The sequence below is a fragment of the Solirubrobacter phytolaccae genome, assembly GCF_027587195.1.
GTDB classification, from domain to species: Bacteria; Actinomycetota; Thermoleophilia; order Solirubrobacterales; family Solirubrobacteraceae; genus Solirubrobacter; species Solirubrobacter phytolaccae.
Window position 1 is genome coordinate 1 of sequence record NZ_JAPDDP010000024.1, and the last position, 57,671, is coordinate 57,671.

At 71.9% G+C, this 57,671-nt stretch carries 24 protein-coding genes (1 of these 24 running past the window's edge); 16 read left to right on the forward strand and 8 right to left on the reverse strand.

What is annotated here, in order from left to right; translation table 11 throughout:
• Positions 1-91: 91 nt before the first annotated feature.
• The 8 genes from OJ997_RS15010 (at position 92) to OJ997_RS15045 (ending at position 43,157) form a co-directional block, all read left to right on the forward strand.
• Complete coding sequence (locus OJ997_RS15010; protein ID WP_270025968.1) at positions 92-31,099, forward strand: FG-GAP-like repeat-containing protein; 31,008 nt, start codon at positions 92-94, stop codon at positions 31,097-31,099.
• Positions 31,096-32,457, forward strand: coding sequence for a hypothetical protein (locus OJ997_RS15015; protein ID WP_270025969.1), 1,362 nt, complete (start codon positions 31,096-31,098; stop codon positions 32,455-32,457). The genes OJ997_RS15010 and OJ997_RS15015 overlap by 4 nt, the downstream gene beginning before the upstream one ends.
• Positions 32,454-34,697, forward strand: coding sequence for an NHL repeat-containing protein (locus OJ997_RS15020; protein WP_270025970.1), 2,244 nt, complete (start codon positions 32,454-32,456; stop codon positions 34,695-34,697). Before OJ997_RS15015 ends, OJ997_RS15020 begins: the two co-directional genes overlap by 4 nt.
• Before the next feature lie 50 nt (positions 34,698-34,747).
• Positions 34,748-36,082: a hypothetical protein gene (locus OJ997_RS15025; RefSeq protein WP_270025971.1), complete on the forward strand. Its 1,335-nt coding sequence runs from the start codon at positions 34,748-34,750 to the stop codon at positions 36,080-36,082.
• Positions 36,083-36,115: 33 nt separating this feature from the next.
• The gene (locus OJ997_RS15030) at positions 36,116-36,943 is read left to right on the forward strand and encodes a hypothetical protein (protein WP_270025972.1); all 828 of its coding nucleotides are present in this window, start codon (positions 36,116-36,118) and stop codon (positions 36,941-36,943) included.
• Complete coding sequence (locus tag OJ997_RS15035) at positions 36,940-39,294, forward strand: hypothetical protein (RefSeq protein WP_270025973.1); 2,355 nt, start codon at positions 36,940-36,942, stop codon at positions 39,292-39,294. The genes OJ997_RS15030 and OJ997_RS15035 overlap by 4 nt, the downstream gene beginning before the upstream one ends.
• Positions 39,295-39,446: 152 nt before the next feature.
• Complete coding sequence (locus tag OJ997_RS15040) at positions 39,447-39,974, forward strand: hypothetical protein (RefSeq protein ID WP_270025974.1); 528 nt, start codon at positions 39,447-39,449, stop codon at positions 39,972-39,974.
• A 72-nt stretch (positions 39,975-40,046) separates the two neighbouring features.
• Complete coding sequence (locus tag OJ997_RS15045; RefSeq protein ID WP_270025975.1) at positions 40,047-43,157, forward strand: choice-of-anchor M domain-containing protein; 3,111 nt, start codon at positions 40,047-40,049, stop codon at positions 43,155-43,157.
• Between the two features lie 11 nt (positions 43,158-43,168).
• Here OJ997_RS15045 and OJ997_RS15050 read toward each other — a convergent pair whose 3' ends face one another.
• Positions 43,169-44,113 (reverse strand): hypothetical protein, encoded by a 945-nt coding sequence (locus tag OJ997_RS15050; RefSeq protein ID WP_270025976.1) that lies wholly within the window; start codon positions 44,111-44,113, stop codon positions 43,169-43,171.
• A gap of 46 nt (positions 44,114-44,159) precedes the next feature.
• Between OJ997_RS15050 and OJ997_RS15055 the strand changes: the two genes are divergently transcribed.
• A complete protein-coding gene (locus OJ997_RS15055) occupies positions 44,160-44,615 on the forward strand; it encodes a hypothetical protein (protein ID WP_270025977.1) in 456 nt (151 codons plus the stop codon).
• On the opposite strand, the gene OJ997_RS15060 is transcribed toward OJ997_RS15055, so the two are convergent.
• The 4 genes from OJ997_RS15060 to OJ997_RS15075 are packed head-to-tail and all read right to left on the reverse strand — an operon-like array spanning position 44,604 to position 46,890.
• Positions 44,604-45,227 (reverse strand): HAD family hydrolase, encoded by a 624-nt coding sequence (locus OJ997_RS15060; RefSeq protein WP_270025978.1) that lies wholly within the window; start codon positions 45,225-45,227, stop codon positions 44,604-44,606. The genes OJ997_RS15055 and OJ997_RS15060 overlap by 12 nt on opposite strands.
• Positions 45,224-46,063 carry a DUF7064 domain-containing protein gene (locus tag OJ997_RS15065; protein WP_270025979.1) on the reverse strand — a complete coding sequence of 280 codons (840 nt, stop codon included), beginning with the start codon at positions 46,061-46,063 and terminating at the stop codon, positions 45,224-45,226. The genes OJ997_RS15060 and OJ997_RS15065 overlap by 4 nt, the downstream gene beginning before the upstream one ends.
• On the reverse strand, positions 46,060-46,539 hold the full coding sequence (locus tag OJ997_RS15070; RefSeq protein ID WP_270025980.1) for an FxsA family protein: 480 nt from the start codon (positions 46,537-46,539) through the stop codon (positions 46,060-46,062). Before OJ997_RS15070 ends, OJ997_RS15065 begins: the two co-directional genes overlap by 4 nt.
• A gap of 27 nt (positions 46,540-46,566) precedes the next feature.
• Complete coding sequence (locus tag OJ997_RS15075; protein WP_270025981.1) at positions 46,567-46,890, reverse strand: STAS domain-containing protein; 324 nt, start codon at positions 46,888-46,890, stop codon at positions 46,567-46,569.
• A gap of 70 nt (positions 46,891-46,960) precedes the next feature.
• Between OJ997_RS15075 and OJ997_RS15080 the strand changes: the two genes are divergently transcribed.
• A complete protein-coding gene (locus tag OJ997_RS15080) occupies positions 46,961-47,257 on the forward strand; it encodes a metal-sulfur cluster assembly factor (protein ID WP_270025982.1) in 297 nt (98 codons plus the stop codon).
• A 3-nt stretch (positions 47,258-47,260) separates the two neighbouring features.
• On the opposite strand, the gene OJ997_RS15085 is transcribed toward OJ997_RS15080, so the two are convergent.
• Both OJ997_RS15085 and OJ997_RS15090 read right to left on the reverse strand, forming a co-directional pair.
• Complete coding sequence (locus OJ997_RS15085; RefSeq protein WP_270025983.1) at positions 47,261-47,920, reverse strand: response regulator; 660 nt, start codon at positions 47,918-47,920, stop codon at positions 47,261-47,263.
• Positions 47,917-48,978 (reverse strand): sensor histidine kinase, encoded by a 1,062-nt coding sequence (locus tag OJ997_RS15090; RefSeq protein WP_270025984.1) that lies wholly within the window; start codon positions 48,976-48,978, stop codon positions 47,917-47,919. Before OJ997_RS15090 ends, OJ997_RS15085 begins: the two co-directional genes overlap by 4 nt.
• A 151-nt stretch (positions 48,979-49,129) precedes the next feature.
• Between OJ997_RS15090 and OJ997_RS15095 the strand changes: the two genes are divergently transcribed.
• From OJ997_RS15095 to OJ997_RS15120, 6 genes are read left to right on the forward strand one after another with little or no spacing between them, the layout of a single operon-like run.
• Positions 49,130-51,265: an MMPL family transporter gene (locus tag OJ997_RS15095; protein ID WP_270025985.1), complete on the forward strand. Its 2,136-nt coding sequence runs from the start codon at positions 49,130-49,132 to the stop codon at positions 51,263-51,265.
• On the forward strand, positions 51,262-51,987 hold the full coding sequence (locus OJ997_RS15100) for an ABC transporter ATP-binding protein (protein ID WP_270025986.1): 726 nt from the start codon (positions 51,262-51,264) through the stop codon (positions 51,985-51,987). Before OJ997_RS15095 ends, OJ997_RS15100 begins: the two co-directional genes overlap by 4 nt.
• 3 nt (positions 51,988-51,990) lie before the next feature.
• Positions 51,991-54,402, forward strand: coding sequence for an ABC transporter permease (locus OJ997_RS15105; protein ID WP_270025987.1), 2,412 nt, complete (start codon positions 51,991-51,993; stop codon positions 54,400-54,402).
• A 37-nt stretch (positions 54,403-54,439) separates the two neighbouring features.
• Positions 54,440-54,955 carry an RNA polymerase sigma factor gene (locus tag OJ997_RS15110; RefSeq protein ID WP_270025988.1) on the forward strand — a complete coding sequence of 172 codons (516 nt, stop codon included), beginning with the start codon at positions 54,440-54,442 and terminating at the stop codon, positions 54,953-54,955.
• Positions 54,952-56,160: a hypothetical protein gene (locus tag OJ997_RS15115; RefSeq protein WP_270025989.1), complete on the forward strand. Its 1,209-nt coding sequence runs from the start codon at positions 54,952-54,954 to the stop codon at positions 56,158-56,160. The genes OJ997_RS15110 and OJ997_RS15115 overlap by 4 nt, the downstream gene beginning before the upstream one ends.
• Before the next feature lie 42 nt (positions 56,161-56,202).
• On the forward strand, positions 56,203-56,727 hold the full coding sequence (locus tag OJ997_RS15120) for a hypothetical protein (protein ID WP_270025990.1): 525 nt from the start codon (positions 56,203-56,205) through the stop codon (positions 56,725-56,727).
• Positions 56,728-56,779: 52 nt separating this feature from the next.
• On the opposite strand, the gene OJ997_RS15125 is transcribed toward OJ997_RS15120, so the two are convergent.
• Positions 56,780-57,671, reverse strand: the final stretch of a protein-coding gene (locus OJ997_RS15125) for a ThuA domain-containing protein (RefSeq protein ID WP_270025991.1). The gene runs 5,087 nt beyond the window's last position; 892 of the gene's 5,979 nt are visible here — the last part of the coding sequence; its start codon lies off the right edge, out of view; the stop codon is at positions 56,780-56,782.

Sequence of the window (57,671 nt, forward strand, 5' to 3'; positions counted from 1 at the left end):
CGCCGTGCCCGCTCCGGCTGAGGCCGCGCCGGCCCCCGCCGCGCCCGCCGCGTCTTCGCCCGCCCCCGCCGCGGGTGGCGTCGGCGAGGCCGTGTCGGCGACGAACGCGCCCGCGAAGACGATCTCCGCTCCCGCGCCCTCCGCGGTGATCTCGGCGCCGGCGCCCGCGCCGTACGTCGTCGCCGCGCCCGCACCGGCGCCGGCGGTCTACATCGCGCCGCCCGTCGTGGTCATCCCGCCGGTCGCGCCCGAGCTGCTCGCCGTCGGCGCGGACACGCTGTCCGGCGCCGCCGAGCTGCCCGTCACGGACTTCACGACCGACGAGGCGCCCGCGCCGGTCGCGCCGATCACGGTCGAAGGCCTCGAGGCGCCGACCGCGGTCAGCGCCGACCTCGTCGCGCCCGACCAGCCGGTCATCACGCCCGCGCCGCCGGCCGCTCCCGAGGCGTCCGCCGACCTGCCGCTGATCGCGCCCGCGGGCAGCCCGCAGATCGCGAGCAAGCTCACGTCGGCCACGGGCACGCCCGACCCGCCCGCGACGATCACGTCCGGCGAGGCGACCCCCTTCGACGCGCAGCTCGCGTCCAAGACGATCTCCGCGAACGCCGCGCGCGGGCCTCCGACGGCCGAAGACTTCAACCAGCTCCTCGCCGGCCTCGGCCAGGTCATCCAGACGCTGGGCGTGCTCAAGAACTACGCGTCCCTGGCGAATGACCTGCCGCTCATCGGCGAGAGCGTCGGCACGTTCACGAACTTCGTCGACGGCCTGCAGGCGACCTACGACCTGATCCAGCAGTACATCGCGACGCACCCCGCGCCGCGGCTGGACGAGATCGCGGCGCTGCTGCTCGGCCGGATCGACAACCCGGCGGTCACGCCCGTCACCGACCCCACGCAGATCGCGCTGCAGATCACGCACCGCGGCTCGCGCAGCTCCGAGCTGCCGCTGAGCCTCGGCACGGACGGCAGCACGCTCGGCCTGTCGCTGACCGGCAACGCCACGGTCACCGGCACGATCGCGCTCGACTACACGATCGGCATCCGCCTCGAGGACGGCATCCCCGCCGCGGATCGCTTCTTCCTGAAGATCACCAAGCTCGAGCTCGGCGGCACGGTCAGCCTGAGCAACCTCACCGCGACCGCGGCGCTCGGCCCGCTCGGCGCGACGATCGCCGGCGGCACCATCGCCCTGAGCGCGCTCGCGAAGCTCACGCTCACCGACGACTCGCTCACGCTCGCGGAGCTGCAGGCCGCGCTCACCAACCCGGCGAGCCTGTTCGGCACGCCGGTCCTCACGAGCAGCCTCACGTCCAAGCTGCCGCTCGACCTGGAGCTCAACGACGTCCACCTGCTGGGCGGCGCGCTCAAGCTCGACTCGGCCGACCTGTTCGGCGGCGACCTCGACATCAGCTTCGAGAACCTCGCGTACCTGCGCCAGGCGATCAACACGGACGTCGACGGCGACGGCACGGTCGAGCAGGGCACGGTCACCGCCTTCGCGCTGACGCTCCCGAACGACCTCATCGACGTCGGCGGGTTCAGCCTGCGCAGCGGCACCGCCCGCGTCGCGATGATCGAGGCCGGCACGCGCAAGTGGTACGCGGGCGAGCTCGAGAACCTGAGCGGCGGCCTGAGCTTCGGCACGCGCTTCACCGCGACCGTCTCCAACGTCGCGATCGGGATCAACACCGGCCCGACCGCCGCGAACTGGGCCGCGCTCAACATCCAGGTCGGCGGCCAGCTGGTCGACCCGGGCACGGGCGCGCTCAAGCTCAGCGGCACGCTCGACGAGCTCCAGCTCGCGAACCTCGTCAGCGGCAGCGCGACCTTCGCCGCCGCGATCGACGACACGCTCACGACTTTCACGCTCACGGCGACCAACCTGAGCATCGGCGGCGCGCTCACGCTGACGACCGGCACGATCGGCGTTGCCCACCGCAACGGCCAGATCGCCGCCGTCGCGAGCAGCCTCTCCGGCACGCTGACGCTGCCCGGCAACGTCACGGCCACGCTCGCCGCCGGCGCGGTCAAGCTCAACACCGGCGGCGACTGGACCGGCACCGGCGTCGACCCGGGCACCACCAGCCCGATCACCGAGGCGAGCGGCACGCTCACCGCCTTCAAGCTCGACACCTTCGCCGAGGCCGCCGGCTCGTTCACGCTCACCACCACGAGCGAAGAGACGAAGCTGACGCTGACGGTCACGCAGTTCCGAATCGGCGCGGTCGACGGTCCGCGCCTAACCGCCACCGGCACGTTCGAGCTCGTCAAGCGCGCCGCCGACCTCAAGGTCACCGGCACGCTCGTCGGCGCCGCGCTCGCGGGCGTCCAGAACTTCACGGTCACGCTGACCGACGCGAGCCTCGAGGTCGACACGGCCACGGGCCTGCGCCGCGCGAAGGGCACGATCAGCGCGACCCTCAGCCAGGGCACGCTCGAGGGCTCGTTCTTCTACGAGCGCCAGGGCACGCGCACCGTGCTCGCGTTCACGGGCGCGCGCGTGAAGGTCGGATCGACCGAGCAGCTCAAGGAAGGGGAGGGCGTCGTCGTCCTCTTCACGAACGGCATCGCCGGCTACCTCACGGGCAAGGCCTCGATCGCCATCCCGGGCGTCACGCTCGACGCCCGCGCGCTCTTCCGCGTGAACACGACCACCGGCGCGGTCGACGAGACCGTCGAGGTCGACGGCCGCACGCTCACCGTGTCCTTCGGCGCGGGCGAGGCGGGCACGTACTCGCTGTCGGTCTCCGAGCTCGAGCTCAACATCGCCGGCGTCGTGACCCTCAAGGGCGCGGGCACGTTCAAGACGACGACGCTCAAGGACGGCACCGCCGTCGAGACGTTCGCCGGCACCGGCCTCACGCTCTTCTTCGGCGAGGGGCCGCTCACGCTCGCCAACGGTGAGACGAACCCGCTCGCGCGCGGCCTGATCATCACCAACGCCACGGTCGGCCTGATCAAGGGCGCCAATGGCCAGTGGGCGCTCGACGCCAAGGGCCTCGTCGCCCTCACCGGCATCGGCGGCGCGCAGGGCCTCAGCGTCTCCGGTCAGATCCACGTGCGCGTGAACAGCTTCGACAAGGCGATCGACGAGGCGCTGCGGATCGAGGGCACGAGCAACGACGTGATCGTCAAGTTCTCCGCGACCGAGAAGCTCGACGGCACCACGCCGTTCGCGTCACTGACCGCGACCGGCATGCGCGTCGAGGTGCTCGGCGCCACGCTCACCGGCGACTTCACGTTCAAGAAGGACACCGCCGGTCTGCAGCTCTCCGCGAGCAACGTCGAGACGAGCTTCGGCGGCGCGGACAAGTCGACGAGCGCGCGCGGTCCCCCGTCGCCGATCAGCTTCAGCAACGGCACCGGTTCGATCGGGATCGGCGCCAACGGCCTCACCGCCGACCTTGGCGGCACCCTGACGCTCAGCGTCCCCGGCGTCTCCACGACCGCCACGTTCCGCCTCAAGGTCGACCCGACCTCCGTCGCCGTCTCCGCCACGGACGTCACGCTCGACATCCTCGGCAACACGCTCACCGGCGACTTCGCCTTCGAGCACTCCGCCGGCGTCACCCACCTCTCGATCGAGGACGCGACGCTCACCCTCGCGGGCGCCATCTCCCTGAAGGCGATCAACGGCGACCTGACGATCGACGCGTCCGGCGTCACCGGCCGCCTCGCCGCCACGGTCGACAGCCTCGCGATCGACGCGCTCACGCTCACGAGCGTCGAGCTGAACATCGCGCCGGGCTTCCTGAAGGTCGAGGCCAAGGGCGCGGGCTTCACCGTCGCCGGCCAGACGCTCACCGCCGACCTCGCGATCACCCGCACGCTCGACGAGGTCCAGATCGCGGCGACCAACGTCTCGCTGATCCTCGGCACCGTCGCGAGCCTCACCAACGGCGCGGGCAGCCTCACGGTCTCCGCCGGCAAGGTCGCCGGCTCGTTCAGCGGCACGTTCGCCCTCACGGTCCCGGGCGTCACGCTCGCCGGCGGCGTCCGCGCCGAGCTCGACACCGCGACTGGCTTCGTCCGCCTCGCCGTCACGGGCGGCACGCTCGACATCGCCGGCCAGAAGCTCAGCGGCGACATCACCTTCACGAAGGACGGCACCGACATCGAGCTGGACGTGACCAACGCGTCGCTCAGCCTCGGCGGCGGCCTGGTCACGATCACCAAGGGCGCGGCGAACCTGAAGATCGGCGCCGCGGTCACGGGCTCCTTCAGCGGCACGGTCACGACGACGCTCCCGGGTGTCGCGTTCGCCGGCGAGCTGACCGCCACCTTCGCGCCCGGCGCGGTCACGGTCGCCGGCACGAACACGAGCCTGACGATCGCCGGCACGACGCTCACCGCGAACTTCACGATCGAGTCGACGACCACGCAGGTCAAGGTCACGATCACCAACGACGCGACCATGCCGTCGCTGCTCACGCTCGGCTCGTTCGTCGACATCAAGGACGCGACCGGCCAGGTCGTGTTCACCAAGAGCGGCGTCGCCGGCCGGCTGACCGTCTCGGACTCGAGCATCACGCTCCCGGGCATCTCGCTCAGCGGCGGCACGATCTCGATCGCCGTCAACACGTCCACCGGCGCGCTGCTGGACCTCCCGGCCGGCCCGACGGTCACGGTCAAGCTGATCGGCGCCCAGCTCACGCTCGGCGCCAACACGCTGTCCGGCGACTTCCTGCTCGACCAGGGCAACGGCCAGACGCGGATCGCCGCGGCCAACGTCAACGCCACGGTCGCCGGGGTCACGCTGAGCGACGGCGAGGGCGCGTTCCTGGTCACCGAGGACGGCATCGCCGGCCAGGCGAGCGGCACGCTGAGCGCCTCGGTCGGCCCGGTGTCCGCCGGCGGCCGCGCGCTCCTGCGCGTGAACACCACGGGCAAGGTGCTCGACGAGAGCATCACGCTCGGCGGCCGCACGATCGCGATCAAGTTCGGCGAGGCGGAGAAGAACGCGTTCGCGATCTCCGTCTCCGGCCTGAGCCTGAACATCGGCAACTTCGTGACGATCGAGGGCGACGTCGCGATCAACAACGGCGTCTTCGCCGGCGACGGCCTGACGATCTTCCTCGGCCGCGGCCCGGCCAAGATGGAGAACGGCGAGACGAACCCGCTGGCCGTCGGCGCGATGATCACCGACGCACGCGTCGGCCTGATCAAGGTCGGCGACAAGTACGCGGTCTACGCGACGGGCACGATCACGCTCGTCGGCCTCAGCGGCGTGACGCTCACCGGCACGGTCACGCTGCTCTACAACGACACCGGCGCGGCCGTCGACCAGCTGATCGAGATCCCGGGCTCCACGCAGCCGGGCGTGCGCGTGAACGTCGCCGCCGGCGTGAAGTCCTTCACGGTCACGGGCGGCACGCTCGCGATCCTCGGCCAGTCGATCAGCGGCGACTTCGAGTTCGCGCCGCAGGCCAACGGCGACGTCACGCTCACGGCGAGCAACGTCACCGTGAGCGTCGGCCCGGTCAGCCTGACCGAGGCCGGCGGCACGCTGACCGCGGGCGCCGCCGGCGTCTCGGGACGCTTCACCGGCAAGCTCGCGTTCGGCGTCGGCGGGTTCGAGTTCGAGGCCGGCATCGGCCTCGCCGTCAACACCGCCACGAGCCCGCGCGGCGACCTGCCCGCCGGCCCGTACATCCGCTTCGACGGCACCGGCGTCAAGCTCAAGATCGGTGGCTCCGAGCTCACCGGCGACTTCTCCTTCGAGCGCGCGACGCTCGCCGACGGCACGGCCGTCACCGCGATCGCCGCGCGCAACGTCAGCTACTCGATCGGCACCGCCGGCGCCGGCGCCTCGCTCACCAACGGCGCGGGCGCGCTGCTGATCACGGCCGCCGGCCTGGCGGGCACGCTGCAGGGCACGGTCGGCCTCTCGCTCCCGGGCGACGCGGTCTTCACCGGCACGTTCGCGCTCGCGATCAACACGGGCCACGCGGCCGTCAACGAGACGCTCACGGTCGCGGGGGAGAGCGTCGCGCTCAACCTCGTCGGCGGCCCGTACGTGCGGATCGCCGGCAGCGGGATCAAGCTCGCGCTGCTCGGCCAGGAGCTCACGGGCGACTTCGCGTTCGAGTCGATCTCCACCTTCGGCGCCGACGGCGTCCCGGGCGGCACCGGCACCAACGCCGACGGCAAGGTCCTGCGCCTCGCGCTGGCCAACGTCAACCTGTCGCTCGGCGGCGGCGTGCTCACCGTCACGAACGCCTCCGGCACGCTGATCGTCAAGTCGACCGGGCTCGCCGGCGACTTCGGCGGCACGATCGCGCTCACCGTCCCGAACGTCGCGCTCAGCGGCACGCTGCGCGTCCAGGTCAACACGACCACGGCCGAGGTCGAGGAGACGATCGAGGTCGCGGGTGCGCCGGTCGCGCTCAAGCTGCCGACCGGGAAGTTCTTCCGGGTCGCCGGCACGAACCTCAAGCTCACGATCCTCGGCCAGGAGCTCGGCGGCGACTTCAGCGTCACGAGCGCCGGCGGTGTCACGACGATCACCGCGACGAACGTCGTCGCGCGCTTCGGCGGCTCGGTGCTGACGGTCACGCAGGTCGGAACGGCGACGTTCACGATCAGCGCCGCCGGCATCACGGGCTCGGTCGCCGCGACCCTCGCGCTCAACGTCCCGAACGTCAGCCTCACCGGCACCGTCGCGCTGACGATCGACCCCGCGTACCTGCGCGTCGAGGTCACGGGCGCGAAGCTCACCGTGGTCGGCCAGGAGCTGAGCGGCTCCGTCGTCATCGAGCGCTCCGGCACCGAGCTCAAGCTCACGGTCACCGACGGCGCGATCAACCTCGGTGGCGGCATCGTCGCGGTCACCGCGATCAACGGCAACCTGACGATCGCCCCGGCCCGCGTGTCCGGCACGCTGAGCGCGAGCCTCGCCGTCACCGCCGGCGACCTCCAGCTCGGCGGCAGCTTCTCCCTGAAGGTCGACACGGCCGCGCCGTACCTGAAGGTCGACGCGGTCGGCGTCACCGTCCGCGTCGCGGGCCAGCGCCTCAGCGCCGACGTCTCCGTCGAGCAGCTCACGACGGCCAAGGGCCCGGCGGTCAAACTCGCGCTCGCCAACGTCAGCCTCGCGCTCGGCGACGGCAAGCAGGACCTCGTGACGCTGACCAACGGCAGCGGCAACTGGCTCATCCTCTCCACGGGCGTCGCCGGCCGCGTCCAAGGCACGGTCGCGCTGCAGAACGTCCCGGGCGTGACGCTCCAGGGCACGCTCGGCCTCGAGGTCAACACGACCAACACCGACGTGGACGAGACGTTCACGCTCGGCGGCTTCGAGACGCGCCTGCAGATCGCCGCGACGCGCAAGTTCGCGGTCAGCGGCACGGGCGTGACGATCGCGCTCGCGGGCGTCTCGATCGTCGGCGACTTCGTCTTCACCAAGGACACCGACGCGACCAAGCTGACCATCAGCAACGCCGAGATCGCGCTGAGCGCGAACGGCACGCGGCTGCTGGCGGTCACGATCACCACCGGCGCGCTGACGATCAAGACCGCGGCCTCCGGCAGGGGCGGCGTGATCGGCTCCTTCGACGCCAAGCTCACGGTCGACATCCCGAACGTCGCCTTCACCGGCGACTTCAAGGTCGACTTCGACACCACGACGACGGTCCCGACGTTCAAGGTCGAGACCACCGGCGCGCAGCTGACGATCGCCGGCCAGACGCTCGGCGCGGCCAAGATCGTGATCGAGAAGAACGCCACGGGCGTGCTCGTCAGCGTCACCGACGCGACGCTGCAGCTCGGCACGTTCGTGAACATCACGGCCGCCAACCACCTGAGCGGCACGCTGCAGATCACGCCCGCCGGCGTCGCCGCCTCCCTGAAGCTCCAGAACATCGTGCCCGGCACGTTCGTGCTGCCCGCCGGCATCACGATCGCGGCGACCGAGATCTTCCTGCAGATCAACACCGCGCCGACGGCCAACGCGGCGACGGGCCTGCCGGCCGGCCCGTTCGTGCGCGTGAACGTCACGGACGCGGCGCTGACGATCGGCTCGTCGATCACGGTCTCCGGCAGCGTCCTGTTCGACCAGTCCTCGCGCAGCGGCTTCGGCACCGGCGTCTCGCTCGTCACCGCCTCCGCCGCGCCGATCCTGGCGAGCGGCGACGTGGACGGCGACGGCGACCTGGACCTCGTCAACGGCACGAGCGGCGTCGACCTGCTGTACCTGAACAACGGCACCGGCGGTTACACCGCGGCGGCCGCCGCGCGCATGCCCGCGTTCGCCGACGCCGCCCGCGCGATCGCGCTCGCCGACGTCAACAACGACAGCCGCCTGGACCTGATCGTCGTCAACGCCGGCACCTCGCGCGTGCACCTGAACCTCGGCGGCACCGGCGCGGCCTGGCTCGGCTTCGCGACCACCGCGAAGGCGACGTTCACGACGCCGAACGGCACCGCGCTCGCCGTCGGCGACCTCGACGGCGACGGCAACGCCGACCTCGTGATCGGCGCTTCGACCGGCGCCACCCAGCTCTTCCGCGGCGCGGGCGACGGCACGTTCGGCGCCGGCACGACGCTGCTGAGCGCCGACGTGCGCGCCATCGCGCTCGGCGACCTCAACGGCGACCGCGCGCTGGACATCGTCGTGACCGTCGCCGGCGAGGCGCCGCGCATCTTCGTCAACGACGGCAACGAGACGCCCGCGTTCACCGCCGGCCCGGCGCTCACGCTCTCCGGCGCGACCTCGGTCGTGCTCGTCGACACCGACGGCGACCGCAAGCTGGACCTCGTCTTCGGCGGCACGGGCGGCGTCACGCGCTTCGCGAACACGGGCACGGACGCGGCACTCACGTTCGCCGCGGCCGCCACGCTGGCCACTGGCACGGTCACCGGCCTGGCGACTGCCGAGATCGACAGCGACGGCTTCGCCGACCTGCTCGCGAGCAGCGCGGCGGGCACGCTCCTGCTCGTCAACAAGGGCGCCGCCGGCGGCTTCAAGGACGCCGCGACGATCGACGCCACCGCCGGCACCGGCGTGCTCGCGATCAACGTCGACACCGACCGCGACATCGACGTGCTCGTCGCCACCGCCGCGGGTGTCCGGCTCGTCGCCAACACGCCGGTGAAGACGACGCGGCTCGCGTTCGCCAAGGTCGGCGTGAGCCTCGGCGCCGACAACGGCGGCGTGAAGATCAAGAACGGTAACGGCGCGTTCCTGCTGACGGCCGACGGCATCGCCGGTCAGTTCTCCGGCGAGGCCGAGATCGCGGCCGGCGGCTTCGAGCTCGGCGCCAGCGCGGCCGTGCGGATGAACACGACGACGAAGACGTTCGACGAGAGCATCGAGGTCGGCGGGATCGTCATCGCGGTCAAGTTCGGCCCGACGGAGATCGCGACGACGAAGCCGTTCGTCGCCTTCTCGGTCGCCGCCAACGCGAAGTTCGGCGACTTCCTCGAGGTCTTCGGCACGCTCACCGACGACGGCGCGGGCACCAAGTCCGGCACCGTCGACATCTTCATCGGCCAGGGCCCGGGCCTGATCGACGGCGCGCTGAACCCGAACGCGCGCGGCCTGTTCCTGCAGGGCGCGGTGTTCGCGGTCAAGACGATCACCGCCGGCGGCTTCGCGCTGTACGCCAAGGGCAACCTGCAGATCGTCGGCATCCCGGGCGTGACGATCTCCGCCCAGGAGGTCGAGGTCCGGTACAACACCTCCTCCGGCTCGGTCGACATCGTCGTCCCGAACAACGGGACCAAGACCGTCGCCAAGGGCGAGCTGCAGGTCAAGGGCACGCTCGACGTCGCCTTCACCGGCATGACGCTGCACGGCACGTTCACGTTCGCGACCACGACCGGCACGGGCGCGGTCAAGGGCGACCTGACCATCGGCATCGAGAACGGCACGCTCTCGCTCGGCGACGGCGCGACCCCGGTCGTCCAGGTCAAGAGCCTCGACGGCACGCTCCTGAGCACCGCGACCGGCATCGTCGCGCGCATCGACGGTGAGCTCACGCTCAACGTCCCCGGCGTGAGCGCCCCGCAGAGCGCCGCGGTCAAGCTCGCGATCAACACCACCGGCGCCACGACGCTGGACATCGCGCCGCGCTCGGTCGTCGTCGAGGCCACGCTCGACCTCAGCCTCTTCGGCCAGACGCTCAAGGGCACGTTCCTCTTCGAGCAGTACACGGCGCCCGCGGCCGCCGGCGCCACGCCCGCGAAGCTGGTGCGCGTGTCGGCGAGCGGCGTCGAGCTGACGATCGGCACCGCGACCGCCGGCGTGAGCGTCACGCAGGGCACGGCGCTCTTCGTGATCCGGCCGACCGGCATGGCCGGCCGCGTCCAGGGCACGGTCAACGTGCTCGTCCCGGGCAACCTCGTGACCTTCACCGGCACGTTCGGCGTCGCCATCAACACCACGGGCGCCGCGGTCAGCGAGCAGGTCACCGTCGGCGGCCAGACCGTGTCGCTCGCGCTGCCCGCCGGCCCGTTCCTGCGCGTCTCGGGCGACAACGTCGAGCTCGCCTTCGCCGGCCAGCGGATCACCGCCTCGTTCGCGTTCGAGTCGGCCACGGTCGGCACGACCAAGGTCGTCCGCGTGCTGGTGACCAACGTCAACGCCGCGTTCGGCGACGGCACCACGAACTTCGTCACGCTCAGCGGCGGCTCCGGCTTCTTCGTCATCAACGCCGCCGGCCTCGCCGGTGACGTCGGCGGCACGGTCGCGGTCAACATCCCCGGCGTCACGCTCACCGGTGCGCTGCGGCTCGTGATCAACACGACCAACACGCAGGTCACGTCGACGCTGCAGTTCGGCCCGGCGCCCGCGACGCGCTCCGTCGTGGCCCTGGGCGACGTCAACGGCGACGGCCGCGAGGACCTGATCAGCGGCACGAACGCCGAGGGCCTGGTCCTGCACCTCAACGACGGCGCGGGCGACCCGTTCGACGGCATCGGCGGCGTGACCTTCGGCCGGCTCACGCACAACGTCACCGCGATCACGCTCGGCGACATCGACGACGACGGCGACCTCGACGTCATCACCGGCACCGCCGCCGACGAGAGCTGGCTCTACCTCAACGACGGCCGCGGCGTCTTCACCCCCGGCACGCAGCTCAGCCAGGGCAGCCGCGCGGTCGCGCTCGGCGACCTGGACGGCAACGGCGACCTCGAGCTCGTCCTCGGCGGCAGCGACGGCGCGACCTGGCTCCAGCTCGACAAGACCGGCACGCTCACCGCCGGCGGCACGATCGGCACCGGTCTGGTCGAGGCGCTCGGCCTCGGCGACGTCGACGGCGACAGCCACCTCGACGTGGTCGTGGCCGGCACGGGCCGCGCGACCACCGCCTTCCGCAACCTCGCCGGCACGGCGGCCAGCTTCACCGCGGTCGAGGTCGCCACGAGCACGGGCGTCACCGTGCTCACGGTCGCCGACGTCGACGGCGACGGGCGCGACGACATCGTCGCCGGCACGACCGTCTACACGGGCACCGTCACGATCACGGGCACGGCCCCGAACGTCGTGAACACGCTGACGTTCGCCGCGGTCGCGCCGATCGCCGCGCTGGCCACCGGGCTCACCGGCACCGCGTTCGCCGACGTCGACGGCGACGGCCGCGTGGACGTCGCGGTCGCGAGCGGCGCGAACCCCACGCTCGTGCACATCGGGACGGGCGCGCGCACGTTCGGCGCCGGCGCGAAGCTCGGCTCGGTCACGTTCGACGTCGAGTCCGGCAACTTCATCCGCATCACGGGCACGGACCTGACGCTCGAGATCGCCGGCCAGAAGCTCACCGCCACGTTGAAGTTCGAGCGCAGCACGCGCCCGGACGGCACGCAGCTGATCCTGCTCGACGTCTCCGACGCCCAGCTCTCGCTGCTGGACGGCGAGCTCGTGCTGGACCTCTTCGGCTCGCTGCAGATCGGCGCCGGCGGCCTCGCGGGCGTGCTGTCCATCTCCGCGTCGAGCCTGAACCTCGGCCCGGTCACGCTCACCGGCACCTTCTCGCTGGCGATCAACACCGGCGCCGCACCGGTCGTGATCGGCGGCACCCGCCTGCCGGCCGGCAGCTTCGTCCGCGTCGAGGCGAACGTCACGCTCGCGATCGCCAACACCGACGTCACGCTCTCGGGCGCCGTCGCGATCGAGCAGACCAAGTCGGCGAGCGGCGTCAAGCGCCTCACGCTGGGCTTCACCGGCCTGAGCGTCAAGTTCGGCACGGACGAGATCCTCAAGAACGGCGAGGGCGTCCTGCTCGTCCTGCCGGAGGGCATCGCCGGCACGCTCGGCGGCACGCTGGACCTCAGCACGCTCACGCAGGGCGCGGTGACCATCCGCGGCACGCTCTCGCTGTCGATCAACCAGACCGTGCGGGCGCTCAACGAGACGTTCGAGGTCGGCGGCACGACGCTCACGCTGAACCTGCCCAAGGGCCCGCTCGTGCGCGTCGCGGGTACGAACCTCGAGCTGTCCGTGGCCGGGCAGACGCTCGCCGGCGACTTCGGCTTCGAGCGCGCCGGCACGACCACCAAGCTCACCGCGGCCAACGTGCGCATCAGCCTCGGCGGCGTCCTCGAGGTCACCGCCGGCACGGGCGAGTTCACGCTCAGCGCGACGGGCGTCAAGGGCCGCCTCAGCGCCACGGTCGCGCTCAACGTCCCGGGCATCACGCTCGGTGGCGGGTTCGGCCTGGAGCTCGACACCACGACGGCGACCAAGACGCTCAAGGTCGGCGGCACCGGCCTGACGCTGGCGGTCGCGGGCCAGTCGCTCTCCGGCACGTTCTTCTTCGAGCAGACGACGACCGGCACGGTCAAGACGCTCAAGCTGTCCTTCAAGGACGTCGTGCTCAAGCTCGGCGACCCCACGAGCGTGATGCTCACCGTCACCCAGCAGGGCGAGGCGCTGTTCGTGGTCGCGCCGACCGGTCTGACGGGCGAGTTCGCCGCCCGCGTCTCGCTGGACGGCCTGCCGGCGAGCGTCATCACGCTGCCGGACCTGGACTTCGCGGTGAAGATGACGCCGACCAGCCTGCGCGTCGAGGTCGGCACGGTGGGCGACGAGAAGATCATCATCGCCGGCCAGCAGCTCGGCGGCACGTTCGCCTTCGAGCGCGTCAACAGCGCCGGCGCGGACAAGGTCCTCGGCACCTCCGACGACGTCCAGGTCATCCGCATCGCCGCGACCAACGTGTCGCTGTTCCTCGGCGCCGAGACCGTCGGCATCTCGATCGAGCAGGGCAGCGGCCGCTTCCTGCTGACCAAGGCGGGCGCCGCGGGCGAGTTCACCGCGACCGCGAAGATCAAGCTCGGCGACGGCATCCAGGTCGGCCCGGTCGGCGTCGGCTTCGCGCTCAACAACACGGCGGCCGCCGTCAACGAGACCTTCACCATCGGCGGTCAGACGCAGCGCCTGCAGCTGCCCGCCGGGCCGTACATCCGCGCGTCGCTCACCGGCCTGACGATCGACATCGGCGGCCAGCGCCTGACCGCCGACCTGACGTTCGAGAAGCAGGGCACGACGACCACGGTCGGCTTCGCCAACGTCGGCATCCGGATCGGCAGCGGCGACCGCGACTTCGTGATCGTCTCCGAGGGCGCGGGCACGTTCACGATCACCAAGGACGGCATCGTCGGCGACATCGGCGCGAAGGTCCGCCTCGACATCCCGGGCGTGACGTTCAGCGGTGCCTTCAAGGTCACGATCGACACACGTCTGGCGAGCAAGAAGATCGCCGTCTTCGGGGACGACGTCGAGCTCAGCGTGATGGGCCAGACGCTCAAGGGCGACTTCGGGTTCGTCAAGACCGCGACCACGGTCTCGATCACGCTCAAGGACGTCTCGCTCGAGCTCGGCAACGGCAGCCAGACGCTCGTCACGGTCAAGGTCGCGCTCGGCTCGATCACGATCTACAACGACGGCATCGTCGCCGCGATCAACAACGCGACGCTGACGATGGCGCCCTCGCTCATCAACGACTTCAAGTTCGAAGGCGACGTGTCGCTGGCGATCAGCACGCGCACGTCCGCCGCGCGCTACCTGAAGGTCACCGTCGGTGACGCGACGCCGCTCACCTTCAGCGCGTTCGGCCAGGAGCTCAAGGGCCGCTTCTCGTTCGAGCAGGTCACGACCGTCAAGGGCACGAAGGTCGTCAAGATCGAGTTCCGCGACGTGTCGCTCTCGCTCGGCGAGCCGACCGCGGGCGTGACGATCACGGGCGGCACCGGCCAGCTGCTGATCCTGCCGCAGGGCATCGCGGGCAAGATCGGCGGCACCGCGACGATCACGCTCCCGGGCTTCTCGCTGACGACGACCGCGACGATCGAGATCAACCGCCTGCCGCTGGCCGTCAACGAGACCGTCGGCACGACGGCGCTCGTGCTCCCGGCCGGCCCGTTCCTGCGCGTCGCGCTCTACAACACGACGCTGAAGATCGGTGGCGTCGAGGTCACGGCCGACTTCTTCTTCGAGCAGTCCACACGCAAGAACGGCAATCAGAAGGTCACGAAGATCGCGGTCGCCAACCTGAACTTCAGCGGCGGCGGCAACGTCATCAACAACGCCGCGGGCGCGCTGATCATGTACCAGGGCGGCGGGATCGCCGGCACGGTCATGGGCCGCGTCGGGACGACCGGGGCGAGCGCCTCGATCGGCCTCTCGATCAACACCACCGGCGCCGTCGTCAACGAGACGATCGTCGTCAACGGCACCGAGATCACGATCAACGCGTCGGGCAACTTCGAGTTCCTGATCCAGGACCTCGAGATCGACCTCGGCGGCCTGCTGGAGATCCGCGGCGACTTCCGCCTCTCCGGCGACGAGTTCTTCGGCACCGGCCTGGAGATCTTCGTCGGCCGCGGCCCGTCGAGCGACCCGAGCGCGATCGGCCTGATGATCACCAACGCGACGATCTCCTACCGCCGCCTGCCGGGCACCGGCATGTACGCGCTGTGGGCGACGGGCACCGTCGCGCTCGTCGGCCTGCCCGGCCTGCAGGTGTCCGGCACGGCCACGTTCCTGATCAACACGACCGCGGCCGCGGTCACCGGCCTGCGCACCGCGACGACGCCGATCAACCTCGCCGCGAACACGTTCTCGCTGACGGCGACGATGAGCTTCTCGGTCGCCGGCACGCTGGAGATCGGCGGCACCGTCAGCGTCTCGCGCCGCCCGACCGGCGACCTGGACCTGACCATCACCGGCGCCTCGATCGGCGTCACCGTCAGCGGCACGCAGCTGTTCACGATCCGCGGCAACGCGACCTTCGCGATCACCCAGGCCACCGGCTTCAAGCTCCAGACCTTCCAGGTGACCGGCTTCAAGGTCGGCGCCGATGAGGGCGACCCGACGCCGCCGACCACGACGGTCAAGCTCGCGCCGACCGCCGACATCGTGCGCACGGGCGACAAGCTGCCGGCGAACACGTTCAACGGCTCGATCGACGTCGTCTTCACCGACCGCAGCGGCAACGGCCTGCGCGCCGAGTCGATCCTCGACGACGGCGCCGAGTTCGAGCTGCTCGTCAACGGCGTCGCGCCGAGCGGCGTGACCGTCAACGGCCGGCCGACCGCCGTCGCCGGCAAGCCCGGCACCTACCGCTACACGTTCACGGGCACGCTGCCGGTCGGCCTGGTCAGCGTCCGCTTCCTGCCGGGCTCCTTCTCGGACAACTCCGGGAACACGCCGGGCACGAACGTCAACGTCACCGAGACCGAGCAGTTCGTGCTCACGCAGGGCGGGGACCTCGTCGGCCCGATCGCCGAGCTCGCGAGCCCGGCCAACGGCGAGCAGATGACCGCGCTGGACTTCAACGCGCGCCGCTCGATCGACGTCACCTACCGCAGCCTGGACGGCACGGCGCTGGACCTGATCTCGATCCGCGACGCGGTGCCGTTCAAGCTCACCGGCACGGGCCTCGCCGACGTCGAGCTCGACCCGTTCGGCCGCCCGGTCATCGCCGGCAGCCAGATCATCGGCGGCGTCCAGGCCGGGGCCCAGACGATCACGATCCGGTACTACCTCAAGGACAAGAACACCAAGAACCTCACCGACCTGTTCCAGGCCGGCACGGTCAACGTGGAGTTCTTCACCGGCATCGACGGCTTCAAGTCCGCGAGCGGCACGACCAACCTCGCGGGCCTGCGCTCGACGTTCACGCTGTCGGCCACCGCGCCCGGCGCCGTCGCCGCGACCAAGCCGCTGACGATCGGGCCGCTGATCCTGCAGAACCCGACGATCGGGATCGCCGACGTCGGCTTCAGCCCGGACGGCCTGCTCGTGCTGACGATCGCGATCGGCGTCGAGCGCGCGACGCTGGCCTTCGGCGGCAGCGCGCCCGGCGCGCCCACGCAGCAGCAGAGCTCGGGCGTCAGCGTCGAGCTGATCGGCATCCTCGGCACCTTCGACCTCGGCGTCGACGCGTTCGGCCTGCTCAGCGGCAACGTGCGCTTCGACGTCCCGGGCAAGTTCAGCTTCCGCGTCGCCCAGTTCGAGGCGATCGTGCCCGACGTGGTGACGATCACCGGCGCGGGCCTGAACGTGACCTACGACCCGAAGGCGGCCAAGGGCCAGCAGATCCTCGAGCTGCAGGAAGCGACGATCGTGTTCCCGCGCTTCGGCGTGACCGGCTCGATCCGCCCGTCCAACGGCAAGCCCGGCCTGGTCGTGCGCGACACCGGCTTCTCGCTCGGCGAGGCGCAGCTCAAGTACTCCGGCCAGCCGGTGAACCCGAACGCGCCGCCGCCGACGGACCCGAACGCGCTCGTCGCGACGCGGCCCGTCGGCCTCGACGGCATCCTCGAGTTCGTCGACCTGCGGATCGGCATCAAGGACTTCAGCGTCGACTTCTCCAAGGACGCGCAGCCGTTCAGCGGCACGATCTTCTTCGCCTCCGGCGGCGCGAAGTTCTTCCCGGGCAAGCCGATCAACGCGTCGATCACCGACCGCCTGACGGCCGACGACCGCAACGCCGACGGCACGCTCAACGACGAGGCGCTGCGCCTGGAGCTGACCTTCACCAACGGCAAGGTCGACGCCTTCAAGATCAAGATCGACACGCTCGAGATCAACATCTCGACGTTCGTCACGCTCACGGCGCGCGATTTCATGCTCAACACGGGCGCGTCCGCGACCCAGGAGCTGGTGGCCTTCGGCGCGGTCGGCGCGAAGGTCAAGATCGGCACGCTCGAGCTGGCCGGCGAGGGCCGCAACTTCGCCTTCCTCGGCGACGGCACGTTCAAGACCAAGAACGGCTTCGGCGTCTACCTGAGCATCGGCGGCGCGACCGGCGACGCGTTCCAGTGGCCGTCGTTCCTGCCGGTGAAGATCGACTCGATCGGCATCCGCTGGATCGGCGACGTCGCCACCGACCCGGGCAACTTCGAGCTGATCCTGTCCGCCTCGATCACGGCCATCAAGGGCGTCTCCGGCCTGCAGTTCACGGGCTCGGTCGAGGGCATCCGGATCAACCCGTCGCTGCTGCTGCAGGGCAAGATGCCGATCACGCGCATCGACTCGCTCGGCGTGACCGTCAAGGGCTCGATGTTCGGCGGCGAGATCGACGCCGGCATCGTCGGCGGCATCCTGCGCCTGGACTCGGCCTTCAACATCATCGGCACGTTCGACGAGACGACGCCGGTCGCCCAGCGCGTCTTCTACCTCGGCCTCCAGGGCGGCTTCAGCATGGCCGGCATGGCGGGCTTCACGATCCGCGTCGGCCTCTCCGAGCTCGGCCCGCTCTCGGCGTTCATCAACATCGAGGTCCCGGGCGGCATCCTGCTCGAGCCGACGACCGGCCTGACGATCAACGACTTCTCCGCGGGCGTCGAGTTCTTCAAGACGCTGCCGTCGATCGACGACCCGTTCGCGCTGCGCAACAGCGCCTTCCAGCTGCCGACCGCGCAGACCGCCGACGAGTGGATGAACGGCCTGCAGCGCCAGGTCGCGGCGCAGGCCAAGGCGATCAGCCAGAACCCGAGCCTGAACGGCTTCACGGCCGCGTTCACGGCGCCGATGACGATCACCGGCGGCGCGAAGGTCTACACGATCTACACCTCCCAGGCCGTGTTCAACGGCGAGGTGATCGTCAAGATCTCCACCGACGGCAAGTTCCTGATCGTCGGCAAGCTCAACTTCGCCGCCGACAACCTGTCGATCAGCGGCCGCCTGTACGCGGACCTGTCGAAGATCGCCAACGGCTCGGCGACCGTGCTGTTCCTGGCCGACGTGCCCGACCAGGTCCGCATCCTCACGATCTACGGCAAGCTCAAGATGGGCTTCAAGAACGCGAGCGGCCAGGACGTCGTGTTCGACGTGCTGGACGTGCCGACCACGCAGCCCGGCTCCACGAAGCCGACCGCGACGATCGTCAACCCGGCGCCCGCCGGCGGCAGCGTCGCGTACACGCGCAGGACCGACTACGTCGACGTGATGTTCACGCCGCCGACGGGTGGCGGCCTGGACTACGGGTCGATCCTGGACATGGCCGGCAAGATCGCGTTCTCGGGCGCGGCCTCGCCCGGTGTGTTCACGTCGATCACGCCGATGGCGGCCGTGATGGGCGCGGACGGCATCCTGCGCTACTTGCCGCTGGAGCTCAGGGACGACGCGATCCTGCTCGACGGCGAGGTCATCGCGCGCCGCAGCGAGCTGCCGGCCGGCGCCAACAGCGACCGGGACCTGCTGGTCGCCGCCCTGCGCAAGACCAACACGACCTACTTCCGCTTCAACCTGACCACCCCGACCTGGGTGGTCGGCGACTTCAAGGTCACGATCCAGGCGGGGGCGTTCAAGGCGCTCGACGGCACGGTCAACGACGCGATCGACTTCAACTTCGGCGTCGACGGCGCGACCGCACGGCTGTCGGACCCGGGCGCCGGCGGCACGATCGACGTCAACGTCCTCAACCAGCGCAACTGGATCGACGTGACGTTCACCGACGGCAACGTCGACGTCGGGTCGATCGTCGACCTCGCGCCCGAGTTCGTGCTCGGCGGCCCCGGCCTCGGCACGCTGGCGCTGGACGCCACGCGCGCGCCGACGCTCGTCTCCGGCACCAAGTACCGCTACTGGCTGACGGGCGTCCGCGGCACGGGCGGGATCACGCTGACCTACCTCGCCAACAGCTGGGCGTTCAACTCGTCCACGGTGGACGGCACGACCGCGACGTCCACGATCTCGCTCACCAACGGCGTCCCGTCGACGATCGCGATCGCGTTGCCGACGGTGGACGGCATGACGCTCGACCCGTCCTCCGTCGGCCTCGACGCGTTCAACGCCGCGATCACCAACCCGGGCGGCTGGACCATCGTCTTCGACCCGACGCGCGCGCCCACGCGTCGCAGCGACGGGCTGTGGGACCTGCCGGTGCTGATCACGGCACCGACCGGCGCGACCACCACCACCGCGACGGTGACGTTCAAGGCGGGCGGCCTGGCCTACACGGGCACGCCGACCACCGGCACGCAGGCCGGCACGACGATCGACGTCGACGCCGCGATCGTCGCCGGCCGCACGTTCATCGACGTCGAGTTCCGCCCGCAGCCGGGCGCGACGCTCGACACCGCGTCGATCGACGGCAACGAGTTCGCGCTCTCGGGCTTCGGCGGCAGCGGCGTCACGATCAGCGGCGGCGACGGCAAGGCGCTGCAGGTCGGCCAGAACACGTGGCGCTTCATCCTCACCGGCCAGTTCCGCCCGGGCGAGGTCCTCGTCGAGTTCCAGAAGAACACGTGGAGCGACAGCGCGCGGGGCCCGCCGAACGACACCAACCGCGCGTTCACCCAGCGCTTCAACGTGGCCGGCGCCTCCGCCGACCTCGTCCGCACGATCACGGCCACCGACGCCGTCGTCGCCCTCTCCGGCGCGACCGTCGGGCGTGACCTGTTCAACCTCCTCGGCTACATCGAGGTCACCTTCCGCGGCGCCTCCGGCAATGCGGTCAACCACACCTCGATCAACGGTGGCGAGCTCGAGCTCCGCGACGCCGCGGGCAACCTCGTCGCCCTCTCCGGCACGCTCACCCGCGTCGGCCTCACCGACACCTACCGCTACGGCCTCGCCGCCTCGCTCACGAGCGGCGCCTACAGCGTGACCTTCGTCGGCGGGTCCTTCACCGACACGGCCGGCGTCACCAACCAGGCCGAGACCGAGATCTTCAACCTGGCCGTCGCCACCGCGACGCTCGCCGACCCGACGCACGCGACCGTGCTCGACCGCGGCGTGCTCGAGGGCCGCGGCTGGCTGGACGTCTCGTTCGCGAACTTCGGCGACTCGCTCCTGGACTTCAACTCGATCACCGACGACGACGTCGAGCTCGTGCTCACGAGCCCCGGCTCCACGCTCGTGGTCGACGGCCGCGCCGTCTGGGTCGAGGGCACCACGTTCCGCTTCTTCTACACGGGCTACACGCGCGGCGGCGCGATCACCGCGACGCTCACGCCCGGCACCTGGAAGAACCTCACCGGCACGGTCTCCCCGAACGCCGACGGCGCCCAGTTCCTCTACGCGAGCTCGACCACCGCGCGCGACCGCCTGTGGATCGACGTCAAGTTCAACGCGGTCGGCACCGCGACGGTCGGCACGATCAACGGCGACGAGATCACGCTGACCGGCGCCGGCGCGGAGACGCTCCTGAAGCTGGGCGCGACGCAGATCAACGCGACCACGTGGCGCTTCCTCTACCAGGGCCAGCTCACGTCGGGCAAGGTCACGGTCAACTTCGTCGCCGGCACCTGGCAGGACTCCGAGGGCAACACGGGCCAGGCCGGCAGCGCCCAGTTCGCGGTCATCACGCAGGCCAAGTCGTTCTTCATCGAGCTCTCCGGCGGCGTGATCCTCGCGGCGGCGGACTTCAAGCTGATGGAGGCCAAGGCCACCGTCACGCTCGAGATCGACCCCGAGCGCAACGCGTTCCGCCTGAACTTCGTCGGCACGCTGTGGATCGTCGGCCTCGGCACCGTCGGCGCGACCGCCGGCCGCTTCGTGCTCGAGACGCCGCGCGACGAGGACGACTACGCGCGGTTCTGGGGCGTGGCCACGATCGAGACGAACTTCTCGGCGCTCGAGCAGTACGGCATCTACCTGTTCGCCAAGGGCACGCTGCAGATCAACCTCACGGGCGAGCAGCGCGTCGAGACGCTCACGCTGCCCGGCCTGGGCGCGGGCGGCGCGGACCTGAGCCGCACCTACACGCTGCGGCCGTACTCGTTCGGCCTCGAGGTCGTCGGCCAGCTCAAGCTGCGCCCGCCGGGCCTGAACGCCGATCTGCTCGTCGCGCAGGGCGGCTTCGCGATCAACATCAACCCGGAGCGGTTCGAGCTCTTCCTGACCGCCTCGCTCTCGTTCGGCTACGGCGACGCGCAGATCAACTACGGCGAGGCCACCGGCCTGCTCGTGATCCAGACCGGCGCCAAGGCCGGCGAGAACGCGGGCGTCGCGGGCCTGCTCACCGTCAGCCGCTCCGCCGGCATCGGCCTGCCGAACATCGGCTCGCTGTTCTCGGTCGACGGCTCGGTGAAGGTGATGTTCAACACCACCCGCCAGGACGTCACGTACAAGATCCCGGAGAACTTCAAGCCGCTGCTCAAGCCGGGCGACCCGAGCGAGATCAACGTCTTCGCGTCGGCGCCGGGCCTCGACGGCCAGCGCGACCCGAACGCCCCGCCCGGCGGCGAGATCTACGTGCAGGCCTCGATCGCGGCCACGATCACGATCGGCGGCGTGATCACGCTGACCGGCTTCATCGGGATCGAGGCGGCCGGCTCGGGCTCCAACGCGCGGCTGGAGATCACGGGCGCGGTCAGCACCACGATCGCCTACATCGGCTCGCTCACCGGCACGCTGAACCTGAACGTCTATGTGGGCGCGGACAAGACCGGCGTCGTCGGCCGCATCTTCCTCGCGCGCTCTGACGCCGGGAACATCCCGGGCATCAGCCTCACGGGCCAGTTCCTGCTCGAGATCAACACGTTCTCGACGGCGCAGACGATCGACACCTTCAAGATCAAGAAGCGCACGGTCGGCACGGTCGACTTCTTCGACGGCTTCGAGCTCAACGCCCAGGGCCGGCCGAAGATCGCCCAGGACACGATCTCGATCACCAACGGCTTCGTGCTCAAGCTGGCCGGTGACCTCAAGTTCGGCCCGCTCACGATCACGGGCGAGTTCAAGCTGACGATCACGAGCTCGAGCGTCGAGATGGTCGTCAACGCCTCGATGACGCTGAACCCGATCGGCAAGGTCTCGATCGACAACAGCGGCTTCCGGATCAACTCCCAGGGCCTCGTGGCGCGCTTCGCCGTCGGCGTCGGCCTGGACTTCGGCGGCGACATCGGCCTGCAGTTCGAGGTCAGCGCGCTCGTCGAGCTCAACACCACCGGGCGCGCCCAGACGTTCAACAACGTCTCGGTCGCGGCCGGCTTCCGCCTCGCGCTGGCCGGCAAGGTCACGTTCCTCGGCTTCGCCTCGGCGACCGGGACGCTCGACATCACGATCTCGAGCAACGCGTTCCTGATGGCGGCGAGCCTCAAGTTCGCGATCGGGCCGCTCGAGTTCAACGTCGCGGGCTCGCTCGGGATCTACGGCGACGGCATCACGGCCACGCTCGACGTCGAGCTCGACCTGAACCTGCTCGGCCTGATCGACCTCGAGATGGTCGGCAAGATGCGCCTGGACACACGCGGCGTCGGCTACTTCCGGCTCGAGCTCTCCGGCAAGCTGAGCGTGCTCAGCGTCATCAACCTCAGCGGCGGGATCATCGTCGAGGTCAAGGGCGACAAGTGGAGCGTCGAGATCCCGCAGACCAACAAGCTGAGCGCCGTGCTCGGGCCGCTCGGCCTGTACGCGTACGGCCGGATCGACTCCGACGGCAACTTCGACCTGCACCTCAGCGGCGGCATCGACCTCACGTGGGAGGGCAACGGCGTCAAGGGCTCGGTCTACGTCGACGTCAGCTTCGTCAAGAGCACCGGCAAGTTCAGCGCCACCATCGGCGGCGGCGTCTCCGCCTGGTTCCTCGGCGTCGAGCTGTTCGGCGTCAGCGCCAGCGGCACCGTCGCGGGCCAGCTCGGCTCGACGGTCACGCTGTACCTGCAGATCAAGGGCACGGGCGTGTTCTTCGAGTGGGTGACCAAGGTCGTCGAGATGCTCGAGTCGGCGGCGCGCGCGGCCGGCTACGCCATCAAGAAGTTCTTCGAGGGCGTCGGCTGCGAGATCGCCTCGTGGTTCGGGTCCAAGTGCAAGGACCGCAAGGTCGAGGTCGAGGTCCGCCAGCAGGAGAACGTGACCCGCCCGTCCGGCTTCACGATCCCGATCGCGACCTTCACGCTCCCGGCCACGCTGGGCAACGTCAAGCCGCCGCCGCCCGCGCTGGCGACGCGCCTGTCCGACGGCACGCTGCGCCTGAACGTCGGCGCCTTCGCCGGCGTGCGCACGGTCGGCGTCGGCCTCACGTCCGAGGTCTACGAGGTCGCCCACGTCGGCGGCCTGGCCGGCTCGGAGTCACTGCGGGTCACGGCGTTCGGCCGCACGGAGACGTTCGAGGGGATCGCACGCATCGCCGGTCACTTCGGCGACGACAACGACATCCTCAACGTGCTCGAGGGCGTGCTCGCCAGCCTCGAGGTGTCGGGCGGCACCGGCAACGACTCGCTGAGCTACCGCGGCGGCGGCACCGTGATCCTCAATGGCGACGAGAACGACGACACGCTGTACGTCGCGAACACGCTCAACGCCGTCACGCTCAACGGCGGCGCCGGCAACGACCGCCTGATCAACGACGCCGCGGGCCCGGGCTCGCTGTACGGCGGCGCGGGCAACGATGAGCTGCTCGGCGGTGCGGGCGACGACAAGCTGTACGGCGAGGCGGGCGACGACGTCCTGCAGGGCCGCGGCGGCCGGGACGAGCTGTACGGCGGCGACGACAACGACATCCTGCGCGAGACGCTGGCCGACCTGGTCGTGGGCGAGCGCTTCGACGGCGGCGGCAACCGCGAGGACTCAAGCGACGAGACGTTCGACGAGCTCGACCAGCTCGAGATCATCGGCGACGGCGGCCCGAACTCGATCCGCGTCACCCGCAACGGCGCCGACGTGATCATCAGCGAGCTCTACGGCAGCACCGTCGCCGGCTCGTTCGCGGGGGTCAACGTCGAGCGCCTCCGGCTCACCGGCGGCGACGGCGCCGACACCTTCACGCTCGTCGGCGCGCTCGAGCAGTCGACCGGCACGGCGATCGGGCGCCAGGGCCTGCGCACGATCGACATCGACACCGGCACGGGCGCCGACCTCGTCACGACGCAGCTGACGGCCGGCAACGACGACGTCACGGTCGTCACCTACAAGGACCCGATCTCGCCCGCCAACGCGACCGCGGTCACGTGGGACGGCCACTACGCGCTGACGATCAAGAACACGACGACGGCCGACCGCCTGCGGATCGAGGCCCTCGGCGGCAACGACACGGTCAACGCGAGCGGCGTCTCGCCGGTCGCCGCGGTCTGGAGCCGGATCGACCTGGTCGGCGGCGAGGGCAACGACCAGCTGATCGGCACGCCGTTCGACGACTACCTGGACTCGGGCTTCGGCAACGACCGCGTCTCCGGCCTCGGCGGCACGGACACGTTCGTGGACGCCGGCGGCACCGACGAGATCGTCGAGACCGGCAAGGACTTCGGCCTCTACGGCAACCTGCTCGTGATCGGCAGCTACAACGCCGGCACGGGCGCGTTCTCCGGCGCGACCGCCGAGGACATCTCGATGTTCGAGCGCGCGACGCTGACCGGCTCGCGCGGCGGCGAGGCCAACACCTTCCTGGCCGGCAGCGCGACCGGCACGGTGCGCGTCAACGGCAGCGACATCACGGGCGTGCTCGCCTGGCGCGGGCTCGCGACGCTCAACGGCCGCAACGGCAGCGACACGTACGTGATCGAGACGGCCGGCGTCCGCGGCGGCACCGTGAACATCGTCGAGAGCGCGGGCGCGACCGGCACCGACACCGTGACCATCAACGCCACGGACGGGCGCGAGTTCGGCCGCATCGACCTCGGGCCGCAGCTGCTCGACGCCGACGCGAGCGATCCGGACACGGTCGGCAACGTCTTCGTGGCCAGCACCCAGATCCGGCTCGACGATGGCAACGCGACGCCGGCGACGATCAACGTCGCCAACACGGTCAGCTCCGCCGCGGTCAACTTCAAGGGCGGCAACGACACGCTGGCCGTCCGCGGCCTGAACCTGGCGCTCACCGTCGACCTCGGCCTCGGCGACGACGTCGTGCTCGCCGGCTCGCGGGCCGTCGAGCTCGAGGGCTCCAACGAGGGCGGCACGCTCGACAACTTCCTCGCCCGCCTGACGCTGCAGGGCGGGGGCGGTCGCGACACGCTGCGCGCCGACGACTCGGCCGACACGTCCAACAACACGGGCACGCTGACCGCCACGCTGCTGAGCGGCCTCGACACGCAGGGCATCGAATACCTCGCGTTCGAGGAGCTCGCGCTGGCGCTCGGCTCGGGCAACGACACCTTCACGGTCACGAGCACGGTGGCCGGCCCGAACACGATCTCCACCGGCGCGGGCAACGACACCGTCACGGTGCTCACGACGGCCGGCACGCTCGACCTGTCCACGGGCGACGGCAACGACGCGGTCACGCTGCGCACGCTCGGCGGCGCGACCACGGTCGACACCGGCGCCGGCGACGACCTGGTGCGGGTCGGCTCGCTCACCAACGTGCTGAACGGCATCGCCTCCACGCTGGCGATCACCGGCGGCGGCGACCGCGACGAGCTCTACCTGACCGACGCGGGCGACACCGCCGCCAACACGGGCCGCCTGACCGCGAGCACGCTGACCGGCCTCGGCCTCGGCGGCACGCTCACCTACCTCGGCTTCGAGGCCTTCGAGCTGCTCCTCGGCTCGGGCGCCGACGTGCTCAACGTCGACTCCACGCACACCGGGACCACGCGCGTGGACCTCGGCGCCGGCGCCGACCGGGTCGACCTGGAGACGACGGGCGGCCTCACCCGGATCGAGGGCGGCGCGGGCACGGACACCTTCAACGTCAACCCGGTCATCGACGCGGTCAACGGCCTCGCGGCCAAGCTGACGCTCGACGGCGAGGGCGACGCGGACACCTACAACGTCAACCTCTGGGGCGCCGGCGGCTCGGTCATCGACGTCGCCGACAGCGGCGCGTCCGCCGGCGACAACCTCAACCTCAACGGCACCGAGGTCGCCGACCAGTTCCTGCTCCGCCGCGACCTCGTCGCGCTGCTGAACGCGGGTTCGCTGGTCGAGCGGATCGAGTACGACACCGCGATCGAGACGCTGTTCATCGACGCGCTCGGCGGCGACGACAAGTTCGCGCTCGACGACAACTCGTCCGTCACGACGATCGAGGGCGGCACCGGCAACGACCTCTTCCAGGTCGGCCAGCTGTTCGGCTCGATCATCTCCACCGAGCCGCCCGCGACGATCGACACGACGCGCGGCAAGCTCACGAACGGCATCAGCTTCGCCACCACCATCAAGGGCGAGGCCGGCAACGACACGTTCGGCATCTTCAACAACCAGGCCACGCTCGACGCGCAGGGCGGCGACGACGACGACACGTTCATCGTGCGCACGTTCACGACCGGCACGACCGTCAACGGTGGCGGCGGCAACGACGTCATCAACTACGTCGGCAGCGCCCCGCTGAACATCGACGGCGGCACCGGCACCGACCGGCTGATCTTCTACGGCACCGAGCTCGACGACAACTTCCTGCTGACGTCGACGACGATCTACGGCGGCGGCCGCGTCCTGAACTTCACGGGCCTCGAGCTGATCGAGCTCGACACGCTCGAGGGCGACGACATGGTCGTCGTCCACAGCACGGCCGCGGGCGTCACCACCCGCATCCGCACCGGGCTCGGCGGCGACCGCGTGGTCATCGGCGGCGACAACCCGACGGTCAACACCGGCTCCACGAGCCCGACGCTCCCGACGCCGGTCCACCAGGCGTCGCTGATCCGCGGCGCGCTGTTCATCGACGGTGGCCGCGGCGGCGTCGCCGAGCTCGACCTGCCGCTGGCGGTCGTGCTGCCCGGCGAGATCGCCACGCCGCCGCTCCCGGCCCCGCTGCCACCCGCGTCCGTGCCCGAGGAAGACCACGTGGACACGCTCGAGATCGACGACTCGGCCGGCCTGGGCGGCAACGGCGTGCTCACGCGCGACACGCTCAGCGGCCTCGGCATGGGCGCCGTGATCACCTACAACGACTTCGAGGCGCTGTACATCCAGCTCGGCAACGGCGTCGACACGTTCACGGTGGAGACGACGATCCTCGGCCGCACGGTCCTGCAGACCGGCGGCGGCGCGGACGTCGTGCGCGTGAAGACGATCGACGGCCTGACGACGGTCGCCACCGAGGGCGGCGACGACCGGATCACGGTCTCCAGCGACGCCGGCACGCTCAACCAGCTGCTCGCGCTGCTGACCCTCGACGGCGGCGCCGGCGACGACAGCGTCCGCCTCGACGACGCCGCCGAGACCACCGCGGAGACGGCGACGATCAACCCGACGACGGTCACGGGCCTCGGGATGGGCACCGGCACGCCGGCCGGCTTCGCGCAGCGGATCACGGTCACGGGCACGACCTTCGTGCTCTACGTCGTGCTCGCCGACGGCACGTTCAAGACCACGCCCGCGCTGGCTGCCAGCGCCACCGCGGCGCAGATCCAGTCCGCGCTCTCGGCAATCGTGAACCCGTACACCGGCTCGGCGTACCCGTTCACCGACAACGTGCGCGTCACCCGCCTGGGCAACGTGATCGAGGTCTACTTCCAGGGCCAGTACCGCACGCGCGGCGTCGCCTTCGCCGACGGCGCGACCGTGGAGCAGCGCAAGGCCGGCGTCGACTACTACGGCGTCGAGCACCTGGAGATCCTCACGGGCTCGGGCGCCGACGTGATCAACGTCAACGGCACCTCGGCGGCGACGACGATCAAGACCGCGGACGGCGACGACCGCGTCTACGTCTCCTCGCTCGCCGCCTTCGGCCTCACGGACCGCCCGGCCTACCTGCGCGGCGACCTGAACGCGCTCGCGGGCTCGCTGACGCTGGACCTCGGCGCCGGCCGCCACACGCTGATGATCAGCGACGAGGCCGCGACCGCCGGCGACACCGTGACGATCGACGCGGCGGCCGACGCGATCCGCATCGCCGGGCTCGCCACCGGCACGATCACGTACCGCACCGACGGGACCTTCGCCGACGGCATCACGGTCTGGACCGGTTCGGGCGCCGACACGATCGCCATCAGCGCCACGCACCGCGCTCCGGGCGTGCGCACCGTCACCTTCCTGAACACCGGCCTCGGCAACGACGTCGTCACCGTCGACCTGAAGGCCGGCGAGGACGACCTGCTCGTGCTGAACACGCAGGGCGGCGTCCACCACGTGCTGCCGGCCGCGGGCGAGGTCGTGGGCGTCACGGTCGACGGCCTGTCCGTCCCGGCCGCCGCGTGGGTCGCCTACACCGGCAGCGTCGGCCTGCTCACCGCGCCGCAGCCGAGCTCGATCATCGCCGTCACGTGGCGCACGACCACGATCCGCGCCTACCGCCTCGGCGCCACCGGCGTGATCGCGACCGGCCTGGACCTCAAGTCCGGCGACGTCGTCACCGCAACCGTGAACGGCCTCGCGGTTTCCGTCCTGAGCATGGATGCGGTCAACAACACGGTCACGCTGGCCGGCGTCGACGGCGCGCTCGCCGTCCTGACCGTCGTGACCACCACGACGCAGACCTTCGGCGCGCCGCAGACGCCGCTGCAGTCCGACGACGACACCGTCCACGGTGAGACGTCCACGCTGCCGCTGATCGTCTTCGGCGGCCAGGGCGACGACAAGCTCCTCGGCGGCACCGGCGGCGACCTCCTGTTCGGCGACCGCGGCCGCGTGCTCGCCGGCGGCAACGTCCTCGGCACGGGCGGCCTCGGCGACGTGACCAACGGCCTGGACCAGCCGGTCGACACGCTCTACGGCGTGGACGCGTGGGTCGGCGGCAACGACACGATCGTCGCCCTCGACGCCGCCGACGTCATCGTCGGCGGCGCCGGCGCGGACACGATCGACGCCGGCGACGGCGCCAACGTCGTCTTCGGCGACAACGGCCGGATCGAGATCGGCAAGTCGATCACGACCACCGACGCCACGTTCGGCGCCGGCGACCACATCACCACGGGCGACGGCCGCGACCTGATCTTCGGCGGCGCCGGCAACGACACGCTGATCGCGGGCGCCGGCGAGGACATCGTCCTCGGCGACCACGGCGTCGTCACGCTCGCCGCCGGCCTGCCGCGCTTCGTGCGCACGAGCGACTTCAACGACGGCGGCCGCGACCGGCTCGAGGGCAACGAGGGCGACGACATCCTGATCGGCGGCTCCGCGGGCGACTCGATCGACGGCGACGCCGGCAACGACCTCATCTTCGGCGACCAGGTCAGCCTCGACGGCCGCACGATCCTGGACCTCTACCACTCGGTCGCGTACGCCACCGCCGCCGTGCCCGCGGGCAAGGTCGCGAGCTACGGCGACGACTACGTGGCCGGCGGCGCGGGCGACGACCGGATCTTCGGCCAGCTCGGCAACGACGTGCTGCTCGGCGACGGCGCGCTCGAGGACCCGGCCGCGGGCGCGACGCGCATCCCCGGTGCCGGCGACCCGCTCGGCGCGCTCATCCTCAACCCGGCCGTCGAGCGCCAGACCGACGGCGACGACTGGATCGAGGGCGGCGGCGGCGACGACGTGCTGTTCGGCGGCCTGGGCAACGACAACCTGATCGGCGGCAGCTCGAACCTCTACACGCTCGAGCGCCCGGACCAGCGTCCCGACGGCAGCGACTACCTGTTCGGCGGCGCCGGCACGCGCACCGCGGCCAACACGATCTCCGACGGCATCGTCGACGCGGACGTGCTGGTCGGTGACAACGGGACCATCGCGGCCGACCGCTCCGTGACGCTGCTCGACGGCGCCGGCGCGGACGAGCTCCACGGCGAGGCCGACGGCGACCGCCTCTACGGCGGCGTCGGCAACGACCGCCTGTTCGGCGACGCGGGCACCGACTCGATCCTCGGCGGCGCCGGCCACGACTGGATCTCCGGCGGCACCGGCAACGACACGATCCTCGGCGAGGACGGCGACGACGTCGTCTTCGGCGGCCTCGGCGACGACCTGATCGACGGCGGCGCCGGCGACGACGCGCTCTCCGGCGCCGAAGCGCTCGAGCTCGGCTACGCGGCCAACTTCTTCGACGGCGGCGTCTTCGACGTCGTCCGCAGCGACTACCTGGGGCCCTACAACCCGGGTGGCCTGCTCCACTACGGCCTGCACGCGACGGGCGCGACGCTCGCCGGCTTCGGGCTCTTCGACGAGTCGCGTCCGTTCCAGCGCATCCTGGTCAACGGCGCCGACTTCTTCCTCAACCACGACGCGGCCAACGGCCCGAAGCTGCCGCTCGTCCCGAGCGACGGCGACGACCAGCTCGTCGGCGGCGTCGGCAACGACTGGCTGACGGGCGGCACGGGCCGCGACCAGCTCGCCGGCAACGACGGCGACGACGTGCTCAACGCGGACGACGACCTGACCACCGGCGGCGGGTCGAACCTGGTCAACGACACCGAGCTCAGCTACGCCGACGTGCTCCGCGGCGGCGCCGGCCGGGATCGCTTCCTGACCAACAACGACGGCGACCAGGTCGTGGACCCGGACGCCGCCGACACGGCCACGCCGCTGCCGCAGCCGAACACGCCGCAGCCGGGCACGCCGCAGCCGGTCGACCCGACGCCGGTCGCGGTGCCGTCGGTCGAGCAGGTCGTGGTCGGCGCCTCGCCGCTGAACCCGCAGACGGGCAAGACGGGCACGCGCCTGAACCCGGATCGCGACAAGGCCAAGCCCAAGAAGAAGAAGGCCAAGAAGAAGACCGCCGCGCAGAAGAAGCGCGAGGCGGCGAAGAAGAAGGCCGCCGCCAAGAAGAAGAAGGAAGCCGCGAAGAAGAAGGCCGCGGCCAAGAAGAAGAAGGAAGCGGCCAAGAAGAAGGCCGCCAAGAAGAAGAAGACTTCCAAGAAGAAGCCCGCGAACAAGGGGACCAAGTCGTGAGACTGAGACGGCTGATCGCGCTCGCCGCGGCGGTAGTGGCATGGCCGGCGGCGTCCGCGAACGCCGCTGGGCTCGAGGATCCGGGGGCCCAGTGGCTCCCGCGCTCGGACGGGGCGACCTGGGTCTACCAGTGGGGCAACACGGCCTTCTCGCCGCCGCGCGCGGAGCGCTACACGGTGACCTCGCGCACGGGCACGGCGTTCCGCGTGGCCTGGGAGGAGTTCAACCTGCGCCCGGACGAGAGCCCGGCGAACGGCTTCGCGGACTTCCGCCACACGGATGCGGGCCTGATCAACACGAACTTCCAGTCGACGCCGGTGCCGCCGCAGTTCCCGATCCTGTGCGGGACCGCGGCGCGCTGCTCGAACACGCTCGCGGGCACGCTCTTCGAGGTCATGTGGGGCACGCGCTCGCCGGTCCTGGCCGAGCCGCTCGTGGCCGGCACGAGCTGGAACTCGGTCGGCGGCACGACCAACGACGTGACCGCGGCGAACCGCTACCGCGGCGTGGTGGACGTGTCCGTCCCGGCGTTCCCGGCGCCGGTGAAGGCGGCCAAGATCGAGTCCGTGATCACGCAGGCGGGCGCGCTGGGCGACCCGTTCGGCTCCGGCCTGCGCACGGTCTGGTGGGTGTACGGCGTCGGCCCGGTCAAGGTGCTCTTCCAGCACACGTCGGGCGAGACGAGCTACGCGACGCTCCAGCAGACCAACCTCGCGCCGATCGCGCCGCCGAGCGACGCGAACCTGATGCCGCTCACGCTCGGCGCCGAGTCCACGTTCCGCTGGCGCAACTCGCGCCACATGAAGCGCTGGTCCGAGCAGCGGCTCACGGTCGCGGCGTCGGCGAACAGCACGTCGCGGATCAACGTGCTCGACACGGACGGGCCGATCGACGTCAACGCGAGCTACCTGTTCTCGAACCGCCTCGGCGGCCTCACGAACGTCACCACGCGCATGCGGCGGGCGGAGACGAGCTCGCGGCTGCCGGCGCTCGGCCCGGCTTCCGGACCCGAGGGCCGCGCGCGCTTCGTGACGCCGCTGGACCTGATGACCTACGGCTTCAACCCGGTCTTCCCGTCCTACGCGGTGGACGGGCAGACGTGGCGCTCCTCGCGTGAGTCGCGCGACTTCGCCGTCTACGGCGTGACCGGCTCCTCGAGCGTGCTCGGCAAGCGCACGGTGCGCGTGCCGGCCGGCCGCTACCGGGACGCGATCGCGATCCGCTCGCGCCTGCGCCAGTCCAACCACGCGTTCGGCTCGGGCACGCGGACGATGTACTTCGCGCCGGGCGTCGGGCTTGTGAAGATCACGTTCCGGCACTCGGACGGCAGCACGTCGACCGTGGAGAAGACGGGGTGAAGCGCCGCTCGCTCGCGGTCGCCGTTGCCGCTCTCTCGGCGGGCGTCTTCGCCGCTCCCGCGGCCGCGCAGGTCCTGCCGCCGTCGCTGACGACGGACACGCGCTTCGCGTTCGCGGGCGTGTCCGAGTTCGACTTCCAGGTCGGCGTCGTGGACGACACGGCGGTGCGCGCTGCGGTCGACCCGGCGCGCGAGCGCGCCTACGCGGTCGGCTCCACCGGGAACGCGATCGCGGTCGTCGCGCGGCGTGCGGACGGGGCGCTCGACCCGAGCTTCGCCGGTGACGGCTCGCTCGAGCTGGCGCTCGGCCGCGACGCCGAGGGCGTGGACATCGGGGTCCGGGCGGATGGGCGCCTGCTCGTCCTCGCGCGCACCGACGTCGCTTCGTCCGGACCCGCCGACTACGACACGGCCCTGATCGGCCTGCTGCCGGACGGCTCCACGGACCCGAGCTTCGGGACCCGGACGTTCGCGGCCGGCCCTGGGGACGACGTGCCGGCGGCGCTCGACGTCAATCCGCGGGGTTGGGCCTACGTCGGCGCGACCGGCGACCAGACCTACATCGGCTGGGCCTTCGACGACATGGTGTTCGACCAGGTCGTGGACGTCTTCCCGGCCGTGCCGGACGGGCCGGTCGACATCGCGTGGCAGGACGGCGCGCCCGTCGTCCTCGCCTCGACGGGGACGAGCACCGCGGTGCGGCGCAACGGCGTCAACACCGAGGTCGCCGTCCCGCTCGCGACCTCCGTCACCGGCGGCGGGCTGCTCGTCCACGACGGCTCCGTCTACGTCACCGGCGCGGCGACCGTTGCGGGTGACTCCGACGCCTACCTCGCGCGGCTCGGCGCGACGCTCGAGACGCGGCGCTTCGACTTCCGCGGCTCCGTGTTCAGCGGCGACCAGCCCGTCACGGGCGTCGGCCAGGACATCACGCTCGTGCCGGGCGACCCGGACACCGTCGTGGTCTCCGGCTCCTCCGAGACCGATCGCGGGCGCGAGTGGGGCTTCGCGGCCTTCAACGGGCTCGAAGGCGCGCTGAGCGCACTGCAGGCCACGGACCTCGTGATCCCGGTCGCCGGCCAGGGTGGCGCGTCGGGCGTCGCGGGCGCGGCGGGCTACGTCGTGGCCGCCGGCACCCAGCGCGACTTCTCGCTCGAGACGCAGTCCGGGACGAACGACCTGAGCATCGGCATGGGCCGCGTGTTGATCGACAACGAGAAGCGCTGCGACCTCGCGCTCGCCGTCGTCTCCCCGGTCGAGCTCGTGCTGCGCGGGCGGGCGCCCGGCGAAGTGACGCTGCGGGTGACCAACAACGGCAAGCGGCCCTGCGCGGGGACGATCGGCGTGCCGGCCCCGTGGGTCGCGGCCGGCAGCGTCGACGCCGGCCGGCTCCTGCCGGGGCAGACCGTCACGCGCACGCTCTCACTCGGCTACGACGCGCCGTTCCCGAACGACGCGACGCTCGAGCTGTCGCTGTCCGCGGCGGGCGACTCCGCGCTCGGCGACAACGCGGTGCGCCTGCGCGCCATCTTCTCGTTCTGCGACCTCGCGCTGACCGTGCTCGAGGCGCCGCCGGTGATCGGCACGGAGGGCTCGCGCCGGTTCGCGTTCACCGTGCGCAACGTCGGCACGGCCCCGTGCCGCGCCGCGCAGGTGATCACGCGCGCGCCCGGGCTACGGTCCGGCGCGGTGAAGCCGTACTCGGTCGCACCGGGCAAGTCGGTCGAGGACGAGATCAGCGTCGGCGTGCTGCGCGGGCTCAAGACAGGCACCAAGGCGCCGCTGTCGTTCCGCGTGGTTGACGCCGACGACGTCGCCGCCGCCAACGACCTCGCGAGCAGCGAGCCGGTGGTCGTCAAGCCCGGTGACACGAACGCGCGGACGCCGGTGCGGGGCATCTCGTTCTCCGGTCGCGCGACCAAGGGCACCGCGCGCTTTGTCTCCGCGCGGACACTCCGGGTGGCGCGCGTGCAGATCGCCGTGCGGCGTCTGGGTGGCGAGTGCCGCTGGCTGAGCTCCGCCCGTGGCGACCTGCGGACGGTCGACGAGAGCGACGCCGGCAAGTGCGACGAGCCCGTCTGGATCACGGTCAAGGGAACAGAGCGTTGGAGCCTGCGGCTCGCCAAGCGGTTGCCCAAGGGCCTGTACGAGCTGCGCACCCGCGCGGTCCTGCGCAACGGCCTGGCCGAGGGCCGCTTCACCCGAACGGACAAGAACCTGATCCGCTTCCGGGTGCGCTAGACGAATGTCGGGGGCGGCTAACGGCCGCCCCCGCTCTAGATTCGCCCTCTATGCGGAGGACGATCTGCTTTGCCCTGCTCGCGCTGCTCCTGCTTCCAGGGGCCGCGTCCGCGGGTCCGCTCGACGACCCGGCCGAGCAGTGGTTGCCGCGCACCGACGGCGCGACCTGGACGTACGCCTGGTCGAACACGACCTACCAGCCCGCGGCGCGCGTCGAGAAGTACACGATGGCGGCCCGCGCCGGCACGTCCTTCCGCCTGCGCTGGGACGAGGTGAACCCGCCCGCCACGGACACGGCGTCGACGGGCACGATCGACTTCCAGCACACGGACACCGGGTTGGTGAACACGAACTACCAGTCCTCCCAGCCGCCGCCGCGGTTCCCGATCCTGTGCGCGGCCGCGACCGACTGCGCGAGCTCGCTCAGCGCCGCGCTGTACATGGTCATCTGGGGCACGCGCTCACCCGTCTTCGCGGAGCCGATGCTGCAGGGCACGCGCTGGAGCTCGATCGGCGGCGCGTCCAACGACGTCGCCTCCAGCAACCGCTACATGGGGCACGTGAAGGTCAAGGTCCCGGCGTTCCCGGCGGGGGTCGACGCGGCGCGCGTGGACAGCGACGTGACCCAGGCGGGCGCGATCGGCGACCCGTTCGGCACGCTCACGCGCACGGTCTACTGGGTGCGCGGCGTCGGGCCGGTGCGGGTCGTGATGAAGCACGCCTCGGGGGAGACGTCCACGGCGGACCTGCTCGAGACGAACCTGAAGGCCAAGCCGCTGCCGTCGGACGAGAACCTGCTGCCGCTCAACCGCGGCGACAAGGGCACGTTCCGTTGGCGCAACTCGAAGTGGATGAAGGCCTGGTCGACGCAGTCCTACGAGGTCGTCGACGTGGTCAACTCGACGGCGCGCGTGGACTTCAAGCACGTCCGCGGGCCGCTGCGCGTGGCCGCCGCCTACGGGCTCTCCTCGCGCCTGTCGGGCGTGACGCTGCTGTCGGGCTCGACCCAGTCGACCGGCGGCAAGTTCCCGAAGCTCGGCAAGTCGCGCCGCTTCACCACGCCGTTCGACCTGATGGTCTACGGCTTCAACCCGGTCATCCCGTCGCCCGGCTCGGGCAAGGGCACGACCTGGCGCTCCTCGCGCACGAGCCGTGACTACTCGATCTTCGGCGTGTCGGGGAACGCGTCGGTGCTCGGCACGCAGACCGTGCGCGTGCAGGGCAAGAAGTACAAGGCGGTCGCGATCCGCTCGCGCCTGGAGCAGGGCTCGAACCGGTTCGGCTCCGGCACGCGCACCTCGTGGTTTGCCCCGGGTGTCGGGCTCGTCAAGCTCGTCTTCAAGCACGCCGACGGCTCGGTCTCCACCGTCGAGCGGGTCAAGTAGGTGCGCGGCGCGCCCAGCACGGTCGCGGCGAGGGTGCGTTCTCGCGGCTGCGCGGCCACGGCGCCGCGCGCGCTCCTCTCGCTCGCGGTGCTTGCCGCGCCCCTCTTCGCGGCCGGCTGCGGCGGCGAGGACCCTGACCGCGCCGAGGTCCGCTCCTACCTCGAGCGCGTGAACGCCGTCCAGTCGTCCCAGAAGGCCGTGCTCGTGCGCGCCGACACCGTGCTGCGGGGCTACGCCGAGCGCAAGCCGATCGGCGCCCCGGCCCTGGCCGGCGTGGCCGACGGCGTGCGTGGCGTGCGCGCCGAGGTCGCCGCCGTGAAGCCACCGCCGGCCGCCCGCGAGGTCCACGAGCGGCTGCTGAAGATCTACGACATCGACGCCGGCCTCGTGGCCGAGACGGAGCGGATGGTCACCTACCAGGACGCGGCGCCGGCGGCCCTGGCGCCCCTGGACCGCGCGAGCGCGAAGCTCCGCCGCGACCTCGACCGCGCGAAGACCGCCCCGTCACAGGCCCGCGCGCTCAAGCGCTTCGGCGCCTCCCTCACCCGCGTCGGCAAGCGCCTGCGCGCCCTGAAGGCCCCGGCCCTGCTCCAGCCCGCCCACGCGGCCCAGATCAAGCGGCTCGCCTCCACCCGCAAGCTCTCGGCGCAACTGGAGACGGCGGTCCGCAAGAAGGACTCGCGCCGCGTCGCCAAGCTGCTCCTGCACTTTCGCAAGAACACCACCTCCAAGCGCGCCGAGCGCCGCCTGACCCAGCGCGGCATCGACCTCCATACCGAGCGCCTGCGCGAGCTCACCGCCGCCCAGACCGAGCTCGGCCGCGCCCAAGCCCGCCTGAATCGGACGTTCCGCCCTTCATGAAGCGCTTCCTCCTCACCTCGCTCCTGCTCCTCGCGGCCCCGGCCGGCGCGGCGGCCCAGACGCCGCTCGTGCCGTCCCTGAGCATCGACACGACCTTCGCGCCGCTGTCGGGCATCGCGACCGACGACTACAGCGCCAGCGTCGCCTCGGACATCCCGGCGGAGGTCATCGCCGCGAACGGCCGGATCTACACGATCGGCAGCACGTCGGCCGACGACGGGAACCTGTACGTCGTCGCGCGCCGCGGTGACGGGACGTTCGACGCGAGCTTCTCCGGCGACGGACGGCTGACGGTGTCGGTGCCCGGCACCGAGGCCGAGAACGTCAAGGCGGCGGCCGTGCTGCCCAACGGCGCGTTGCGGATCGCTGCCTCCGCCGACAAGAGCATCGGCTCGTCGAGCGACCGTGACGTCGCGATCATCGGTCTGCTGCCGGACGGCTCGCTCGACCCGAGCTTCGGCTCCGGCGGCATCACGCTGTTCCCGGTCGGCGCCGGCGACGACGACCCGAACGGCATCGCCGTGGACGGCGTGGGCCGGGTCGCGGTGACGGGCTCAGCGCTCGCGTCGAACGTCAAGGACACGTTCGTCTCGCTCCGCAACCCGGACGGCTCTCCGGCGGCGTTCGGCACCGGTGGAGTCGTCGTCCTGCAACGGTCCCCGAGCGGGCTCGCCGATGAAGGCCAGGACGTCGTCTTCCGCCCCGGTGGCGGGCTGGCCGTGCTCATGAGCGTGCACCTCCCGGGCGTCGGCGCCGACACGGACGAGACGTCCGTCCTGCGCGGGTTCACCGAGGACGGCTCGCTCGATCCCGGGTTCGGCGACGCCGGGGAGACCGCGCTGACCGTCGGCTCGCCCGATACGAGCGCTCCCGGCCTCATGCTCCTTCGCAACCGTCTGTGGGTGACCGGCAAGACGATGAGCGGCGTGCAGCAGATGGCGTTCATCGCGCGCACCGAGGCCAACGGCACCGGGCTGCAGTCGCGCCAGTTCGAGATGCGTGGCAAGTCGAGCGGCACCGACGCGATCCGGTCCGCCGGCGCAGATCTCGCCGTCCTTGCCGGGCCGCCCGAGGCGCTGGTCGTCGTCGGCTCCTCCGTCACGCCGTCCTCGGGCCTCGGCGGGTTCGCCGCGACCGCGTTCACCAACTTCGACGGCGATCTCGCTTCGGCTCCGGCCAGCACCTACGTGGACGCCGGCTCCAACCAGACCGGCCTCGTCTCCGCGTCCGCCGAGGGCCCTTACTCGTTGGCCGCCGCCGGGCTGCTGCTGAACTCGTCGTCGTTCGACACGAGCTTCGCCACGCTGCGCCTGCTGCTCGACGCGGACAAGAAGTGCGACCTCGCAATCGACGTGCCGACCCCGCTCGAGCTGACGTTCGTCGGCCGCAAGGGCACCGCTGCGCAGATCAGCGTCGAGAACAAGGGCGATCGGCCCTGTGGCGGGCCGGTGACGGTGAACGCGCCGTACAAGCTCGGTCGCGCGGTCGACACCGGCGTGATCGCGGCGGGCGCGAAGTTCGTGGTCAACGCCGTGCCGTTGACCAGCTCGACGATCCGGCGCGACGACGACGTCGCCCGCTTCACCGTGAGCGCGACGGGCGGCGACAGCGACACCAGCAACGACGTCCGCGGCGTGCGGGCGGTCTACTCGTTCTGCGACCTCGCGTTGAGCGCGGTGCAGAAGCCGTCCACGATCCCGAACGAGGGTGGTCGAAGGGTCGAGGTCGGGTTGCGCAACTCGGGCACGCGGACCTGCCGCTCGGTGCGGATGAAGGTCACCGACGGCTCGGGTGAGGGCGCGAGCAAGCCGTACTCGATCGACCGCGGGCGCAGCGTGTCCGACGACGTGCTCGTGTCGGCCAAGAGCGCCGCGAAGATCGGCAAGAAGGCGACCGTGCGGGTGACGACGTCCTCGTCCGACGACGACGTGTTCGCCACCAACGACGCGATCCGCCTGACCGCGCGGGTCGTGGGCGTGGGGGACACGCGCGTGTCCTCGGCCGGCGCCACTCGCATCGCCGGCTCCGCGAGCCGGGGGAAGGGCACGAAGGCCGACGCAAAGGGCCTGTCCGTCACCCGCGTGGAGGTCGCGGTGCGCAAGCTCGGCTCCGGCTGCCGCTGGCTGTCCGGCAAGAACGCGAAGTTCACGAACCGCAAGCTCGCCAAGGGCGCGACGTGCACGCCTTCGGGCTGGCAGGCCGCCTCGGGTCGATCCTCCTGGCGCCTGAGCATGCGCGCCCTGCCCAAGGGGAGCTACGAGGTCTACTCGCGCGCCGTGACGGCGAACGGGTTCCGCGAAGGCCGCTTCGCCAAGGCCGACGGCAACCGCCGCAGCTTCCGCGTCCGCTGACACCGGTCGTCGACGTGGCCGCGCCTTCGGGACCGAGTCCCGAGCCGCGGTCGCGGCCGTCGGCGCGAGCATCCAGGGAATCTCCTCATAGCTTGACTTAATCGAGATTGGGTCTCATATTCTCGGGCGTCAAGCAAGCGAGAGGAGCAACGATGGGAAGCTTCAACCGGTTCGCCGTGGTGCTGTGCGCGACCGCGGTGTTGGGCGGAGTGGGTGCCGGCACGGCGTACGCCGACGAGTACGACCACGTCGACCTCGTGCTCGAGGCCTTCTGCGACGGCAACGGCGACGTGAGCGAAGGCGAGTTCCTGCTCGAGGAGCACGGCGTCGGCCCGCTGGCCGACCAGGACCAGGTGTTCACGTTCGACGGCGTCGACGACACCGACCTCGGCTTCGAGGTCGAGTGGGACGACGGGTGCGATCAGGTGCCGGTGGACGTGACGTTGACGGGCGCGTCCGGGTCGGGCGGAAGCTTCTCGGCGGGAAGCGTGTTCAGCGCGACCGCTCCGAGCACGCTCGGGGCGACCGGGCCGCTCACGCTGTCCGCCGCCAACGGCTACCACCTCGATCCGGGAGCGTGGACCGTCAGCGGCGGTCAGACGTTCGATCTGAGCTTCACGTTCAGCGCGACCGGCGGCGTTCCCGTGGTCTCCACGCTGCCGCTGCACGTCGCCGGCTGATCCAACCCCCTTCGGCTGGGGCCGGCGCATCCGGCCCCAGCCGTCGCACTCCTCGCAACGGAAAGGACTCCCATGGGCTTTCGCAACTCGTGCGTCGCTGCAGCGGTAGGGCCACTCGTCGGCCTCCTGCTCGGGCCACCGGCGTTCGCCGCGCCGCCACCCGTGGTCGCCGACAGCGGCCAGTACCAGATCACGCCGCGCCTGACGGCGACGGGCATCGACCTCGGCCTCTGGCGCAACCCGGGGACGACCACCGTGCCCGGCGCGGACGGCGGCCCGGTGCTCGACCTGGCCGACGTGACGGTCAACCTCAAGGCCGAACGGGTGCACGTGCTCCCGGCCGATGCGGGCTGGCGGGTCTTCGGCCCACGCGGAGCGGACGCCTACGAGACCGGCCTGCCGCCGGACGCCGCGGACGTGGCCCTGGGCTTCAACTCCAACCTGATCCCGCGCGCGCAGCTGTCCACGGCGACCGCGACCCGCAACATCACGTACAAGATCGTCGAGGCGCGCGTCCCAGGACGGGCGATGATCGCGCCGCGCGCGGGCACGCTGGTCGGCGCGACCACGACGCCGCCGTCACCGTCGACGAGCTCGTTCGACCCGACCCTGCCCGGCGTCAACCAACGCGGCGAGGTCGCGGGATATCAGCCGTTCCAGTTCAACAACGTCGGTGTCTACTGCCTCGGCCTGCAGGCCGGCGCGTACCTCGCCAACCAGACGCCGGTGACGAGCGCCGTCGAGACGTTGCGGATCGTCGTCGGCGACTGGGAGGACTGGGGCGACAAGGAATGCGGCGCGGGACCCGAGCTGCCCTCCGGCTACTACGAGCCGGACGCCGTCAACCAGTGGGACCCGGCGACCAACAAGTTGCTGCCGGTCAGCCACGTCGATCTGGCGCCGTACCTGAACGACTCGGGGCAGCTCGAGGCCGGCCTGCACGAGTCCGCGCAGGGGTGGGATCGCTGGTGGAGCCCGGCGAACACCGTGGTGTTCGTGCCCGAGGCCGCCGCGGTGACGATCCCGGAGCCGACCGCGACCGCCGACTTCGGCTTCCTCGGCGCGCCGGGCGACCGGGTCTGGCGGATCCCGGCGTCGGCCTCCGCGGGGCCGGGCGGGACGCCGGCCCTCGGGTACTCCGGTGAGGAGTTCGAAGCGACGGACTTCGCCGGCCGTCCCCAGTGGCGGCTGGACGCGGTCACCGGCCTCGACGGCGGGCCCGCGCCGGGCGCGTTCTTCCTCGGCACGAACGAGACCGAGGTGCTCACGGGCGGTGCACCGCACTTCTCCACGCGCCAGGGCCTGCCGCAGTCGCGCGGCTTCCGGTCCGGCTCACACGTGCACGCCAACTGGGACTTCACCGCCCCGGGCACCTACTGCCTGTCGATGACCTTCAGCGGCTGGCCCGCCGGCAAGACGTACCGGACGAGCACGGAGCGCGTGCTGACCGTCGTCGTCGGCGGCACCACCCACGACCCGGCGGGCACGAGGACGTGCGAGCAGGCGCAGCACGACGGCAACGCCGACTTCCCGGCCGGGACGCCCGCGGCGACGCCGGTCGCGGCGACGCCGGGACGCACGGTGCTCGCGCCGCCCGCCGGCCGGCAGGGCTTCGCCACCTTCCGGGTGTCCGGGCCCGAGGTCGAGCTCGTCCACGGCTCCCAGACCGGCGGCGGCGTCACGTACGACCCCGACGACGTCGTCCTCAGCGTCGACGGCGCCCATGCCGTGTCGGAGCCGGGCCTCGAGGCGGTGTGGGGAGCGGGCCGGCGCCAGTCGCTGGTCGCGGGCGTGGGCACGTTCAAGCTCGGGCTGTCGGCGCTCGACGGGCCGCTCACCTGGTCCCTCGGCGCCGTGCGCGGTCCGGGCAAGGTCGATTTCGTGAGCCCCGACGCGCCGCTGCGCCTGAGCACGGTCCCCGAGCTGGCCTCCGCCTCCGGCGTGGTGCGGCCGGACACGACCGTGGCCGGCGACTGGCGCTTCGAGGTGCCCGGCGTGTACTGCCTGCCGATGACCTGGACCGCCGCCGACGGCACGACCGCGGTGACCAAGACGCTCGCCGTCGCCGTCGGCGTGTCCGCGGACGGCGTCCAGCCCGGCGTGGGGTGCGTCGGCTCCACGGGTGGCGGCGGCGGACCGGACCCAGATCCGGGACCGGATCCCGGCACCGGGTCGGGGCGCACCGTGCTCGCGCGCGGGCACGTCGACATCAGCTCGACGCTCGACGCGGACCGGCTGGTGCAGACGATCGACGACGGTGGCGTCGACCGCGAGATCGACAGCGTGACGCTGCACGTCCGGCCGGCCGCCGAGCGCCGGACCCCGGCCGATCCCGCGTACGCCTTCCTAGGAGTGCCCGGCGCACCGGTCTGGCTGCTGCCCCAAAGCCAGGACGAGGGCCTGCTGTGGCCCGGCTGGACGCTCCGCCCGGGGACCCGCGCGCTGAGCAGCGAGAACGCGGTGCGCTGGGAGCTCGGCGCAGTCCGCGGCCCGGGCCGCTTCGTGCTCTACCAGAACGACGGGTTCGGCCTGCCGCAACCGCGGCTGGGGCAGGGGAGCGCGTTCACGTTCAGCGGCCATGGGCACGGGACGTGGGCGTTCACCGCCGACGGGGCGTACTGCCTGCCGATCACCGCGACCGAAGTGGTCACCGGGCACGTCGCCACGTTCACGCTCCTCGTCGCCGTCGGCCAGGTCGACGCGGGCGCCGTGACCCCGGCCGACTGCGGCAAGTCCGCGCGTGAGCTCGGGGCGCGGACGCCCGAGCCCGAGCCGACCGCGACGCCGACGCCGACGCCCGAGTCCGCGCCGAGCCCGGTGCCCGCGCCGCGACCCGCCGTCGTCACGCGGGCGAAGGCGCCGTCGGTCAGCGTGCGCACGAAGCCGCAGCGCCTCGACCGCAAGCGCGTCGCCCGCTTGGCCACGCTCGTGTGCCCGGCCGGCCGGTCCTGTCGGGTCAGCACCCCCAGCCGCGTGCGCGTGACGATCGCGTCCAAGCGCTTCGACGTCCAGGTGCTCGCGCCCCGCAGCCTCCGGGCGGGCACGCGGGGGAGCCTGCGCGTCCGGGTCCCGGCCGCGGCCGCTCGCCGTCTGGCCGGGCGTCAGGTCAGGGTGCGCGTCCCGGTCAAGCTGAGCGGCAGCCGATCGGTCACACGCACGGTCGCGGTGACGATCCGCGGCTGACCCTCACCCGGTCACGGGTCCGGATAGGGCTGGAGCGGCACGCCGTTCGTCTCCAGCCCACGTCCGCCGAGCTCGAAGGCCCCGCCGGACGTCGTCGCCAGCTCCGCCGAGGAGCGGCCGGGCCGTCGCACGCCCAGCCGCACGCTCGCCAGCCCCGAGTGGAGCACGGTCCGCGCGTCGCCCTCGCGCGTGCCCGCGTACGTGAAGCCCACCGTCTGATCGAGGTCCGCGTGCGCCGCGACGCGGATCTCGATTCCCTTGCCGGGGACGATCGCCTCCAGCCGCCCGGGCGCCGCCACGACGCGGACGCCGGGGATGTGGCCCAGCCCGCCGAGCCGGAACCGCCGCCCGCCCACGAACACGGCGCCGCTGGCGATCCACGGCGTCAGCGCGCCACCCACGCGCACCCGCGCGAGTGCGAGCTCCAGCCACGCCTCCGGCGCGTCCGGGAACCCCGACGCGTGCAGCCACACCCACCGCTCCGCGTGCTCGCGCCCCCAGTTGTGCCCGACGGTCGCGCGCCAGCCGACGACGTCGACGACCACGCCGTCGACCACGACCCGCCCGCTCACGACCCCGTCTGGGACGGGCGCGACGAGCTTCGTGCGCGGGAGCGGAAGCCGGTACAGCAGGCCGGGGTGCAGGTGCCGGAGCTCGCCCACGCCGCCGCCGGCCACCGTGAGCTCCCACTCGGCCATCCGGCCGTGGGCGCGGGCGCCGCCATGGAACCGCGTGGCGCCGCAGGCCGCGCCGTCGTCTAGGTGCACGCCGGACTCCTTGACCGCCGCGGGGCCGCCGCCCCCGGCCGGGTCGAAGATCGTGCACCATCGGGCCGCGGACTCGATCTCCGAGCCGGCGAACCGGTGGCGCGTGTGGCGGATCCAGAGCGCTCGGGGCGGCCGGCCCGGCTCGGCGTCGCGGGCACTGAGGAACCACGACTCGTATCGGCCGCGCACGCATCCCATTGTGCCGTCCGACCCACCTCGTACCGTTCGCGAAGCAATGCCCCTCTGCTTCATTGAGCCACAGGACGCGATCCGGGTGATCGCGGAGTCGGTCGGCCGCGAGGCCCGCCGACAGCTACTCGGCGAGCTCGTCCGTGCCTGGGTGGACGAGATCCCCGAGGGCGAGCTGGCCTCGCACTACGCGAAGGCCGTCGCCGATCTGGACGAGAACGACCTCTCGATGCTCGCCGCCTGGCACGCCTCGATGGAGGTCGGCACGCCGCTCGCCAACCGGGACTTTCTCGTCGGTGCGTTCAAGAACCTCGGCGACAACCGTCGCGAGGCGCTGAAGATCGCCGCGGGCCTCCGGGGCGAGGACGCGTTCAACGCCGGCGTCGCGGAGGAGCAGGCGCTGGAGAGCGTGCTGCCGTGGCTGAGCAATGAGCGCGCCACGGAGCTCCTGGCCGAGTGCCTGGAGCTCTACATGTGGGACCGCCTCGGCTCAGAGAACTAGCTGGTCCAGCTCCGCGACGGCCTGGTCGGTCGTGCGGAAGTGGACGCCGTGCAGGCCGAGCTCGTTCGCGGCCGTGACGTTGACCTCGAGATCGTCGACGAAGGCGCAGTCGCCCGCCGACAGCCCCAGCCGGGTCAGCGTCCGCTCGTAGATCTCCGGCTCCGGCTTGCGCACGCCCTCGAAGCCCGAGTCCACGATCAGCTCGAACATGCCGTCGGGCAGCAGCGGCATCCAGCGCGGCTGCCACTCACGGACGTTGTTGGTGAGGATCGCGAGCCGCACGCCGCGCGCCTTCAGGCCCGCGTAGTACTCGAGCAGCGGCTCGTTGGCCCGCAGCTCGCGCATGAGCCGCTCGCCGTAGTTGTCGAGCACGACCTCGCGCCCGACAACCTCGCTGATCGACGCCTGCATGACGGCCATGAACTCGGGGTCGGTCATCTGCCCGCGTTCGAGCTTGAACAGCGGCGGCTCGTCCGAGCGCGAGGCCGCGAGCTGCATCGCCTCGCCGAGCGCGCTCAGCGGCACGCCGAGCTCCTCGTGCGCGCGAGCGAACGCCTCGTTGAGCGGCAGCGTGATCACGCCGCCGAAGTCGCTGATGACCGCTTTGATCACGCGGTGCGGCGGATGAGGTCGTAGCGGCCGATGCCCGTGCGGCCTTCGATGTGCCAGCGGAAGAACGCGACGTCCATCCGCAGCGCGCCGAGCTCGAGCGTCGAGCCGGTCAGCACCTCGCCCATGCCGCGGTACGGGTACTCCGCGTCCTTGTCCAGGTACAGCTCGAGCCCGGCGCGGATTTGACGCGCGTCCTCGTCGGTGGTCGTGGAGAGCCGCACCTCGTCGACCTCGTGCGACTCCTCGGCCGAGAACGACGCGCCCCAGGCGGCCTCGTCGGCGTGGTGCGCGGCCTTGGTCGAGCGCACGAGGCCGAGCGCGACGCCCGTCCCGTCGTCGAACCACGCGCCGACCGCGCGCGTGAGCACGATCTTGTCCCAGTCCGGGTTGCCCCAGGCACGTCCGCGCTGGCCGAGCCCGTCGACGCTCCGGCCTTCCATCGTGCCGGTCACGCGGCAGAGCTGCTCGTAGCCCTCCATCCCGCCGGCCTTCACGAGCGCCTGGCGCCCGCTGTAGCCGACGGGGGCGGTGAGCGCCTCGAACGTCAGCTCGAAGTCCAGCTCGCCGGCGCCGCGCAGCGTCCAGCGCGCGAGCGGCTCGTCGGTCACGGCCTGAAGGTCTTCGGCGGGGGAGGTGACGATCGCGCCGAGCGTCTCGCGCCCGAGGAAGCCGACGGCGAGCGCGCTGCTGGAGACCTCACCGTCGCCGCCCATGCCGGTCGCGACGCGCGCGAGCCCGTACAGGCCCGCGTCCACGTCCGCCCACGAGAACGTCACCGCGTCCGTGTCCCCGGGCTTGCGCAGCTCCCGGGGTGCTTCCAGGTCCACCTTGCTCATCGCGGCGGCGGGGGCGGGTCGATGTCCACGGCGCTGCCCTCGATGTCCCGCGGGTGGCCGTTCCCGGCGTAGGGATCGCTGCGCGGCGGGCGCGCCGTGCCCGGCATCGCGCCGACCAGCCGCAGCGCGCCGCGCCGGACGAGCAGCCGTCGCAGCACCACACGCGTGGGTGGGAACAGGAACAGCAGGCCGAAGATGTCCGTGATGAACCCGGGCGTGAGCAGCAGCACGCCGCCGAAGATCACCAGGACGCCGTCGACGACCTCCTTGTGCGGCAGCCGCCCGGACGCGAGCGCCTCGTTGAAGCGCCGCCACGCCAGCCGGCCCTGCGAGCGCAGCAGGTAGGAGCCGAGCATCGCGTCCGCGATCAGGATCAGCACCGTCCACCACACGCCGATGGCCTGACCCACCTGGATCAGCAGCGCCAGCTCGGCGATCGGGACGATGATGAAGAGAAGTACGAGCAGCAGGGGCATTGGTTCTTCGCCCCGACTTTACGACCCTCAGGTCAAGGCGGGCTTAGCGCCGTCGTTCACGCGTACCGCGGGGAGCCGATGGAGGCCGACCGTCTCGATCAGCATCCGGATGTTCGGCTGCGGATGCGCGAGCCAGAGCGTCACGCCGTTCGCCCGCAGCCGCTGCGCGAGGCACGCCAGGTCGATCATCAGCGACGGGTCCGCGAACGTCAGATCGCTCAGATCCACGATCACATCACGCGTCGCGTTCAGGGCCGCGGAGAAAGGCCGGCGGCGTCGGCCGCTGGTCGTTCGGTCCTCATCCCCCTCGATGCGGAGGATGGCGAGCTCTGCGTCGAAGGAGACGATCACGCGACCCTACAACGAACCGCCCGGTTCGTACAGAGTCACACACGCGGAGTTGCCTACACTCCTACTCGAGATGATTCAAGAAGACGACGTTTTCGAAGCCCTCTCGAACGTGATCGACCCGGAGCTCGGCCTCGACTTCGTCGAGCTCGGCCTCGTCTACGGTGTCGAGATCGACGGCAGCAAGGTCGGCATCACCTTCACGCTGACGACCCCGGCCTGCCCGATCGGCCCCCAGGTCTCCGAGCAGATGCAGGAGTTCGTCGGCGAGCTCCCGGGCGTGACCGAGGTCACCCCGAACATGGTCTTCACCCCCGCGTGGACCCCGGACAAGATGTCCGAGGACGCGAAGTTCGCGCTCGGCTACTGAGGACTAGCGCCGGGACGTGCCGGGCGCGATGAGCCCGGTCTCGTAGGCGAAGATCACGGCCTGCACGCGGCTCGTCAGGCCGAGCTTGGCGAGCATGCGGCCGACGTGGCTCTTGACCGTGCTCTCCTCGAGATAGAGGTGGGCGGCGATATCGGCGTTGCTGCGGCCCGCCGCGATCCCGAGCAGGACGTCGCGTTCGCGCGGGGTGAGGTCCGCGAGCGCCGGGTCGCCGGCGCGGGCAGGGGCCGCCGAGACGAACTGGGCGAGCAGGCGGCGGGTGACCTCGGGCGAGATCAGGGCGTCGCCGCTCGCGACGACGCGGACCGCTTCGATGATGCGCTCGGGCGGCGAGTCCTTGACGAGGAAGCCGACGGCGCCGGCCTGCAGGGCCTCGACGACGTACTCGTCGAGGTCGAAGGTGGTGATGACGATGACCTTGACGTTGCTGTCGCGGAGGCGGCGCGTGGCCTCGAGGCCGTCCATCCGGGGCATCCGGATGTCGATGAGCAGGACGTCCGGGGTGCGTCGCTCGACCTGGCCGAGCGCGTCGAGCCCGTCGGTGGCCTCGCCCACGACCTCGATGTCCTCGGCTCTCCCGAGGATCATCCGCAGCCCTTGGCGGGCGATCGCCTGGTCGTCGGCGATGACGACGCGGATGCTCACGGCGTCACCGCTGCTCGGTCCCTCGCCGGCCGGGACTCGGGCTGGAGGGGCAGGCTCGCGCGCACCGACCAGCCGCCGGCGCTCGGCCCGGCGGTGAGGGAGCCGCCGACGATCGCGACGCGTTCGCGCATGCCGCCGATGCCGCCGCCGGGCCGGGCGTCGGCGCCGCCGACGCCGTCGTCGTCCACGGCGATCGTCAAGGCCCGCTCGCCGTATACGACGTGGACGCGCACGACGGTGGCGCTCGAATGGCGGACGACGTTCGTCAACGACTCCTGCAGGACGCGGTAGGCGCAGACCTCGATCTCGTCCGAGAGCGGGCGACCGGCGCCGTCGACGTGCAGGTCGACGGCGAGCCCGGCGTCGCGCGCGGGCTGGAGCAGCTGGTCGACGTGCTCGAGCCGCGGCGTGGGCGTGACGGTCGCCGGGCCTGAATCACGCAGGACGCCGAGGGCGCGGCGGGTCTGGCCGAGCGCCTCGGAGGTCAGGCGGTGGATGCTCGCCAGGGCGTCGCGCACCTCCGGGTCCGACACCGCGCCGCGCGCGCCGCTCGCGCCGGCGGCCTGCAGCGAGATCGCGCTCAGGTGGTGCCCGGTGATGTCGTGCACGTCGCGGGCGATCCGCAGCCGCTCCTCGGCCACGGCACGCTCGACGTCGCGGTCGCGCAGCTCGGCGATCCGCCGCGCGTGCTCGCGGGCCTCGCGGGTGCGCTCACGCTCGCGACGGATCGAGCCGCCGATCAGCACCGGGGTCGCGCCGATCGCGAAGCCGAGGACGATGCGCATGATCACCGGAGTGACAGGATCCGTGCCGGCGATCGCGATCGCGGTGGCCATCGTCGCGCCGGCGTAGGCGGTCAGCGGGAGCGTGACCCGGGGCGCGCTGTGAATCGCGGCCAGCGCGCAGAGCAGGAGGGCGAACACGGCCGGCACGACGGCGGGGTAGCCGAGCGCCATCCCGGTCGCGGCGAGGGCCAGCGCGACGACGGCGATCAGGAGCGTGTGCGACCGCCAGAACGCGACCGGCGCGGTCCAGAGGTTGTCGGCGCGTCGCGGCACAGCGCCAGCGTAGCCCTGGGGGGTTCCTACTAAAGGCGGAACTCGCTGCCCCATTTGGGCGAAGGCGGAAGGGGGCCAACGGCGGTCGTCGCGGCGCTTCGGGACCCCGATGGTGGTGAGTGCAACCCCTCCCCAAGCGAAGGATCTCCCGATGGCAACCGCCCTCTACACCCTCGGCCGCACCGCCTTTCGCCGGCGCAAGCTCGTGCTGGCCACGTGGCTCGTCCTGCTCGGCGGCATGTTCGCCGCGGCGGCGACGTTGAGCGGCTCGACGACCGACGCCGCGACGATGCCGGGCACCGAGTCCCAACGCGCGGCCGACCTGCTCGCGGAGCGGCTCCCGGAGGCCAACGGCGCGTCAGGGCGGATCGTCTTCGCCGCGCCTGCAGGCGAGCGGCTGACCGGTGCGCGCGCGAGCGCCGTCGCCGCCGCCGGCGCGGCCGCCGCCAAGGCACCCGGCGTGCTGGACGTGAGCGACGCGCTGACGTCCGAGGACGGGCGCATCGCGCTCGTCCAGGTGAGCTGGGGGGACGAGGCGAGCGAGCTGCCCGAAGGCTCGGTCGCGGCCGTGCGAACCGCCGCGGAGACGGCGCGCGAAGCGGGCGTCCAGGTCGAGTTCGGCGGCGATGCGGTCGACTCCGAGCCGTCCGTCGGCGGCCTCGGCGAGCTCGTCGGCCTCGCCGTCGCGGGGCTCGTGCTCCTGATCACGTTCGGGTCGCTCGTCGCGGCCGGGCTGCCGCTGCTGACGGCCTTGATCGGCGTCGTGATCGGGATCATGGGGATCACGGCGCTCACCGGCTTCGTCGACATGGACTCGTCCGTGCCGACCGTCGCGCTGATGCTCGGGCTGGCTGTCGGCATCGACTACGCGCTGTTCATCATCTCGCGCCACCGCGCGCAGCTGTTCGAAGGGCTGGAGCCCGAGGAGTCCGCCGCCCGCGCCGTGGGCACCGCCGGCAGCGCGGTCGTGTTCGCCGGCGCGACCGTGGTGATCGCGCTCGCCTCGCTGTCCATCGTCGGGATCCCGTTCATGACCGCGATGGGCCTGGCCGCCGCGGGCACGGTCGCCGTCGCCGTCGCGATCTCGCTCACGCTGGTTCCCGCGCTGCTCGGGTTCGCGGGGGCGCGGCTGATGAAGGGCAAGAACTTCGAGACCGGACCGCGCGCGGCACGGCCCACGCTCGGCGCGCGCTGGGTCGCCCGCGTCACCCGCGCCCGTGGCGCGGCCGTGCTGTTCTCCGTGCTCGCACTGCTGGCGCTCGCCGCTCCGGTGTTGGACATGCGCCTCGGCCAGCCCGACGACTCGACCGCCGCGCCGCACGAGACCAACCGCAAGGCCTACGACCTGCTCGTCGATGGGTTCGGGCCGGGCTTCAACGGGCCGCTGATGCTCGTGGTCGACGCGCCCGAGGCGCGGGGCGCGGCCGACGCCGCCGCGCAGGAGCTCGGGCAGCTCGAAGGCGTCGCCGCCGTCGGCACGCCCGTGGTCAACGCGGCGGGCGACACCGCGATCGTCTCGCTCACGCCCCGCAGCGGCCCGTCCACGGAGGCCACGAAGGAGCTCGTCGAGCAGATCCGCAGCCGCACCGACGCGCTCGACCGCGAGCTCGGCGCGACCATCCTCGTGACGGGGCAGACCGCCGCCAACATCGACTTCGCCGACCGGCTGTCCGGCGCGCTGATCCCCTATCTGGCCCTGATCGTCGGTCTCGCGTTCTTGCTCCTGCTGATCGCGTTCCGGTCGATCCTGGTCCCGCTCACGGCGGTCGGCGGGTTCCTGCTGACGATCGGCGCGGCGTGCGGCACGCTCGTCGCGGTGTTCCAGCAGGGCACGCTCGCCGGCGTGTTCGGCGTCGAGCAGACCGCGCCGATCGTCTCGGTGCTGCCGATCTTCATCATCGGCATCCTGTTCGGGCTCGCGATGGACTACCAGGTGTTCCTGGTGTCCCGGATGCGTGAGGAGCACGTGCACGGCGCGGACCCGACACGCGCGATCACCGAGGGCTTCCGGCACGGCGCGCGCGTGGTCACCGGGGCGGCGCTGATCATGATCGGGGTCTTCGCGGGCTTCGTCACCGAGGACGCCGTGCTGATCAAGTCGATCGGCTTCACGCTCGCGTGCGGGATCCTGATCGACGCGTTCGTGGTGCGGATGACGTTGATCCCGGCGCTGATGGCGGTGCTCGGCGAACGCGCGTGGTGGCTGCCGGGCTGGCTCGAACGGCTGGTGCCGCGCGTGGACCTCGAGGGCGAGCAGCTCTCCAAGCGACTGGAGGCGAAGGCATGAGGCCCGCGATCGCCCTCACCACCGTGAGCCGGAGCTACGGCCGGGGCGACAGCGCGGTGCGGGCGCTCGGGAACGTCTCGCTCGAGTTCCCGGCGGGGAGCTTCACCGCGATCATGGGCCCGTCCGGCTCGGGGAAGACGACCCTGCTGCAGTGCGCCGCCGGCCTGGACCGGCCGGACTCGGGCAGCGTCCGCGTCGGCGAGCTGGAGCTGACGGAGCTGAGCGAGAAGCGGCTGGCGCAGCTGCGGCGGCGCGAGGTCGGGTTCGTGTTCCAGTCGTTCAACCTGCTGCCGTCGCTGACCGCGGCGCAGAACGTCGTGCTGCCGCTGCGGCTGGGCGGGCAGCGCCCGAAGCGCGGGACGGCGCGGGCGGCGCTGGACCGGGTCGGCCTGGGCAAGCGCGCGCGGCACCTGCCGGCGGAGCTGTCGGGCGGCCAGCAGCAGCGGGTCGCGATCGCGCGGGCGTTGGTGGCCGAGCCGCGCGTGATCTTCGCGGACGAGCCGACCGGCGCGCTGGACACGCGCTCAGCCCGCGAGGCGCTCGCGCTGCTGCGCTCGCTCGTGGACGAGGACGGCCGCACGATCGTGATGGTCACGCACGACCCGGTGGCGGCGGCGGTCGCAGACCGGGTCGTGTTCCTCGCGGACGGGCAGGTCGTCGACTCGATGACAGCGCCGCGGGCCGACGCGGTCGCGGCCCGCATGACCGCGCTGGGGGCTTGAGCGATGCTCGCGATCGGCCTGCGCACGTTGCGCACCCGTGCCGGGTCGTTCCTCGGCGCGTTCATCATGCTCGCGATCGTGGCGACGGTCGTCGCCTCCGCCGGCCAGCTGATGGCCAGCGCCCTGCGCGACCCGGGCCCCGGCCGCTTCGCCCGTGCCGACCTCGTGGTGCGCGCGCAGTCGGAGGTCACGCTCGGCCGCGGCGAGGCGCAGGAGATCATCTCGGTCCCCCGCTCGGCGCGGGTGTCGGACGCGACCGTGACGAAGCTCGCCGACCTCCCCGGGGTCGAGCGTGCCGTCGGCGACCTCTCCGTCCCGGTGTCGGTGTCCGGCCGTGACGCCCACGTCCACGGCTGGCCCGCCGCGGCGCTCACGCCTTACCGGCTGACCGAGGGCCGGGCACCGCGGATGGCCGACGAGGTCGTGCTCGACGCCGGCGTCGCGCACGGCGTGCACGTCGGCGAAGCCGTGCGGGTCGTCACGCCCGCGGGTGTGCGTACGCTGCGGATGACCGGGATCGTCGCGCGGCAGCCGCTCCAGTCCGCGCTGTTCATGACCGACCGCGCCGCGCGGGAGCTCTCCGGCGGCTACGACGCGGTCGCGTTGACGGTCGCCCCCGGGTTCGACGCGCAAGCGCTGCGCACGCGCCTCGGTCCCGGCATGGAGGTCCTCCCGCGCAGCGAGGCGTCGGCCGCCGACGCGGGCAACCCGCGTGCGCTCGCGCAGGAGGAGCTGTTCGCCGTCATCGGCGCCGGCGGCGGGATGACGATCTTCGTCGCGATCTTCGTGGTCGCCGGGACGATCACGTTCATCACCGACCGGCGGCGGCGCGAGATCGCGCTGCTCCGGGCCATGGGCGCCACGCCCGGCCAGGTGCGGCGGATGCTGCTGGTGGAGACGGCGCTGGTGGGCCTGCTCGCCGGCGCGGTGGGCTGTGGTGGCGCGCTGCTGCTCGCCGGGACCCTCGCCGACGCGCTGACGAACGTCGGCGTCGCCCCCGAGGGCTTCACGGTGCGGCCGCACTGGATTGCGCACGTGGTCGGTCTCGTCGCGGGGACGCTCGTGGCGCTGCTGGCGTCGCTCGTCGCCGTCCGACGCGGGTTGAAGGTGCGGCCGGGCGAGGCGCTCGTGGCCGCCGCGGTGCCGCAGCGCCGGCTCGGCCCGGTGCGCGCGGTGCTCGGCCTGCTGGCGCTCGGCGGCGGCGTGACGCTCGTGATCGCGCTCTCGCACGATGCCACCGCGTACGCGGTGCTGGCCGCGCTGTGCTTCGCGCTCGGCGTCGCGACCCTCTCGCCGCTGCTGCTCGGGCATCCGGCCGCGCTGCTCGGCCGCCTGATCGGCGCCGACGGCGCGAGCCGCTTCCTTGCCGGCGCCGGGCTTGCGACGGGGCGCTTCCGCGTCGGTGCCGTCGCCGGGCCGATTGCGCTGGTCGTCGCGCTCGCGGGGGCCCAGGTCATCTCGATCGCGACGGCGGGAGAGGCCGTCCGCGAGGTCAGCGCCGCTCGCGTGCAGGCCGACCACGTCCTGGTCGCGAGCAGCGGCGGCGGGCTCCCGCCCGAGATCGCCGACCGGCTGGGCGCCACCGGGATGGTCGCCACCGAGGTCTTCCTGCTGGACCGCGAGCTGTCCAACGGCAGCAGCGCGTGGCCGGCCGCCGGGCTTGATCCCGAGACCCTCGACGGGACGCTCGATCTCGATGTCCGAGCGGGCTCGCTGACCGACGTGCGCGGCGACGGGATCGCGGTCAGCACGCGGCTGGCCGAGGCCGGGGACGTCGAGCTCGGCGCGACGCTCAGCGCGCGGATGGCCGACGCCGGCCCGCGGAGGCTCCGCGTCGTCGCGATCTACGAGCGCGCGCTGGGGATGGGGGACATCGTGCTCCCGCGTGCGCTGGCGCTCGAGCACGCGACCGCACCGCTCGACTCGGCCGTGTTCGTCCGCGGTCACGCCGACGTCGAGTTCCCGACCGTCGAGCGCCTGACCCGCGCCGACTACTTCCGCGCGCTCGACAGCGAGCTCGAGGACGGAGCCCAGGTGCAGTGGGTCGTCGCCGCGCTGATGCTGCTGATGGCGGCCATGGCCGTGTTCAACAGCGGCGCGATGGCGGCGGCCGAGCGCCGCCCGGAGCTCGTGCTCGCCCGGCTCGCCGGCGCGACCCGCGGGCAGATCACCCGCGCGCAGACCATCGAGGCGCTCGCGACGACGGCGGTCGGCATCGTCGGTGGTGTCGCGATCGTCATGGCCTCGCTCGCGGGCATCGGCAACGACGCGCAGGCCGGCACGCTGGTCGTCCCGCTCGGCCAGACGGCATTCGTCCTCGCCCTGGGCGCGACGCTCGGCCTGCTCGGCACGCTGCTGCCCGCGGCCCTCCTCGGTCGCGCTCGGCTGACCGCGAACGCCGGGCTGCGCGAGTGACCGTCACAGATCCGCGCGTGCCTCGCAATATGGAGGCATGGGTCACGATCCACTGAGTGACGGCGCCGGGTTCTACCGGCGCCACGAACGCGCGGTGGTGGCGTTCGTGGGCTCGATGGTGCGGGACCCGGAGGTCACCGTGGACGTGGTGGCCGAGACGTTCGCGCGGGCGTACGAGTCGCGCGGGACGTACCGGTCCGAGCTCGGCGGTGAGCGGGCGTGGGTGCTCGGCATCGCGCGGCACGTCGTGCTCGCGGCGTGGAGGAAGGGCCGGGTCGAGAGCGAGATGCGCCAGCGGCTCGGGATGCGCACGTTGCATCCGAGCACGGCGACGCTGGCCTCGGTCGAGGAGGCCGTGCTCGAGTCGGAGGCCGCCGTCGTCGCGGCGTGGCTGTCCGACCTGCCGGAGGAGCAGCGGGAAGCGGTGCGGCGGCGGGTGCTGGCCGACGAGGACTACGACGCGATCGCGCGGGATCTCGAGTGCTCGCCGGCGGTGGTGCGCCAGCGGGTGAGCCGGGGGATCGCGACGCTGCGAAAGGGGCTCGAGTCATGACCTTGATCCCGGAACTGGAACGTGAGCTGGAGCGGGTGATGCCGGTGCGCCGTGCGCGCAAGACTTTCCACGTCGGTGTGGGGATCGGGGTCGCGCTGCTGTGCGGCGGAACGGCGGCGCTCGCCGCGACCGGCGTGCTGCAGGTGCCGATCGGATCGCCGGCGGACAAGGAGGTCGAGCTCGAGCCCAGCGTCGGGGTCGGGGCGCTCGAGCCCGGCGGGGTGCGGGTGCTGGCGGTGCAGGCCGAGGACCCGGACGGCGGGCCGCCGTGGGGGCTGCGGATGGCGCGGACCACGCGCAAGCTGGGCTGCGTGCAGGCCGCGCGGATGCAGGACGGGAAGCTCGGCGTGCTCGGGCGCGACGACGCGTTCGGCAACGACGGCAAGTTCCACCCGATCCCCGACAGCAACGTCGGGCACCTGGGTGCGTGCACGCAGCTGGACGCCAAGGGGCAGCTGGTCACGAGCGTGCGGGTCGGTGGCATCGCCGCCAGCGCGAGCGTGATGGGCGGCTGCCATCTGCCGCAGACCACGACCGGCGTGCCGAAGGACGAGCTGTGCGACCCGCGGAGCGCCCGCACGCTCTACTTCGGCGTGCTCGGCCCGCAGGCCAAGAGCATCGTCGCGTACGGCAAGGAGATCCCGACGACCGGCGAGGAAGGCGCCTACCTGATCGTCGACCGCATGGCCGACCGCGGGATCGGCGTCGGCAGCGGCATGGGCGCGTCTCCGTTCCCGACGAACTCGCCGATCAACGAGATCCGCTTCAAGGACGGCTCCTCGTGCGCGGTCACCGAGCGCGGGGCGGACGAGTCGTGCGTGAACCCCGGGTACGCCGCGCCGCCGGCACCCACGCTGACCGAAGCCGACGTGAAGTCCGCCATCCACGTGCGCAAGACGAAGGGCAAGAAGGGCGACCGCTGGAAGGTGCGGGTCAGCTTCCGCGCGCCGGTCGCGGTTCCGGACGCGAGCTCCGCGTACTCGATCGACCTGTCCGTGCCGCCGAACAAGCAGCGCCACACCGGGGTGAGCACCTCGACCTTCAAGAACATCAAGGCGGGCGAGACCGTCACGTTCACGTTCAACTCGCTCGGCGGCCACGGCCGCTACCACGGTGCGGTCAAGTACGGACGCGTGAACGGCATGTTCGGAATGCCGGGCCGTGACGGCCTCGAAGTCGGCAAGGTGTCCTTCCGGTTGCCGTAGCTCGGTCAGGAACTTTCCATCGGTCTGCGGGTTACACGGGGTATGCGCGCACTCGCCCTCACTGCAGTCGTCGTGCTCTTCACCGCCGCGGACGCGTCCGCCGCCTACGACCGGACGTGTGAGACCCACGCCGAAGGCCCGAACCCGGAGGACGTCGCGAAGCCGGACGCGAAGCGCGACCTCGTCGTCGGCCGGCTCACGGTCCTCAACGTGGTCGCGGCCGACCGCGAGCTGCCGTCATACAAGAGCCGCGACCGCTATCTGATCAAGACGCCGGTGATCATCCGCACGGGCGCGCCGGTCGTGGTGCGCGTTGCCAAGCGTGACCGCCGGCACGTCGCGCTCAACTTCAACGCGAGCGAGCAGCGTCGTGGCCAGCACAGCGTCCGCTTCCACCCGTGCCCGCCGGACACGGAGCGCTTCAGCGACGGCAAGCCGCTCGGCGAGTGGACCGCCTACCCGGGCGGGCTGATCCTCCAGCGCCCGCGCTGCGTGACGCTCGAGTTCCTGGAGGAGGGCAAGCCGACCGTGCGGCGGCGCGTCGCGCTCGGCAAACGCTGCCGTTAAGCGACGCGGGGGCCGCGACGTCACCGCCGCGGCCCCCGAGCGCACTACACGCCTACGGTGTCGTCGTCGACAGCGTGAACGTCAGGGTCTTGCTGTACGTGCCGCGGCGCAGCCCGTCGCTCTCGGCGATCGGCTGCTTGAACACGAGCGGCACCGACTGCGTGCCGAACGGGCCGGTCCAGCTCTTCAGCGTGGTCGGCGCGGCACTGCCGCCGACCGGGGCGCCGTTGACCCGGAGCGGCTGGGGCAGCGCGAACGCGCCGTTGACCAGCTTGCCCGTGTTGGTGGTGCTCGGGTCGGACACCGTGAGCAGGGCGTCACCCGCGGACGACGTCACCTTGGCCGCGACCTCGGTGGCGTAGTCCTTCGCCTGACCCGGGACGAACGTCCCCAGGCTGATCGGCCCGGCAAGGTCCAGCGCGAGCAGGCCCGGCACCTCGCCGCCGATGACGACGGGGACCGAGGTGCTGGTCGGGCGGACGCGCACCACGAGCTCCTTGGCGGTCTCCACGACGCCCGCCTGGTCGGTCGAGCGGTAGCGGATCGTGTGCTCGCCCTCCGGAGCCACGAACGGCGCCGTGTAGGTCTGCCACGCGCCGCCGTCGATCGCGTACTCGGTCTTGGCGACGCCGGAACCGCCGGCGCCGTCATTCGCCGCGAGCGTGATCGTCGGAGCCGCGGCGTACCAGCCGTCGGCACCCGGCGCCGCGCTCACGGACGCCGTCGTGACCGGCGCCTGGGTGTCGGCCGCGCCGATGCGGAAGTAGTCGAAGTCCACATCGATCGGGGCGGCCTGGGCCGGCCCGATGCCCATCAGGCCTATCGCCGGGTTGGTCAGGGCGACCGTCACGGTCCCGGGCGACTGCACCCAGGTCGTGCCGTCCGCGCTGATCGCGCCGGAGTAGGTGTTGCCCTTCTTGGTCAGGCGCAGCCACCACGTGTCC

Bases quoted from the DNA above. Each gene is read 5' to 3' on its own strand.
- OJ997_RS15025 (WP_270025971.1), top strand. From the start codon at position 34,748: ATGCGGAGGACGATCTGCTTTGCCCTGCTCGCGCTGCTCCTGCTTCCA.
- OJ997_RS15035 (WP_270025973.1), top strand. From the start codon at position 36,940: ATGAAGCGCTTCCTCCTCACCTCGCTCCTGCTCCTCGCGGCCCCGGCC.
- OJ997_RS15040 (WP_270025974.1), top strand. From the start codon at position 39,447: ATGGGAAGCTTCAACCGGTTCGCCGTGGTGCTGTGCGCGACCGCGGTG.
- OJ997_RS15045 (WP_270025975.1), top strand. From the start codon at position 40,047: ATGGGCTTTCGCAACTCGTGCGTCGCTGCAGCGGTAGGGCCACTCGTC.
- OJ997_RS15055 (WP_270025977.1), top strand. From the start codon at position 44,160: ATGCCCCTCTGCTTCATTGAGCCACAGGACGCGATCCGGGTGATCGCG.
- OJ997_RS15065 (WP_270025979.1), bottom strand. From the start codon at position 46,063: ATGAGCAAGGTGGACCTGGAAGCACCCCGGGAGCTGCGCAAGCCCGGG.
- OJ997_RS15070 (WP_270025980.1), bottom strand. From the start codon at position 46,539: ATGCCCCTGCTGCTCGTACTTCTCTTCATCATCGTCCCGATCGCCGAG.
- OJ997_RS15080 (WP_270025982.1), top strand. From the start codon at position 46,961: ATGATTCAAGAAGACGACGTTTTCGAAGCCCTCTCGAACGTGATCGAC.
- OJ997_RS15095 (WP_270025985.1), top strand. From the start codon at position 49,130: ATGGCAACCGCCCTCTACACCCTCGGCCGCACCGCCTTTCGCCGGCGC.
- OJ997_RS15100 (WP_270025986.1), top strand. From the start codon at position 51,262: ATGAGGCCCGCGATCGCCCTCACCACCGTGAGCCGGAGCTACGGCCGG.
- OJ997_RS15105 (WP_270025987.1), top strand. From the start codon at position 51,991: ATGCTCGCGATCGGCCTGCGCACGTTGCGCACCCGTGCCGGGTCGTTC.
- OJ997_RS15110 (WP_270025988.1), top strand. From the start codon at position 54,440: ATGGGTCACGATCCACTGAGTGACGGCGCCGGGTTCTACCGGCGCCAC.
- OJ997_RS15115 (WP_270025989.1), top strand. From the start codon at position 54,952: ATGACCTTGATCCCGGAACTGGAACGTGAGCTGGAGCGGGTGATGCCG.
- OJ997_RS15120 (WP_270025990.1), top strand. From the start codon at position 56,203: ATGCGCGCACTCGCCCTCACTGCAGTCGTCGTGCTCTTCACCGCCGCG.